We start from the raw sequence: 57,671 nt of genomic DNA on the forward strand, positions 1-57,671 counted from the left end.
TTTGCACCCCATGTGACTGAAGAACTCTGGCAGCAATTGGGTGAATCAGGCTCGATTCATCAGCAGACTTTTCCCCAGTTCGAGCCAGAATTTTTGATTACCGAACAGGTGACAGTTGCAGTGCAGATCAATGGACGTACTCGGACTACAATTACCGTTTCACCAGAGGCTTCGCAGTCGGAAGCAATAGCGATCGCCAGGCAAACAAAAGCAGTTCAATGGTATCTCAAAAATCAGGAGGTTCAGCGTGTGGTTTACGTTCCCGGTCGAGTTATTAACTTTGTCACCTGAACACAACTTAACTGTAGAAAGCGATCGCACATTTCGGTTCCCGTAATCAATTTAGTCTGGCAATCACAACTGAACCGCAGATTGTGTTAGGTTTGTCAACAGAGGAATTTAAAAAACAACGGAGAATCGGAATACCTAAAGGAGTTGTGCTTGCAAGTGCAAGGCGCGATCAATTTGCCATCGATGCCAGCTTTAATGACTTTTATGCAGGACTATTTACTTATACTTTGACACAGTATCTCTGGCAGCAAAGTGGAAATCTAACTTTGGGTGAATCATTTGTGAATATTGCTCGCAATGTCAATGCTTTAAGTTTTGAGCAAGGTAATTTTCAAGAGCCTGTACTTTTTGTTAAACCCAACAGCGATTATCAGCAACGTCCCATGTATTTTATTGGAGTAAAAACACCGAGGGCAGAAGCGGTAATTACTCAAGTTAAGGAAAATTAAATAAAAATTTGGCTTGGTGGTGTTAATCCAAAAAATTTGGAGAACTTGAATCTCGCTCTTTACAAGGTATCATTTATCCAACCACAATCTAAGTTTGGGAGATTCTAATTTTGCTGAGTGGGCATTATTAAACTATTGTCTCTTTCTCAGTCTAGGAGTTAAGTGTTCTGGAATATTTTCTAATTGAATGGCATTACAACCAAACTTATAAGCAGTCTCCACTGATTTACCCGCCCCAATAGCATCATAAAATCCTGTAGCAAACTTAATCGCTGCTTGATCTCCAATAGCTTTACTCATACCAATTACATAATTAATATGCTCGACGATAGCATCTGCCTGTACCTCAGAATAACAAGCGTTGAGCAGAACACACTCGACATGATGAGCACATAATTCAAATAATATTTTTAAAGCGCCTGTACTGACAAGTTTTGAATTGCCATTTTCATCTTGGATCAACAGTCCGTCTTCACCAGTCCCGTGTCCACAAAAATGGACGATTTGTGGCTCGATATCTAGCAAAGCTCGCCGCAAATCATCAGCTTTGACAGCCCATCTTTGCTCTAATTTGAATTGATGACGCTTCTCGGAACGACGTAAACCTTCATCAATTTCATGCACTTCTTTGTCTAAACGCAGCCTTGCTTCATTAACTGGACTTGATGTCAGAATTAAAATTATCTTCATCGTTAAATCCTGCTGCTTACACATCAGCGCCTGAATTTTAGCAATAAACTTTTTACTATCAAAATTTTGCTTACTAAAAAAAATAGCTCCATTCTCTGTAACTAAATCAGCAGAATCTTGAGTAGTTAAATGGGGCGTTCCGCTGACTGCTATTGCTGGTATTTGTCGTTCGCTCGCTAATTCGATTAATTGAATTCCCAATTTTTGCGACGAAATCGATGAATCCCCTAAACCAATATCAGTAACTAACAAATCCCATTGGCTTTCGTCAAGAGATTTATAAGCTTCAGCAAAAGTTTTCAAAACTCTAATATCTAAGTTATTAGTATCTTGCAGAGCGCGACGAATCTTTTCTTGAAGAATACTCTGCCATTCTGAGCCGTCTTCAACCAGAAGCACTTTCAAATATTTCATCTAAATTCCTGCCAGTTAATTTTGTAAATTTAGTTGCTGCTACAAACTCAGATACCCGATTTGTAAATTGGCAAGATCACAGAAAACTTTGTTCCTACATCAAGGGTACTATTAACTAAGATTTTTCCTCCTAATCGCTCAACATAAAATCTTGTCCACCATAATCCAAAACCCATGCCTCTTCTAGCATTCTTTGTTGAGTAATCAGACTGGAAAATCTTTTCTAAATTTTCTTGGGCAATGCCTACACCAGAATCAATAACACTGATGATGACAAAACTTTCTGCGTCAGTTCTAGCTTCAATTGATAACTCACCTCCTAATTTACTTTTCATTACTATGGCATCTACAGCATTTTGAATCAGATTATCGAAGACATATATCAATTGCTGTTTACCTGCGAATACTTCAGGTAAGCTGGCACCAATGTGCAAACTTTTATGAATATTAGAACTTATCTCAATGCGATTGATTGCTTGAATTACTACTTTTTTGAGATGAAGAGGTTGACGTTGTTCTTGCAGCCAAATCTTCAAACATTCAGCATCTTCTAAAACCTTATTTGCTAAGGACAGAATTTCAAATGCTTTGCGGCGATCGCAATCATCATTTTCATCAAGGATATCTTGCGCCCATATCCGAATAGCACCAACATAATTATTTATCTTATGAACTAACGGGCCTGCTAGTTCACCTAAGGTAGCTATTGCTTCTGTTTTCACAAGTTGCTCTTTGGTTTCTGCGTTTTGGATCGCAATCACCGCTAGATCTGCTAAAACTTCTAACCTGCGTAAATCCCCTTGGTCAAATTCTTGTGGTTTACGTCCCTCTACGTTAAGTACGCCAAGTACACCACGATCCTTATCTAACAAAGGCACACATAATTCTGAGCGCACATTAGTAAAGCAGGGTTGATAGCGGATATCGGACTGAACATCATTCACTAATGCAGGCTGACGATGAGTTGCAACCCAACCTGTAATTCCTTTGTCTAGAGTGCCGTATTTTGGAGCTTGAGTAGTTGGTATGTTTTCAGGATAACTAACCTTCGTGACTAGCAATTTATTCACAGAATCTAACAACCGAATGGTTCCTAATTCGGCTCCAGTGATTTGTACTGATTGCTGTACAATCAATTTCAAAAGTTCATTTTCTTCTAATGTAGTAATAATCTTACGGTCAATACTGCTTAATGTCTGTAACCATCGTTGATTTTTAATAGCAGTTGCGGCGGAGGAAGCTAAAGTATTAATAATTTGTTTCTCTTCGCCCGAAAAATCATGAGGTCGCCGATAATTAATGAACATAACTCCAACGATGTCTCGCTCTACCCTGAGTAAAACTCCAGCTACAGATTGAATTTTTTCTCGTTGACTAAAAGCTGAGTCTTTAAATATAGGCTCATTTGAGACTATTGAAGCATAGATATTTTCTCCATGTTTTATCAGTAAAAATGGTACATCTTGCTGATCAAGCTTTGTATCTTTCATTTTTTGCTCTTCTTTCAGACGACCTGCATAACTAACATCAGGTAAAAAATGATCTTCGGTCTGAATATATGCATAGATAGTCACTACATCGGCTGCAAGGACATTTAAAGTGTTCCAGGCAATATGTCCTAATAAATCGGCATTTTCTGGTATCCGACTGAGTGATTGAGCAACTGAATGAATAGTGGCTAATTGGCGTGCTTTATCATGCATTTGTTGATAGGTGATTGCGTGCCAGATGGCATCAACTGCATGACGAGCAAACAGTTCTCCCCATTGCAACTCGCCTGAATTAAATTGATGTTCGCGCTGAAAGTGTACGTATAAAACTCCTACACAAATAGGCTCTAGTTGCCCTTGGCTAGTTGGCTGTTGATGATTACTACTATCTCGATCAAGGGCAGTTATTTCTTCTATACTTGCGTTGCTACCATTTAGTAATAAGGGAAAAGCTGCATAAGTTCTAGAACCTTCTTGAAGAGCTATTGGGTTAAAAGAGCTTGGCTGTGAATTTTCGTCTGCTTTGGGTAAATCCGGTAAAAATTTAGGTTTACCCTCAATAATAGCTTGCCAACCTAATCCATTTAAACTTGGGTTACGCGGTGGAAAGTCTTTAAGAACTAAATGATCAATACAGCCTGCACAAACTTCGTAAATATAATGGTTTTTCTGTGGTTCCCAAAAAAAGTGTAGTGTAGTGAAGTCAGCTTTTAAAATGTGCCTAGCATTTTCAGCAACAGTTTCTAATACGTAACGCAGACGTGCTTTACGAATATCTAGCGCTCTTCGAGCTACAAGTTTAGCTAATGCGATCGCTTGTTGATGGGTGATTTTGGTGTCACAATTCTCATAACCTGCTTCTACAGAGCCAATTACTTTAGGTGGAGCATAACCTGGTATTGGCTTCATAGTGATAATAGTATGTTGCTTTTCAGTACCAATTTGCTTGGCAACAAAATTCTCTTGCCAATCATACTGTTCAAACCAATCTTCTAGAGTTTTGCCGCTTTCATCTCGAATTAGAATAATCGGCGTAAAAATGCGGACAAGATTTTGATGGTCAAATGTTTCAAATATCCAACTATCAAAGCGTTTATTGTGTCCAGAGATAATCTCTGTGTGGCATTCTTTAACTATATCTGCTTGAATATCTCGTAATTCTGGATCATCCTCCAGGTAATGTCTGGCTCGATTCACCCAATTTTTACCGATACCAATTCCATGTACTGCTTCAATAGTGTTTGATGCAGGCATAACTAGAGAGATATTGACAAAATCAAACCCCAGTGAATCTTTAATTTCATGACAAATGCGATCGAGAATTAATTCTAAGCGAAAGAGTTCAGTTGTAGCTTTGGCTATTTGGTTTTCAGATTGGAGAATTTGCTGTTCAAATGCTTTGAAATCTTCTGGAAAATGTTGAGAATTAGGCATATACATTTCCTGTGAGTGATGAATTACTAAAGGTTGGGTGGGTGTAGTGATAAGTGCGATCGCTCCTTGATGGAGAACACAGGGGATACCTACACCAACCTCAAGGACGAACGCACTCCACAACTGCTTACCCCGTTGGGTTTCGGGTCAAGCAATATTTACCGCCAAGATTCTAAAATGACGGTTGTCATGATTAAACACAACAAGATAATTCCCAGCTTAGAAAACCAATTGCTTGCAACCGGCAGTAGCATAACAACAGTATGTGAAGCGCCAAAACTAATGAATAAAATGCACACAATCGCAAAAGCGAATAATCCCAGCAAAAAATATTTGAGAAACTGAGCAGTAAATTGCAACAGCAAACTATAGTGTCTTGGTGTCATGGCTATAAACTCCAATCAGATTAGTTGTAATTCAATTTATTTGTCATGAGCAAAAGCTGAATTCACACCACAAATTTAGGCATTTTGGACTCTCCTGGTGTTAATTAATTGGCGGTATCTGTTAGCAATGGATATGCAAAGCTGCGGCATCGATTTGGTGATTGATATCGATGTTTTGCGAATAAATATTTAATTCAATTGTTTGCAAATACTTTCATGCAAGGCTATTTTTAGCCCAAAAGTGCCCAAAAGTGTATGTTTTAGAGTTATGCTCCCATCACTTGCAAAATAAAGCTTAAATTTTGTGGGCTACCAATGGCGAATGCTGAAACCGTTTTAACTTTCGGATTAGATGATGCTGCATTTTAAAGGCTAGGTTTTGTAACGGAATCAGGAAACTCTTCACATCCTCACAACAACACTCAACTTTGTCTTAGCCTTGACTCTGACCGCCATTGAATTTCTATTAATTCAATTTGATTGACTTGTTTAAACCTAGCTGTCTTCTTTTCACAGTGTTAAGAAAACTTTCTACTGCTCAAGAAAGGGTAGATAATTATTTAGCAAACAATTATGTACATGTCAATTTAAAACCAGAGTTCGCTAGCAAAATGTATCTATATATACAGTATAAGAAATGGATATGATGATAGAGCCTAGTTTAAACAACATGTCGTAAAAAAAGCGCAATTTTAAGATTTTTTGTATAAGAAAATACAAATAATCAATATTTTTCTGATTTATTGTAAACCGTATTGACACATACTAGCCCTAGAATCAAGAATATGAGTAAAGAAAGTATCGAAGACCAAGAAGAACTCAGGAAGATGCTTCACTTCTTCCTAGAAAAAATGGGAGCAACCCAGGTAGAACTTTCAAAAGGAATGAATGTTAGCCGACCAGTTGTGATTGAATTTCTCAATCAAGAAAAAGAAAGGTTACCAGTTAACCGTCAAGGCTTAATAGAACTTTGCAAAACTTTGCAAAACCGTAAACCATCGAAGCGAAAATTAAAAGCAGAGGGTGAAAAAAACTCCCAAGACATCGAAGCTCATCCTCATGCTAACGAACTCAGAGAATTATTAGGAGAGATTGGTACTGATGAACTATTAGAGTCTGCTGGTTTTTTACCAAATAACGCTAGTATTATTAAGGTCAGCCCAGAAAGGTTTTTTCAAATTGCGCAAGTAGTTGCATTGCTTGAGTTTTTAGAGGTTGAAGACTTAGTACCTACGACTCAAGAGTTTTTAGCGATCGCAAATAACAAAATAGCAATTGTTAACAAAGGACATTTTAAATATCAAGAGAAGGACTATTTAACATCTCTGATTGATAATCTTTGGGAATCGCACCCAACACTGGGTTTAAAATTGAGACTGGAAGTAATTGACAAGCTAGAGCGGACTAGGGACAGACTGAAAGCTGGTGGTAAGACAAAATTCACCAAGCAAGAAGCTATCAGATTATTCATCAGCATTGCGATCAAAGAGCAAATGCTAAAAAATCTCCCCAACCTTCACATTAGAGTGCAAAAGACAGAGTTTCAAACTTTATCTCGATATGTTAATGCAGAAGAGGAATATTGTGATTTATACGCTCAATTCGTACAAATAGGTCATCAAGCAGAATGTACTCTGAAAACTCCAGGTTCATGCTTGACAATGCAACCACAAGCTAAGTCTCTTGATTCCCTCACTCCCGTGATTATGGCCTTAGTGACTTGTAGCTTTAGTTATGATGGCGAATCTCACGAGCTGATTGAATGGATGTACACTTCTGGCAATACAATCGTTGAAAATGCGATCGGTGCTTTGAGTCTACACATGGGCTTGGCAGAGCATGTAGCAAACGTCAGCATCTCAACTAAAACCCTAGACAGCAGTATTGATTCTTTAGTGGAAACGACAGTAATTATCGGCAATAGACCCCATTATCAAGGAATTTGGGTAGATCGGGACTCGATGATTACTATGCTACAAGCGATCGTCTATGCTGCTAAACAATGGATAGGCGATCAAACTACATCGGGAAAACTGGATCTGCAAATCTATACTTCAGCCTGTAAGGCTCTCTCTGATTTAAGAAAGCGATTAACTAGAGCCAGAAGAGCTTTTCAAAAATTTCAATTTCTTGATGAAGAATGTCAAACAGTTGAGATTAAGAAAATTGCTTATACAGCCAGGGAAGAATTGAAGAAAATTCCTCAAGAGGATATTTACTTTTCATATCGACTCAACTTTTATCGCTGCTATTTTCTCACAAAACGCTTGGAGTTAAGGCAATCCAATTTTCAAGGAAACATCCGTAACGCTCAATTGCTGATTCAAGAAATGAACCAAGTCCTTGAGGAAGACCAAAAAGTTAAACAAGAACTTGTTCCTATCCAAGCTCTCATTCAATCGGAAGTTTATTTGTACGAGCTTTCTTGTGGTCACGAGGCGAACTTATTTGATAAAACTAAAAGAAGTCAGTGGCTGGGATTAGAAAGATGGGACAGTCAAATTAAAGAAGCAATTAAACTAGGATATTGTTACAAAGATCCTGGTTGGGATGTGTATCTAGCATTATCAGAAATGTATGGAAATGTTGCCCGCATAGAGTTTTATCTTGCTGATGACAAAAGCTCTCTTTCAGTTGCCGCAGAAAATTTCCTCAGAGCCGCTCACTACGCATTACGTATTGGTTTAGCTCAACGAGCTTCTCGATGGCTAGCATTTGCAGGTAGAGCCTGGATCAGACTAGGAGAAAATATTTTGCCAAAACAGGCATCTAAGTTTGCTGATAAACTTGCTAAAACGGATTTAACTGCTGGGCACAGTAATAATTTTTGGCAAGCTGTACTTTCAGAAATTTATTTGCTTGATGGAGAATATTTATTATTAATTCAAGATGATGCTAACAATGCGTTGGAGTTTTTTTTAAAGGCACTCAAGGGCGCTGTATATTTAAGTTTAAATAGACGTATTTGTGACGCACTTTTTAATATTTATAGGTGTTCTGAGAAGCTGAGCAATTTCAGCGTCAAAGAAGGACTTAGTAGAGTTTTTCGGGAAGAAGATAGCTTAACTAAATCCAACGAAAACAAATTAAACCCCATGAAAAACCTTACTTCTGAGAAAGTTTTAGATTTACTATGTAAACTCTGGAGTAGAGAAGATAATCCTAGTTGGTATCAAGTAGGGGGTGAGTTTTCTCAACTCGCCTCAGGTATTTGGCAAGAATGGCATCGCGATACTGATCCTGGAGCCACAACTAAACATCCAATTGCTGAACTGATTGAAAAAAAAGTTTGGCTTGGGCGAGTTTAGGCTAATTGCAACTCTAGCAATCATCCTTACTTTAATATTGCTGGTTGTATGGGTTACTCATTGTATTTAAAATATCAGCGGTCTTGCTCGGCGCACTTACGACACAAGCCAAAAAGTTAATTCTTTTCTAAGATGCAGAAAAGTGCTTTGGGAAGTGGATCGAGTATCCCATGATAGATCGTTTGTTTAGCCAAACGCAGATTAAGGGAACTCCAAAAAATAAATTATTCCGTTCAAGTCGTTGACTGTTGACTGTTGACTGTTGACCGTTGACTGTTAACTGTGAACCGTCAACAGTTAACAATAGTAATGGAATATTTTTTTACTTGGAAATCCCTAAATCGCTCTTTGAATATCTGCTGAATTTCGTCTGGTGTAAGCATCACGGCAGTTGGTACTACAGAGCCTTTATTCGATGCCTTCATCCAAAAAACCATGATTGGGGCAGTGAGAAGAGTTTTTAAGACCGGAGCGAAACACGATAGTAAAAGTTGGCGATATTCTCAGTGACTGTTTCAACCTTGAATTTTCGAGATAGGACAACCATTCCAGTTTAGGGTGATTGATGCCCTCAAGTCTTTGGGGTGGTTAAAAAGTAAAAGTAAAAATGCGATCGCTATGCTGACCTTCGGTTCGCAACGAACCCAAACATTCCCCAACTTCAGCTAACTTGGGAAAAGTGCTCCCTTCATACCCATGAAATTAAAAAATAAGCCAACGATAAGACCCGAAGACTTGCTGACAATTAGTCAAGCTAGTGAAAAGTTGGGTAAAGGATTCTCCTATAAGTCGATCCAACGGAGGATTGCTGCTGGAGATTGGATCGAGGGTATCCACTTCATTGATGATGCACCCAGCTATTCAAAATTAAGAAGCATCAAAATAAATTTACCAGCCGTCCTCGAATGGCGTTCTACTCCAGCGGCTGAACGTTAGGTGCTTTGGGTTTTCCTTCTCCAAAAACATCAGTTTCAAACTTGGATCGATAATATTTTTCGTCGATCCAAGCCCGGTAAGTGTTGCAGTGCATCGCTTCTGAATGCCCCATTAACTTCGCTGCTCGGTTAGTGGGGATATCAAACTCGAAACACCGCCGCGCATAGGCATGTCTCAAATCGTATGCCCGGAAACTTAATTTGCTGTCCCAAAACCACCTAGCAACTCTTTGTCCCGGTGTTCTCCCTCTGTCGTGGTTCTGAGACATTGGGGGGTGAATTACATTACTTAAGTTCCAAGCATCAGCCCATTCCGGGTACATTGGGTAAGCTAGCCGTTCTCCGGTCTTTGTATCTGAAGACACCCGAAGAATAGGAAACTCTGACATATCCAGGGTGAAAACTTCGTGCGATCGCAATCCGTATGTAGCGAGCATTGCTACCAACCAACGCCAACCGGGATGTTTAATTGAGTTAACAGCAGTGGCAATTTCTTCATCACTCGGTAAATTTCTCGGATTAACCGACCTTGGCGAATAATTACCTGTCAATTCTCGAATCTTATCCACACCACCAATACCGGCAAAAATGGCTAATCGCGCCATTGAATGGCAAACTATTTGGCGAGTTTTGGTGTCAGGACTTGTCGATGCGATCGCAGCCAGTATCAAGTCTAAACTTAATGGTTCATCCAGACTAGGGAATTTTGCAAAAGCTCTGATAAATGAATCATTCCAAGTTCGCAGAGATTTACGATTTTTCTCAACCTTGTTCCAATGGTCAAGCTCAAACTTTTCTATCCAAACAGATACCGACTCTAAATGCTGCTCTTTATCTTCATCTTCCTGCCAATCAGACCAATTAAAAGTCCCCAATTCCAACTGGGCACTAACAATTTTAGCTTTTTGCTCTGCTGCTTTTACCCCTGCATAACTTGCTTTAAAGCCTAAAAATAATCGCTGCTGATAAGGTTTAGTTTTCCCAGATTTCGGCTTCGGTGGAAAAGTCCCACGCAATAATAAGGAATTACCCCGTGATTCTACCGTAACTCTTGTGCCACCAGCCTTTAACCGCGAGTTTAGCTGCTTTAACTCTCTAGTGATATCTAGTCCCATAAGTGCCTAAATAAGTGACTAATACTGTACTATTTTGTCAGTAAATGACTAACTCAGACCGTTAAGATACTTTGATGACAAGCCAATTAGAGCAGTAGTTCTAGGGTTTTCGCTAGTATGGCAAAGCGGTTCCATTCCCCTGTTCCATTGGGGGCGTTGACAACGGTACCTTCAAATACCAAGATGTCTAGAGGAATTTTTCCGGAAATACAATCGTGCAGTAGTTGTTGTAAATTATCACCCAGTTCCAAACCTAAGGATGGATGCCAAAGCACTTTGATGCCAAAATCGGCAATTAAATCGCATACTGTTGGTTCTTCGGCGTTCAGGAAGGACATGGTATAGTCATTATAGAATATAAAATTGTCACTATGCCTGAAAAATGGTTTTATGGTCGAGTTTCAACTGTCGAACAACAAGAAGATCGCAACGCGCTGAAAAAACAGCTAGAAAGGGGTAAGAATGTAGGATGCGATCGCTTTTACTGGGATATTCAAAGCCGTACAACTGAAGTGCGTAATGGATTGCAGCAATTAATTGATGATTTAAAAATATCACCAAAGGGTATTGTTAGTGATTTAGTTGTTACTAGGATTGACAGAATTGGGTCATCATCAAAATTGTTTTACTCACTGCTGGAAGTATTGCGGAGTAAGGGGATTAGGCTAGTAGCACTAGACCAAACAATTGATACAGAAAGTTTAGGTGGAGAGTTAACGATTGATATTTTGCTAGCCGCCAGTAAATTTGAAATCAAAATGTTATCCAGCCGTGTATCTGCCGAACGCAAACATCGTATGGTGCAGAGGAAAAGCCATAGGTTTGCACCGTTTGGGTGGAAGGTTGTTGATGATTCCTACATCAAGGATGAAAGTTGGTGTGTTTCCCTACTAGAAAGTAATCGTAGTTTCAGAGTTTGGGAACTGGCTTTATTTATATTTGAAGTATTTGATAGTTGTGGTAGTGCCAGAAAAACTTGCAATATATTAAATGAGATGTTTGGGGTAAGTGGGAAAGTAGATGCTAAAAGTACAAAATCAAAAGGTAATCATCGGATTATGCCCGATGATATCGAGCAAATTGATTTATTGCAAAATAATAAAAAAACTTATCAACGATACCCTTGGACTGGCTTACAGTGGTCACCTGCTGGGCTAAAAAACTTTTTAGTAAATCCAGTACATGCAGGCGGAACGCCATTTAATGTCACGACATCTAGTCCATCAGGCAAACAAATCAAACATTTTGATCAATGGGATTGCAACTGGGATACTCATGAGGGGATAATTACCCGCGAACAACACGAACAAATAAAACGCACTATTCGCGGAAATCGCAACAATAAGTGGGCTGCAAGAACCGAAGATATTAACCCATTCGCCAATTTATTAAAGTGTGGTAGATGTGGCGGTGCATTAACCCGGATGTCGTCCCGACGCGATCGCAATGGGCAATATACAGCTTACTATCAATGTACCTACTACGCACTAGGACGTTGCGATGCTAAAGAAATGCTTAGTAGTAGAAGTTTAGATTCCCAGGTAGCTGATTTGCTAGTCAGTGAAGCTACTAGATTAGCTGGTATGGTGGATTTTGGAGAAGACAAGCATGTTGAACCCACAGAAGTTAGAGAACTGCGAGAAAGTTTAGCGGGATTGGAAAAGTTACCTACTAATCCTTTTGTAGAACAAGCCAAAGATGGCATTCGTGACCAAATCGCTAGTATCTTAAGTCTTCACGAAAATATCACAAAACGTAGCCTGTTTGTTCGAGAAGAAATGGTGCAGATGTTCCGCGACCATGAATACTGGGATAGTCGCACATTTGAGGATAAAAAACGAATACTAAACAAACTTGTCCGTCGTATTGTTATTGACGGGCGAGTTGTTTTGGCTATTGAGTTTCTTTAGTTTTCTTTGACGGACAATTTCTCGGTATTCATCTAATTGGCGTAACCAAAATTCTTTCTCTGACTCAATTCTCATTTGTAGCGTTCTCCATCAATAAATTTAGATTAGCTTTGAGTTGCAAAATTTCTGTTCTCTACGAACAACTTTCATTTGTCGCGCCAGCTTCACGTCGGTTTTGAATTTTTTAATTAAGTATTAGTTTACCTTTACGCTTAAGTAAGCTATTCAAAGCGACAGTATTAGACTCATCCAAAATATAATCTAGGCACAAAAAAGTGGTAGAAATTAAAATTGTCAGTCTACCACTCTGATTTAAAATGTGTATTGTCTTTGATTATATCCAAAAATACCCATCGAGAACAAAACAGATTTTGGGCATTAGTCACGAACAGTTTCAAGCGTTACTTCAATCAGCTTTAAAAGAACATCTTCAAATTCAAGAGGAAAAAGAAAAGCAAAAAGTCAGGATTAATTATCCTGGGGGAGGACGGAAAGAAATATTATCAAATTCCGAGCAAATATGTCTATGCCTGTTTTATTTAAGACAGATACCCACCTTTGAAATATTAGGGATGTTGTTTGGTATATCTAAGAGTGAGGCTCATGTTACTTTTCATTACTGGAGAAATATTATCCGAGGAATTCTGCCATCAAGCTTACTAGAACAGGTGGAGGAGCAAGAAGGAAATTTCATGATGGTACAAGAAATCTTGACGAACTTTCAACTCTTAGTTGATAGCCTAGAGCAGCACGCCAGTCCGCTCAACGGGGGGAACCCCCGCACGCGGCTGGCTCCTATTAATAGACCATCTGACAATGAAGAACAAAAAAAGTTTTATTCAGGCAAGAAAAAACAACATACTTTAAAAAGTCAATTGGTAGGTCTGCCAAATGGCAAAGATATTATTGATGTATTAGTAGGATTTCCTGGGCCAACATCAGACATTAATTTATTTAGGAAACAACAGAAAAAATTTGATTCTGAACAAAAATTTGAGGGAGATAAAGGATATCAAGGTGGGAAGAATATTACGACTCCTCATAAGAAAAAACGAAAACAACAACTCAGCGAGCAACAAAAAGCAGAAAATAAAATTCTGTCAAGTAAACGTATATTTATCGAACATTTAATCAGGCTGGTGAGAATTTTTAAAATAACTTCACAAAGATTTGGACTGAACTCAAATATCTATAAAGAAATAATTTTAACAGTTTGCGGTGAGTCAGCGCTGCGGGAGGGTTTCCCTCCGCAGGCGACTGCGAACCCGAAGGGTTTGGTAAGGCTACGAATTGGTACTTTAGTTTTAACGAGGTAATTATAATTAATAATAATTAGCGGTAAGCGAAGCCATGCCGCAGGCTTATCGCCTGGAATGCATAACTTCATTTTTTGGCTCTAAACTATCAGTAACGATATCAAACCCTAATTGTTACGTTTAAAGAAAATCTGCAAGGATTGCTCTCAAAGCCTTGTAAATATTGGCTTGCAAGTTCTAGGACGGGTCTAATATATCAGGTGGGATATTAACAAAGGTGAAGGTGAAATATTGCGCGAGAATAAATAACTAAGCATGGTAGCCAGCTTTCAGCAATTTTCCCCAAATGGCATTATAAGGATGTACAAGTTGGGTGGGCTGTCCGTTGTCTTTAAACATGGGTCGTTCTTCATTTGCCCACTGGAACAGACCACCGCTTAAGTTAAAAATCTGAGAAAAACCTTCCCTTTGAAGCTGTTGGGCAACTTTGGCACTACGGTAACCAACCGAACAATATACGACTATTGGTGTGTCTAGTGAAACTGTCGAGGCTGCTGTGAGGTCGGGTGTAACAGGATCGATATGCACAGCTGTTCTGATGTGACTGACTGCATATTCTGCTGGGCTTCGTGCGTCAAGGACAAGTGGCTGTAGTTTTGCACAGTCAATTAACCAAGCAGCAAATTCTGCTGTTGTTATCTGACTAACAGTAGGAAAACTCAGGCTGATAAAGAATTTGAGCAATCTGCTGTTTCCTAAAGCTTTAAATTTCCACATTATTTAGTTAATATTTATACTGAAGCGGGCTTATTTGAGGGACTTGGAAGGAAAGGTGTTGAGGGTGTTGGAGATTGATATTAAAGGTTAATACAAAAAATTAAACTAATTTTGGTTGAAATTTTTGCTTTCCCCAACTCCTCTTTATTTTTCCAGTTTCTAGCTCCACTATTTGTCCCCAGTCGTACACTTTATCATTTATACAAGTTCATTCTCAATAAGCACCCAAATTTTTCAAGGGGTCTGTGCTTCCCAAACCTTTAGCTGGCTTGGTTTTGCGATGAGTTTCGCCCCTTGAAGGGCAAAACTCTACAAGTTTGTAATTAACCTAGCTCTCCTAAGCATATATTTCAAGACTGTCTCTCGTCGAGAAATAATATCAGCTCTGCCTTCCATTCCCGGCTGAATAGTACACTGATGGTTACTTCTACCTAAGGACAAGGTATCGGGCAATATTGTCACCTCGTAGAAAGAAGAATTGGTAACCTTGGGCAAAGCCTCACTTTTTTGAGATTTAAAGGTGTCTTCAGAGATGTGATTGACGACGCCTTTAAGAGTACCGTAGTCAGGATAGGGACAGGCAGAAACTTGCATCTGTACCTGTTGACCTGTTTCTAACTGACTCACATCTTCAGGTGCAACGGCAGCTTTAATTACTAAAGGAGCATTACTAGGGACAATTTGAGCAATTTCTTCGCCCATCCGCACCGATTGGCCTGGGTTGCGTAAATTTAGCCCAGAGATTATCCCATCTTCGGTAACTGTAATCTTGGTTTGGCTGAGGTCGTTTTCCACTTGTTGCAGTTCTTTAGTATCTTGTTGCAGCTGATTCCGCATTTGAATTCGCTGCTGAAACAGTGCTTCCCATTCGCGGTTGAGGGTTGCGAGGGTGGCTTGACCGCCAGCACTTTCTTGGGCAATAGTCTGTTGAGCGATCGCCACTTCTGCATCAGTAGGGTTAAGTGCAGCTTGAGCGCGTTGCAGTTTGGCGCGTAAGGCGGCTACAGTTTGTTTTTGCTGGGCAATAATTTGTTGTTGCGCTTCAATACTGGCGCGGCGGATTTCCACAGCTTGTTGTTGTTGTGCAACCTCTAACTGCACTTCCTCTAATTGATTGAGCGATAAAGCTCCAGCTTGCACGACCTTTTGATAGCGATCGCGTTTAGTTTGGGCTGCTTTCAAGGCTGCTTGTGTTGATTGTAAGTTAGCACGAGCCGAGCGCAGTTCTACCTGTGCCTTGTACCATTCTTGTTGCGCTCCTTTTAAGTTCGCCTGAGCTTCTTCCACTTCCGCCTGAGCAATAATTTGTTGATCTCGATAATTGCGTTGGGCGCGATGGAGTGCGGCTTGAGCCGAAGTCACTGCCCGATTTTTGCGTTCTGTTTCTGCTTTAATTTGCCGATTCAACGCCTTAATTTGAGCATCTATTTGTAATAATTGCAGTTGTCCTTGCTGGATTTTGCTTTGCAGTTGGCTTTTTTGCGTTTGCAGGCGGGAGTCATCGATAGTAGCTAGTACATCTCCTTTTTTAACTGCCTGATTTTCCTTGACAAATCTGTTAGTGATTTGACCTTCTGTCGCTGCTTGTACCAGCCGCAATTCTCCTGTGGGGCGGACAGTGGCTTGTCCTTTAACTGTTACTTTATATTCAATTACAGAAGCAAGAGCGATCGCTCCCCCTACACCACCAACAAGTACTAAACTGCCTAGTGTAACCCAACGACTAATTGGCGGCAGAAATTCACTGCTTTGAACTGAGGGTAGAGAGTTTGGGTTTAAGTAGCTAACCATGACAGTTTTTTTTGGTAAATATTAGCGAATGCTGGTTGAAGAACTTCCATTAAGATGAAAGCTGGCGGGAGTTTTGGTAAAACCATTGACTGATAAATTAACACCGTCAAGAAAGTCTAAATGCTCGCCTGGTTGATGAGATAAAGTCTCTGGCGAACCTTGAATTTTTAATTTTCCTTGCTCCAGCATGACAATCCAATCAGCTTGCTGGATAACTTTGGGACGATGGCTAATCAAAATTGTGGTTTGTCCTTGGCGGTGAGTGAGCAACTGATTTAAAACTTGAGCTTCACTTACTGGGTCGAGTGCGCCAGTCGATTCATCTAAAATCAATACTGGGGGATTATTGATAATGGCGCGAGCGATCGCTAATCTCTGCTTTTGACCACCAGAAAGATTAGCGCCAAATTCCCCTAAAACCGTTTGATATTTATCAGGGAGTTTGCTGATAAATTCATCAGCCCCAGCAATCTGACAAGCTTGGACAATTTGCTCAAAGGTAATATTCGGTGAACCTAAGCGAAAGTTCTCCATAATTGACCGACTCCAAAAGTGTGCGTCTTGGGGAACTAGCACCACTTGTTGTCGCAGACATTCTAAAGAAAGGTCTTCTAGGTTATAAATACCAAAGCGAATATTACCAGACTGAAGCTGATATAAACCTGCAATCAATTTCGCTAGAGTACTTTTACCGCAGCCAGATTTACCAATCAAAGCAATTACCTTACCACCAGGAATAGTTAAAGAGAAATCTTCTAATAAATCAACTCTGCCTGCATGGTGAAAGTTAAGGTTAGTACAGGTAATGTCTGCGTTGCTCTTAATTGTCACCCAAGGCTTTTGCTGATGATCTAAAGCTTCTGGGGTAGCTTCAATCACTTCCGTCAGGCGTTGGGTAGCAGTTTTAGCACGAGTGAATTCATCCACAAAATCGATAGTAGTTTCAATAAAGTTAGTAAAGTTGCCATTCATGCTATTAAATGCCAGTAGCATCCCAATAGTTAATTCCTGACTAATCACCAAAGTACTGCCAAACCACAGCAAAGCGATACTGCCGATACCAGAAACTAAATTTGAGAAGATACCATTGATAATGCTAATTTGCATAGTGCGGAAGGTAAAATTAGCATGACGACTAAATCTACCTTGGAATTCTTCCCAGAATTGCGGAGCCGCCGCCGTAGTTTTCAGAGTAATCGCACCTTTGAAGGTTTCCACCAAAACCCCTTGGTTTTCGGCTGATAAAACCAAAACACTGCGAATTTTTTGCTGTAGCGTCGGTAGAAAAACAACTGTAGAGACAGTCATTAAAAGCGCGATCGCACAAGCTGCAACTGTGAGTTTCACACTGTAAAACAGCATGAAACTTAAGGAAACTAGAGCGATAAAAAGTTGGCTAGGCAAACTCACAACAGCTTGAGAAATTAACTGATTAACTTCTTGAATATCTTCTAAGCGACTAACAATTTCGCCACTACGGCGAGATTCGTAATAACTTAAAGGTAAACGTAAAATTTGTCTTCCAAATTCAAAAATTAGCCCTAGTTTTAGGCGTTGTGCAAAGTGAGCAATCAAATTTGATTGTGCTAATCGCAAACTACTACTAACCAAGCGCATCACAATCACCGCAATGACAACACTAGTCAGAAGTTCCATATCTCCGCGAACTAGCACATCATCAGTGAGGATTTGCAGTAGAAAAGGAGAAGCCAGGGAAAGCAGACCTAAAACCAAGTTAAGCAACAAAGTTTGGGCAAGAATGACACGATATGGCCAAACACGTTTCAGGAAACGCCCAAAACCACCGATTTTCTCTTTCTCATCTTCTTGAGTAAAAAAGCGCACTGGATCTGCTTCAAGGAGCAGCATAACTCCATCTGTCCACGCTTCTAGTAGCCACTTCTTTTCTAAATAGCGAATACCTACACCAGGGTCAGCAACAACGTATTTATTACCGCGCTTGCCATATAAAACCACCCAATGATAGCCTTTCCAGTGAATGATAGCTGGTAGAGGAATAGCTTTTTCATTGACAGCTTCCAGGGAGGCTTTGACTGCCCGTGCATTGAAACCAAGGCTTTCTGCTCCTCGCTTCAAACCTAGTAATGTGGTTCCTTGTTGTCCAGTTCCTACAGTTTCTCTAATACGGTTAATAGTGAAAGTTTTACCGTAATATTTGCTAATCGTTGCTAAACTAGCAGCACCACAGTCTTCCTCACTATGTTGTTTAACAAGCTGGTATTTCATTGTTGCTACTTACGGACACTTAACCTTTTTGATGCGTGACTTTTGTATCGTAGATGAGAAGACAAGGGACGCGTTGGGCAGTCTTCGGATAAGAAAAAGCGATCGCAGAATTTAAAATTACCTGGCTATAAAATTTTAAAATCAAAGCGATCGCTAACATTATTTCCAAATATGCAACGCTTTGCTTTGTGAGTTATCACTCAATGTTTGCAGTGCAAAAAATATGTCAACCTATGCTCTTGCTTTGTTAGCAAAACTAGAGCAAAAGTTAATTAGAGGCAAAGATGCATTGTTTATTCGAGATTAACCACCATAATCAACAGGATCAACACCACCCTCTCCACAAGTCAAATCCGCCATGTAACTAATTTTTTGAGCACCACTAGTTACTAATACTTGACCACCTCCTCCGGATACCTTAGATGCAAAGCTTTCGGGAATTTCTTCCCATAAATTTCTCTTATCGATAAGTTTCGATTGATTGGTTTCTAATTGTTTTTTGTTCGGATTGTACAACATGCTTAATATCCTCTTAGAGATTACTGTGTGTAAACAGAGAAATAAGATTCTCACCTCAACCAAAGTTGGCTAAAATATAGGTTATTAATTGACTCCAAGTAGAAGTGCCTTTGCTATAGCTATAAAGCTGTAGTAAATGGCATTGATCTCAGAGCCTTCGCCTGACATCATTGGGGTTTGAAACCTTACATTAGAGTTAATGGAGTAGTCTTTTTTGATTTATGCACTTAGCCCCATGTAAAAGCTGTATTTATAGCCAATAAAAGCTGAAACTATTACTCTGATTAGGTTATAGCTATTATATTTTTCAGCGACAAAACTTCACAAGGTGCGTTTGGATAGCAATACAATCTGACTTGTGAGAAAATTTGAAGTTTGATGGTTGAATTAACAAAGCACAAAAAAATCGCCTGTGGCTTCTGGTAAGATGACAGGCGATCGCGCTGAAAATTTCCCCCAGCAATAAAAACCCTTAGTATCAGTTTTTAATCAGAATTCGACCAGCTTTTATATGAGTAGCTAAAGCTTGCAGATCTGATGGTGGCGTATAGTATATAGAGACATTTTTACGGCCATTGTTAAAAAACTCTGCGTTATATCTTTCGGGATACTCGACAAACCACTTGAGCAAAGTGGCTGTACCTAAATTTTCGGAAATTAATGCACATTGTTGAAGTAGCTTTTGCATTTGTTCCTCCCTGGCACGGGTTGAATCTTCTTTCAATTGTTTCTGACGATTATCTTTTTCACGCTGAGTTGTCGGCGCATGATGAATATAGCGACCGTAGCAATCAAGGCAATAGTTTGTATATTCCCGTGTAAAGAGGATGAAATTGTGCCACATTTCATCAATGATGATTAAAGGATCGATAATAGTTATCGTATGTGACTTTGGTTGACCTGCTAGCCAAAGCCATTTCTTGGTTTCTAAAAAGATATCGTTTGCTTCATCTAAGCTGATTTCATAAAGTCTCGTAAATCGATGCACAACCTCATAATTTTCATAACTGATTGCTTTGTTGAGAGAACAAGACTGAAATTTTGTTGACATGACTTTTATTCCAAATATTTATTGCAATACCGAACCTTTTGTATGATTTCAACAGCGATTGCAGCTATGACAACTCATAAACGAGAAGCTTAATCAATAGCGTCTTTTTTTTGTCATCTCAGATAAATCATTAAGAGCAATGTCAGGAAAGGGGAAGTTTTCTTCCCCTAAATAAATAAACCTGCACGAGATAGCTTAGGAAACTAAAAGTTAATCTGTCTCATGTACCTTTGCAAGTTCAATTTTATGGTGTGCAAACATCACAACCACCTTCACACTCGACACCCCCTGTACATTCGCCTCCTGTACATTCGCCTCCTGTGCATTCAGCAGTCAGTGTTAGTGTTTTCTTAAGTGGCATTGCTGCTACTGCCTTTATATAAGCTCCGCCAACAATTTTAACTAGTTCTGTGTCAGACAATTCAACATAAACAGAGGGGTTGTTTTCAACTTCTTTCAACATCTGTTCTAGTTGGTCTTGTGGTTTATTAAGATATGGGAACATAAACCTCGTCTCCTTTTTTTCTGGGAAATTAAAACACAGATTGTTGTAAACGACTTTTGGCAAAAAATACCAAACTTAAACATTCAATCAGTGTCAGTACACCAGTTATGACACCAAGAATTACACGCTGAATGACATGAGCCTGGCCCACAATTTTCTTCCCCTATAGTGAAGTTAGGCGTAATTTTTGACATCTGCTCTGGTAGTATGGTGTTTACTGCTCTTAAATAAGCACCCCCAACAATTTCAACAAGTTCAGCATCAGATAGTTCGATCAAATGTGCAGGGTTGTTGTCAACTTCTTGCAATATTTGCTCGAGTGATTCTTGGATATTTTGTTTCTTCTCAGACATGATGTTCTCCTTTGGTGACAATCTAGGGAAAGCGATCGCCTTTCATCAGAGTTAATGGGGTGGTCTTTTTGGATTTATGCATTTGACCCCCTGTCAAAGCTGTTTTTATCTCAAAAAAAAATCGCCTGTCACTTTACCAGAAGCCACAGGCGATCGCTAAATCGAATTAATAGTACAATTTACTTTCAACCTACAATTTCACGCATAGATGTATGCTTATGGATTGTTAAGCGCAATATTCAACAGTTGTTGCGTCAGCGCACTAGTATCGACGGGTGGGGGATTGGTATTTGTCAAAGCGACCACGGTTATCCCATTGGCGATATCAATGCGAATGTGCGAATCAGATCCTTGGTTGTCGCCGCCCTTGCTAACTTGAGTTGCCCCAGAATTCAAAGTCCAACCATTGGCGCGTCCGTTTCCAGTTCCACCACTCCACAACTGGTCGCGGGTGGCTTGGGGGAAATAGCGGTTACGCAGAACTCCATCGCCAAATAAAGCTAGGTCACGGGCTGAGGATTCCATACCGCTACCCCCTTCTTTCCAACTCACATTCTCGTAATCCCCTTGACTCACCTTTGTATTGCCGGAATTAATTGTTGCTCGTTCACCTGATGAATTGGGCGAGGAGCGCACTTCTACCCGTAATGTATCCAGACCCAACGGATCGGCAATTCGGGTTTTAATCAAATTAGCGAAGGTCGAATTTGTCCTTCTCTCTAACGCCGCCGCCGCCAGGGTGTAGCCATGTGTAGAATAGTTCCGTGTTCCTGTCGAACAACCAGGAATGATCCAGGCATTAGTTTTCATCGCCCCACCCAGATGATTATTCAAAGCAGCTTGAGCATTAGCGTATTGCACTTGGGTGCCATTGTCATCTAAGCCATCATTTGTGTAATGCTTGACACAGCCTGTATTTTGTAGCAATTGCCGCACGGTATGGGTGTGCTGTGTTCCCAAGCCAGAAATGATTGTGTCGGTGCGAGTGTCTAGATTAATCAGCCCCGCTTGTTCAAGATCGTAGGCTAATGTGCCAGTCACAGCCTTAGCCACTGAAGCAAGGCGATAGATTGTGCCGCTATGGGCGGTGATATTCTTGTCCTTGTCTGCAAAACCTGCCCCACCAAGGAAGATGACGCGGCCATTGCGGATGATGGCAGCACCAACACCGGGAATGCCGGAATTGTTGGCATAGGCGGATAATGCCTGCTCGGCCTGTCCACGCCCCCGCCAATCATAGCGATCGTCATTTTCGCGCCAAACGGCGGCGTACTCGGTTCCCCTACCACTGCTGGCGGGGCAGATTTCAATATCAACGATACGCATACCTTGGTCAGAATACTTATGCCAATTATTACGCAATTCTTGAGCAGACATCTGACGCAACGCTGCCCAGCCCCGTCCCGCTTGGTTTTTCTCCCAGATGGCAGCGTAATTTAGTTTACCATTGCGGTTGTAGCAATCGAGGTCGGCAACGCGATAACCTTGTTGACGATATTCTTCAAATTTTTGCCCATAGCTGTCTGGTGTCATATCGCGTAGTTCGACCCAGCCCTGGTTTGGTTTGTTTTCCAGCCAGATGATTGAGTAAAGCATTTTCCCGCCGACCTCGATCGCATCGACATCAATCGGTTTATACTTCCCTTTATTGGCGGCGAATTTTTCGGAAAATTGCTGGCTGGTAAGATTGCGGTTGGAAATCCAATCAAGTCCTTCCTTGTTTTGCACCATAATCAAGGAATAAAGCAGCTTGCCGCCGATTACCTCCGCATCCTGATCAATTGGGCGATAGCCCTTCTTGCGATACTCGTCCCAGTTTTTGTGAAACTGCTCATCGGTGAGCTTGCGCCAGCTTACCCAGCCACGCCCATCCGTGTTTTTTTGCCAAACACCGGAATAATCCTCCCCGCCATTATCCATTTCGATATCAATGGGGATGAAATTTTCCTTTTTGTATTGCTCCCAAGCTTGAGAATAGGCAGAATCAGATAAACCGTAGCGGAACTTCCAAGCAATAGAGTCTGGATCGTGGAAGTCTTGCGCTTGCGCTGCGCCTGCGCTTAATGCCGCCGCCAGCACTGGTACTAGCGCCCAACGAATGGAACTGCGAAAACGATTAAACATAAAAATTATCCTTATTCTTAGTAGTAGGGTGGGCATTGCCCACCATATCCGGGTTTCGGTGGGCAATGCCCAACGCCACTTGCTTTAATCCGGGAAACCCGTACAACGCAGTGGCTCCCCTACGTGTATTTCAAAAATCAAATATGAATCCTATACTTGATTTGAGTTGGCTTTGAACCCTTGCATAAGAGTTAATAGGGTTGTTTTTTGGAATTTATGTACTTGACCTCATGCAAAAGTTGTTTATTTGTCAAGGAAAAGTAGCTGCAACCATTACCCTGAAAAGCTTCTAGCTATTTAAAAAATTAATTGCTGAAAATGGGCATGGGGCATGGGGCATTGGGCATTGGGCAAAACAGATTTACTGGCTTGTGCCTTCTGCCGTATTTTCAGATAAGTGCATAAAGCAAGCAATACTCAGGCAATAACTAGATAAATGGATTCAAACCTATGAATCTGGTTGATTGTCAATTTGTAAAAGCTTGATGAGTAAAAACAACCCCAAAGTTAAAATGAGCAAAAGAGTTTATTCCAGTTTTCTCAGATTCGGCAACAGTTACAAACTCAGAAACCCTTTTGACATCTGGTTTTATTAATTTGATACTAGTACACCACGGCAGAAAGAAATCTACCATTCCCAAGGTTGCAAAAGCCGAAAATATAAGTTTTTTGACTTTTGACTTCCAAGGTAGCAGTACTAGTTTCGGTCAAACTGGTTTCTTGCTTTTAACAAGCAAGCCACCAACATGGAGCGAACAATCTCTGCAATGAGCGATCAATTCTGGACATTACATGACTTTACTGCAACTGGCGGTCATCCTCCCTTTAAACGGTTGATGCAAAATCGGTTGCGGGCGCGTATGGAAAAGCTGGTGCAATTACATCCTGATTGGGATGTGAACGACTACGCGCATTATTTTGGCGAAATTATTAATGACGATTCCCAACCTGAATTAGAGAAGCGTCTGGCTCACTGGCACTTATTAGCTTACTTCGATCGCGATCGCTGTTATCTAATTTGGCGCAGTTGGTATCGTCTGCCTTTTTACGCGGCTCATGCGGAAAGTTTGTATGCTCTGACTAACGAACACCTTTGTAATCGGGAGAAGTTACAGCAATATCTTCATAAGTACAAGACTAGTAATGATACGCGAGCCAATCTTAAAACCTATATGCTAGGGGTGCTGCGTAATATCATGCGCCACTATGTAAATTGGGAGTCAAAATGGCATTTGCTGTGTGATGTAGATCTGACTAGTCGCCGAAAACTGCAAAAGGCGGAAGAAAGAATCACAGAAGTACTGAAAAACTCAGGCTCAAAAGAACCGGAAATTTCCCAGTATCTTTTTGCTTGGCGCTATTTTGTGCCTGTTTACAAAAATAATCGCGTCTACCATCCCAACAGAAGAGAAGGCGAAAAATGGCCAGAACCAGAATTTTCTGATTTTGTCGAAGCTGCTAAAGACTACAATTCTCAAAGATTTCAACCTGGTGCGCCTTTACAAGTAGCTGTGGGTGCAGCAGTAACGCCAGCAATGATTCAACAATGGATGAATATCTGTATTGCTGCATTACAGCAATCTTCGCAAATTACTGAAGTTTCTTATGATGCTATTAACGTACAACAACCGGATCTGAAAAGTATTAGTTCTTGGGAAGCTTTAGAGCAGGAAGAAAAACCAACAGAAATAGACCAAATTTTACACAGAGAAATTGCAGCAATTGAGCAAAACTTAGACAGTGTTCGCAGCCAAATTCCTCAATCTAGCCGCCAAGCTGTGATGCCTTTGTGCTATCCCCATCGCTTGGTACTTTTAACTCAAGAACAGTTTAGTAGTAAGATTGGTGTTCATCAGGGAACAATTTCGCGCTTTATTTCTAAGAATGTAGAAGCGCCATTGCTAGAAAAGTTTCAAGAGTTAACAAGTGAGCGAATTAATTCCAGTGCTTATGTTAAAACATTTTTAACGGAAAAATTTGCCCATCTTGACTCTGCTAATCCGATTGAAGTGCAATTAATTGCCGCGATCGCTAACTTAGATCCTGAATCACAGCAAATTCTGAAACTGAGTTACGGTCAACAAATTAATCTCACCGAGTTAACTCAAATTCTCAGCCAAGAACAACCCATTAGCCAACAGCAAGCGCAACAAAAACTGACTTTAGCTCAAAATCAATTAGAAAAAAGCTTTTTAAAGTTACTTAACCAATGGCAAACCAACTATATCAAGTCATGGTTAAAAAACTATTACCAAAATCTTATTCAATCAGGATTATTAAAGTCTTTTGAGCAATTAGAGTCACAGCAACAAGAAATTATATGCCAGCGATACGTTCAAAAGCAAGACATCAAATCTAACTCTCATGCCAGCCAAACCCTGATTTTAGCTAAACAGCAGTTGCAGCGTTCTTTTCTTCGATGGATTAATACCCGTTTTGGTATTTCCCTCAAGTCAGAAACTCAACAAGTCGGGGAAGTGGTTGAAGATTGGCTGTCAAAAGATGTGCTCTACCTAGAAATCCAGAGAAATTAAGGACAGAAAATGCTGAAATTGCGAAAACTTTCTACTATTTATCCTAACCAGCTCTGGTTGAATTTATCACAAGAGCTTCAACAGGAAGCTTGGCAGCAATCTCAACTTCATGGTAACGCCGCAGCTCGCTGTCAAGCTTATCTCAATTATCTTTGTTTAAAAAGTTTTGTACCTTGGTTGGAGGCTTGGTTACAAGAAGCTAATCAAACTCCAGGTAAAATTTCTCACATTACTTGGGACTCTCTCTGGGAATTTGTCAACGGTACGCCAATTGAGTTAGCTGGAATGCGATTATTGTTGGTTCCTAGCGAAACCAGCGATTTAGAGGAATTTGCTATTCCCTGCGAGTGGGTGGATATTCCTAGCTGGAGAAAAGATTATTACCTCGCCGTGCAAATCAATTTAGGTGATTCTGAGCAATCTTGGCTGCGGGTGTGGGGATATGCTAGCTATGAAAAACTCAAGCAGCAGGGAATCTATGATGAGAGCGATCGCACTTACTATATTAGTCAGGAAGTACTAGCTGAAGACTTCTCACAAGCGCTATTTCTCCCCCAGCCAGAAACCATTCCCCAAGGGGAAGCGCCACCGCAGTTATCGGCAAAAGTCGCTCAGGAGTTATTAGAGCAACTCAGCAAACCGGATATTTACTCACCGAGATTAGCAGTACCCTTTGCCCAGTGGTCAGCATTACTCACCAACGAACAATGGCGACAGCAGTTATATAACCAGCGTTTAGGTTTAACTGCAACTGTCCCAGCCGTGAATTTACGCCAATGGTTACAGAAAGCAGACGGCATAGTAGCACAAATGTGGCAAGCAGTCGAAACACTGTTGACACCGAGAGAATTGAGTGCAGTTCGCGGTGCAGAAAATCCTGATGTCACAGTATCTTCCGAAGCGATCGCGCCATTAATTCGCCTGTTACAATCAGATCGCCCCGAAAAAGAACGCTGTCAAGCTGCCGGTGTATTAGGACAAATTGGCATTGGACACCCGGAAGCTATTGAAGCGTTGACGCAATTATTACGCACCGCCAACGATGAAGAAACTCGTTGGGAAGCAGCCTTAAGTCTAGGTAAAATTGCGCCTGAACATCCTCAAGCAGGAGTAAGTAAAGCGAGGTTAATTGACTTGGGGATACAGTTGGGAACTTACCAAGTCGCCTTAGTCGTCACCATTAGACCAAAAACCGAAGAAAAAATTGGTGTGCGATTGCAAGTACAACCAATCAACCAACAGCACAAACTCCCACCAAATCTGCAACTGAGTGTGATTTCTGGCGGTGAAACTCGCTTACAAGCCGAAAGCAGAAGTGATGAACAAGGTGAAGGCAAAGATAAACTGTTGCAACTCGGCTTTAGTCCACCACCAGGAACTCAATTTCAAGTGCGGGTGTCCCTGGAAGGGGTATGTGTGAGTGAGGACTTTATTGCATAAACGAACCGCCAATAACGCCAAGACCGCCAAGGATTCTTCTTTGCGTCTATGCGTGAGAAATAAAAACTATGAGTAGAGTAGCAGTTATCAAAATCGGTAGAGGCAACTTTCACCAAGGGTTTGAAGTATCGCTAGAACTCAGAGAAGATGGCGGTTCACCCTTGGGAGAAATTGAAGGTCGGCTGAAACCGAACACAGATATAGAAGGATTGTATTTTTTATGGCAACAATCCTTTCGCAATCTCACCGCGATCGCTCGCAATGATGCTTGGGAAATTGAGGAAAGCTTACCAACAAATCGCGCTACTAGTGAAATAGCCGCCGACTGTTGTCAATGGATGCGACAAGTAGAAGCTAACCTCAATCAATGGTTGCAAACATCGGGGGATTGGGGATGGCAAAAAATCCGCGAAAGGTTAAGCAAAGAGTTAGCTAGTCAGCCTGGTACTCTGCGGTTAGCCATCAAAGCCAAAGAACCAACTTTATGGAAACTACCTTGGCATAGTTGGGATTTGCTGTCAGATTACCCCAATGTCGGCATTAGCTACAGCCCGGTAGAGTATGAAGTGTGGGAAAATGCTAAACGTGAAACTTTAAGCGATCGCGTCCGTCTGCTAGCTATTTTTGGCGATCGCCGAAATCTCAATTTAGAAAGCGATCGCCAAGTTATTGAAAATCTAGAAGAAACTGAGTCAGTTTTCTGTCATCAGCCCCAAGCTAGAGATTTAATTGCCGAACTGAGAGATCCCAAGGGCTGGGATATCTTCTTTTTTGCTGGACACAGCCAAACGGTAGAACAAAGGGGTCGAATTAGTCTCAGTGAAAAGGAAAGTATTGAAACCGATCAATTCAAACACGCCTTAAGTGAAGCAATTCAACACGGATTAAGAATTGCCATTTTTAACTCTTGTGAAGGATTGGGACTAGCGCAGCAGTTAGCTGATTTACATGTGCCGATTATTATTGTCATGCAAGAAATAGTCCCAGATAAAGTTGCCCAATCTTTTCTCAAAGAATTTCTCAAAGAATATGCGGCTGGACAACCTTTATATACTGCGGTGCGACTAGCTCAATTACGTCTAGAAGAATTTACGGATTTACCAGGTGCTACTTGGTTACCAATGATTTACCAAAATCCTTCGGAAGTGCCGCCCACTTGGCAGGATTTACGACCGAGGAAAAAGCGCAAGTTTCACCGTCAACTGGAATGGCAGCATCTACCCAATATCTTGGTGAAAAGCTTGGTAGCTACTGGCTTAGTCATGGCGGTGCGTTTTTTAGGTGGGCTTCAGCCTGTGGAATTTTGGGCTTTTGACCAGATGACACGCTTACAACCTAATCATGGCATTGATCAGCGTTTACTGGTTGTGAAGGTTACGGAACAAGATATCCAACAACAGCGTCAGTATCCCCTAAGCGATCGCGTAATTTTACAGGCTATAAAGAAACTAGAAGTTCATCAACCCAGAGCCATTGGTTTAGATATCTACCGCGATTTCCCCGTAGAACCAGGACATCACGAATTAGCCGCCCATATCCAAAAAAACCCCCGCCTGGTAACAATCTGCGAAGTCAGTAAACCAGAACTAAAGGGTGGTAACAAATTTGGCGTTGCTTCTCCCCCCGCTAGCCCAGCCGAGAATGTCGGCTTTAGCGATTTAGCAGTGGAACCAGATGGTACAGTCCGGCGTTATTTGTTTCACTTAAATCCAGGTGATTCCCTTTGCCAAGCATCCTATGCTTTTAGTGCGGAATTAGCCTTGCGTTATCTAGATGCCGAAGGTATTCAACCACAAGCCACACCCGAAGGTTACTTAAAGCTTGGATCTACCGTTTTCCAGCCCTTGGAAAATCATACTGGCTTTTATCACAACCTCGATTCTCGCGGTCATCAAGTCCTTTTAAATTACCGTTCTGCCCAAAAAGTAGCTAGAGAAGTAACCCTCACAGAAGTTCTGCAAAACGATTTTCCACCCCAATGGGTGAAAGACCGATTAGTTTTAATTGGTGTTGTAGCGCCATCAGTGGGCGATCGCTTTTCTACTCCCTTTAGTAACGAAATTAACGGCAAAATGCCTGGTGTAGTAATTCACGCCCAAATGGTGAGCCAAATGCTGAGTATAGCCAAACAAGAACGCCCCTTACTGCGGTTTTGGCCGCAAGCCTTAGATGCTGTTTGGATTGGGAGTTGGGCAGTTGTGGGGGGTTTATGCTTCTGGGTATTTCATTCACTGGTTTATCAGCGAATTGCGATCGCCTCAGCCATTATCATTCTTAATAGCCTGTGCTTTGGCTGGTTTAGTATCGGCATTTGTGCGCCCTTGATTCCTTCAGCAATTGCTTTGGCGATCGCCTACATCATCACAACCAATACGGTGCGGTTAAGGGGCAAAGATGAAAAAGGTTAAATTTGAGGAGGGAAACTGTGGCTGAGATTAAGTTTTATTCCTGGAAATTAGGATTAGCTTTGGCATTAGCTTTATTTGCAATTAGTTCTGCTGCTAACAAAGCAAAAGCCCAACCTTTCCCCAATCGCCAACAAATCCTTTCTCCCACTGCATCCCCACTCGCGCAAAATTCCCCAGTGAAATTTAAGCGCCCGCCACTGTCACCACGCGGCGCACCAGGTAACCGCAAAGGCGGCGGAACTCGTGACGGATACATTTGTTCAACCCTGGATATTAATGAATCTTTGATGGCTTTAGTTCCATCTGTAGAACCAGAGCCAACAATCAGCCATGTTTGGGGATTAACCCTAGAAGCTTCTCCGACTCTTTGGTTTTATGTTCCCTATCAGCCCAAAGATATCAAGGTAGGCGAATTAGAAATTTGGGACGAAACTCACTCAGATCCGAGAAATTATCAGCAAATTTATCAAGGAACTTTCACTGTTACCAGTACACCAGGAGCGATCGCCCTCACTCTCCCATCGACAGTGAAATTAGAGCCAGGGAAAAACTACCATTGGTATTTAACTTTGAAAATGAATTGCGATCGCGTTACTCAAGCTGTCAATGTCAACGGCTGGATTCAACAAGTCAAATTAAACAATCATCTTCCCTCGCAGCAATTAGGCGATCGCGATCGACTCATTTTTTATGTTGAAAATGGCATTTGGTTCGATGCTATAACTCTATTAGCCCAAATGCGCCGTCGCCAACCAGAAACACAAATCTGGCGCACAGATTGGCAAACATTAATAGGGGATATCGGCTTAGAAGAGTTTGCCAACAAACCTATAGTACCTTGCTGTCAGCTGCAAACTACAGATTAGGCATTGCATACATGAAGTGTAGCTGTTGATGGTTGACTGTTGACGGTTGATGGTTGACGGTTGACGGACTCGAAAGGCTTTTATTGTTAAAATGTAGGTTGGGTTGAGGAACGAAACCCAACACCCAAAGTCTTGTCATTGTTGGGTTTCACTTCGTTCAAACGCTAGGTTTTGGCACAACCAAGCATGAAAATCTGTCTTTCCCATGCCCAATGCCCCATGCCCCATGCCCATTTTCAAGTTAGAAGGGCATCCAAACCCCTCCTGACTTGTTCCTTCTGCCTTCTTCAAGCTGTTTCTACGGGGTCAATGTTTGGTTTCTTGGCATTCGATTTTACGCGGGTGATAGTACCTTTGCGGATGCGATCGCTCTTGAGCACACCACCAGCTTGCACATATTCAGAGCTATTTTTTCCGTATCTGCCAGCAACAGACATCAGCATATTTTCACAGACAACACTCAAGGTTTTTTCTAAGTTGTCAATATCAGTTTTAGAGGCATCAATTCCAGCCAAAGCAGTATTATGAGAGTTGATTTTATTGCGTAATTCCTCAATTATTTCCAGCATATTTTGCAAGCTGTTAGAATTGCCAAAATCAAGATTTGGATCGATAGCTTGCATTCCCGAAGCTCTCTTTTGAGCTTTTTCCAGAATCCGAGATGAGCGTTTAGCTAGGGTCATATAATAGATTTACTCCTGACGAATTTTGAATTCAGCTTTGCGTTGCTACTGCTAGCTTGTCTTAAAATGAGTAGATTTCGGTTCAGGGAAAATAACAGATTTTTAGGTTTTTTTAACAATTCTTGGGGTGATAATTCTGTGATTATGCGTAATTTCTAGCGATCGCCTTTTAATCCCGAATTTTTTACCAGATGAGTAGGTTGGGTTGAGGGACGAAACCCAACACCGAAATATCGGTTAAGCTTTCAGAATTCATGTTGGGTTGCGCTGCGCTTAACCCAACTTACACTAATTGGTGCAAAAAATTGGCTGGTTGGTTGTGAATGAGATCTGGTTGTGAACGAAGAAGAACTCATTGATAGACAACCTCATCTCGTTGGTTGTGAAGGAGTTGAGGTTCTCTATGGATGAGAACTCATTGATAGACAACCTCATCTCGTTGGTTATGAAGGAGTTGAGGTTCTCTATGGATGAGAACTCATTGATAGACAACCTCATCTCGTTGGTTATGAAGGAGTTGAGGTTCTCTATGGATGAGAACTCATTGATAGACAACCTCATCTCGTTGGTTATGAAGGAGTTGAGGTTCTCTATGGATGAGAACTCATTGATAGACAACCTCATCTCGTTGGTTATGAAGGAGTTGAGGTTCTCTATGGATGAGAACTCATTGATAGACAACCTCATCTCGTTGGTTGTGAAGGAGTTAAGGTTCTCTATGGATGAGGTAATTTTGGTAAATAAGGCTGATTTTGGGTGAAGTGCGATCGCATTTTGTCGAGCAGCGATCGCACTTCATACTTTTGAGGTGTAAATTACGCATTACGTAGCGCTTTGCGCTTCCCGCAGGGTATTACGAATTACGAACTACGAATTACAAATTATTTCCACCATTGCCCCACATCTGCGATCGCACTGGCAAGTTCTACCGTTGCAACTTCACCACCTAATGCAAAGATAACCGGAAACAATGCTTTGATATCCTGCAGCAAATTAGGGCGAGTGCGAACAGATAACTGATGAAGGGTATCTCGCCAAAGTGGAAAAAGTATGGCGGATGGCATTTGTGACAGATCAAAAGCTAAGGCACTGAGGGCATTGGTGCGATAATGCTCATCCTCAATTGCCCTAGCAGCAGCAAGTGCTTCTGGTAATACCTCTGGCAGTTTGTCGGCTAAGGCAGTGAGGGCATCGGCGCGATAATGCTCATCCTCAATTGCCCTAGCAGCAGCAAGGGCTTCTGGCAAAACTTCTGGTAGTTTTTGAGCTAAGACAATCAAAGCATCGGCACGATAAAGGTTATCCTGAATCTTTCTAGCAGCAGTAAGGACTTCTGGTAATAATTCTGGTGGTAGTTTCTCGGCTAATTCACTTAACCTCCGGACACGATAAGATTGATGCTCAATCGCCTCGGTAGCAGCAATAGCTTCTGGCACAACTTCTGGTAGTCTTTGGACTAAGGCAATCAAAACCTCAGCACGATCACAGTCATCCTGAGTTTCTCTAGCCGCAGCAAGGGCTTCTGGCAAAACTTCTGGTAGTTTCTCTACTAAAGCTATCAAAGGTTGGGCGCGCTCGTAATGATTCTGAATTTTCCGAGCGATCGCTAGGACTTCTGGTAATAATTCTGGTGGCAGTTTCTCGGCTAATTCACTTAAACGATGACCACGACAAGACTCATCCTGAATAGCCTCCGTAGCAGCAATAGCTTCGGGCACAACTTCTGGGAATCTTTGGGCTAGGGCAATCAAAACCTCAGCACGATGATAGCTCTCCTGAGTTTCTCTAGCCGCAGTCAGGGCTTCTGGCAGTAGTTTTGGCGGTAGTTTCTCTACTAAAGGTACCAAAACTTCACCACGAGTCATTCCGTCCTCAATCTCTCTGGCAGCAGCAATAGCTTCGGGCAAAACTTCTGGTAGTTTCTCTACTAAAGGTATCAAAACTTTAGCACGATAATACTCATTTTGAATCGCCCTGGCAGCAGCAACAGCTTCTGGCAACAACTTTGGTGGCAGTTTGTCTGCTAAGGCACTCAAGGCATCGGTAAGATAATACTCATCCCCAATCGCCACAGCAGCAGCAAAAGCTTCTGGCAACAACTTTGGTGGCAGTTTGTCTGCTAAGGCACTCAAGGCTTTGGCACGATTCCACTCATGCCCAAGTGCCCTGGCAGCAGCAAGAGCTGTTGGCAACAACTCTGGTGGCAGTTTGTCTGTTAAGGCACTCAAGGCATCGGTACGATCATTCTCATCTCGAATCATCCTGGCAGCAGCAAGAGCTGCTGGCAACAACTCTGGTGGCAGTTTGTCTGCTAAGGCACTCAAGGTATCGGTACGATGATTCTCGTACCACATTGCCCTGGCAATAGCAAGGGCTTCTGGCAATACTTCTGGCAGTTTATCTGCTAAGGCAATCAAAGCTTGGGCACGATCGTACTCATCCCGAATCGCCCTGGCAGCAGCAAGAGCTTCTGGCAACAACTCTGGTGGTAGTTTGTTTGCTAAGGCACTCAAGGTCAAGGCTTGGGTACGAGAATACTCATGCCAAATCGCCTTGGTAGCAGCAAGAGCTGCTGGCAACAACTCTGGTGGCAGTTTATCTGCTAAGACACTCAAGGCTTGGGCACGATTCCAATCATCCCCAATCGCCCTGGCAACAGCAAGAGCTTCTGGTAATACTTCTGGCAGTTTATCTGCTAAGGCACTCAAGGCTTGGGCGCGATTCCACTCATCCCCAATCGCCCTGGCAACAGTAAGGGCTTCTGGCAATACTTCTGGCAGTTTGCCTGCTAAGGCAATCAAGGCTTGGGCACGATTCCAATCATCCCGAATCGCCCTGGCAACAGCAACAGCTTCTTTTAACAACTCTGGTGGCAGTTTATCTGCTAAGGCACTCAAAGCATTGGCACGATAATACTCATCCCAAATCGCCCTGGCAACAGCAAGGGCTTCTGGCAATACTTCTGGCAGTTTGCCTGCTAAGGCACTCAAGGCATAGGTACGATAATACTCATTCCGAGCCACCCTAGCGGCGGTGAGGGCTTCTTTCAACAACGCTGGTGGCAGTTTATCTGCTAAGGCACTCAAGGCATGGGTAAGATAATCCTCATTCCGAATCAACCTAGCGGCGGTGAGGGCTTCTTTCAACAACGCTGGTGGCAGTTTATCTGCTAAGGCGCTCAAGGCATCGGCACGATAATTCTCATCCCGAATCGCCCTGGTAACAGCAAGAGCTGCTAACAACAACTCTGGTGGTAGTTTATCTGCTAAGGCATTCCTGGCATCGGCACGATAATACTCATCCCAAATCGCCCTGGTAACAGCAAGGGCTTCTGGCAACAACTCTGGAGGCAGTTTGTCTGCTAAGGCACTCAAGACTTGGGCACGATAATTCTCATTCCCAAGTGTCCTGGCAGCAGCAAGTGCTTTTTTTAACAACTCTGGTGGTAGTTTGTCTGCTAAGGCACTCAAGGCTTGGGCACGATAATTCTCATCTCGAATCACCACAGCAGCAGCAAGTGCTTCTTTTAACAACTCTGGAGGCAGTTTGTCTGCTAAGGCACTCAAGGCTTGGGCACGATCATACTCATTCCTAAGTGCCCTGGCAGCAGCAAGTGCTTCTGGTAATACTTCTGGCATTTTATCTGCTAAGACACTCAAGGCTTGGGCACGATCATTCTCATCCTGAATCGTCCTGGCAGCAGCAAGTGCTTTTTGCAGTGCTAATTGTTGAAGATTTGGTGGCAGATAATTGACTAGTTTTGCCAGCGCGTCGATTTTCTCTTCTAGCTTTGGTTTTTGCAGGGCGTAAGCTAGTCCTTGTTCGGGAGTCCACTTCTTGTTTTTGACCAAAGCAAGTAATAAATCTCTTGGTAAATTAGCTGCCAAACTATTCAGGGATGTAGTAATCAAAGCATAGCGACACTGCAAACTTAATGTTGATGCAGTCAAATTCCTTTGGGCTAATTCCCAAGCACGAGATATATCTGTGATGTAACCCCCTGTTTGTGCCAATTGTTCCCGCGCTTCAAACCAGCCATTATTGCCAGATGCCGACTCCTCCCACAATAAAGAGTGAATCTCTGCAAAGAGTCCCGCCTTCTCCAAATGCCAAACTAAACGCTGATGAATGTAACCATCATCAGGCAAGGTATGCCATAAATTATTCTGGGTTTTCTGCCGATATTTCTCCAAAAAAGCAGCGTGAGCAGCAGTAAGATTTAAACCTAACCCTGGCAAATCTCCTGTCCGCTTTGGCTGTGGCGCAGCAGTTAACAAATTACAAGCTAAATCATGGAATAAGTCATGTAACCGATAGGTAGGCGTACCATCAGCAAGGGGTACTCCTGTTAATAGCAATGCCTTATTCCGTAAATATTGCAACATCTTGGCAGCATCACGCTCATCCATTGCCCACAGCGTCGCCGCCATCATCTTATTAATGTTCACATCCTCCGGCAACACCCCCAACCAAGCGAAATGCTGCTTTTCTTGAGGTATTCTCTTGACACTCAAGTTTAATGATGCCGTTAAACTCAGGCGTTTTAAACTCGCCTCATCGGTAATTTCTTCTGCTTCGGGTCGGTCAAAACTGGTTAATCTCGCTACCTCTTGCCGAATATCCGCCAATAGTTCATCCCAAGTCGTCCCACTAGCAAATTCGGCGGCTGCAAGTTCCAACGCTAGGGGGAGATAACCAACACCTTTGGCTAAATTTGCGGCTGACTGACGTTCTGCATCTGTAATTTCCCGTCTTAATTTCTTCGTCAGCAATGCCATCGCCTGATCTGGTTTCATGATATCCAGGCTGTAGGTGCTGGCTGCTAAAGCATCGGCAATTGCCCCTTCACGAGTTGTTACCAAAACCTGACACCGCACCCCACCCACATTAAACGCTTGTGCATCTTGCGTATTCCAAGCATCATCCACCACCAGCAACACAGCTTTGTCATAAAGCAGTGTCCGTAAATGATTAGTAGTTGCTTCCACACTGGTAGGTTTAAAGCTATAGTCTCCTAATGCTTGCACCCAGCCACTAATTAAAGACAGCACATCCGGCTGTTGACCTAATGTTGCCCACAAAATCCCATCACAAAACCGAGTTTGTACTTCTGCATCTACTGCTAAAGCTGCGGCTAATGTCGATTTACCCACAGAACCCAAACCGTGAATCGCTGTAATTACCAAGGTGCAATTATCTTCTGTGAGGAGGCGAGTTTTTAATTCATCGCTATATTCTGGGCGTTCAACAAAGTGTGCAGGTAAAGGTGGCGCTTGAAATATCGCCAGTTTAGTTTGGGGTACAACAGCATCACCCTCATCTTCAGTGTAATTCGCTTCTAGTTCTTGAGATTTTTGTGGTCTGTGCTTTGCCATACCTCATCAAATCGTTTCAGGTTCTTTTCTTTATCCCTTGACCATAGCTTTAAATAACAAAACTATTGCTTTATACCCCAATACGGTTCAGTTAGCGTCAAAAATCTTAAAATGGCGTAGGTTGGGTTGAGGAACGAAACCCAACATTTCCGGTCGCTTGTTGGGTTTCACTGCGTTCAACCCAACCTACAATTATCCTTAACTGTTTCAGGTTCTTTTCTTTATCCCTTGACCATAGCTTTAAACTAAAGTGCCAGTCATCAGAACCCTGAGTGTGAATCCGGTTATATTCCAGAATTTTGAGAAAATCCTTCAGTAAATTTAGCGCTTCGCGGATTTGCTCGAAACCCCCTTGGCGACAACGTTCTGCCCTCACCCCCAGCCCCTCTCCCACCGGGAGAGGGGAGCAAGAGATTTAATTCCCCTTCTCCTGGGGGAGAAGGGGTGAGGGGATGAGGGCGAGGGTTTTTGTACAACGCCCGCCCTATATCGCTTTTAGCTTAAGTTGACACCTATTATCTGTGAACCCGCCCCTACTTCAGTAGACTCAAGATTTTGAGGATATTTATACCAATTCAAATAATCTTTGCGACACATTAAAATATTATAGAGGGCATGGCAGTGCCAGTGCCCCTACAATCTGTCGCATTCTTTTTTCCATTTGGTATTAGTCATCTTGAGATGACTTTCCCTATGAGCAAGGAACTTCAGTTCCTTGCGGTAACTGGGCTTTGCGTTAATGCTTTTCTCCCCTCATCCCCCTTTCCTACAACCAATTACCCACCAAAACAAAGGGTGCCCAGTAATAAGGTAGGCGATAATTCGTATTAGGATGCTTCTCTATTAAATATAGTTGCGCTTTTCGCAAAGCTTGGGCTTTGGTTAACTTCTCATCCTTTAACACCTTATAAAATTGAATCGCAAATGCGGCGGTAGATTCGTCTTTTACTTGCCAAAGTGTCGCTAATGTGCTGCGCGCTCCGGCTCTGACTGCGATTCCGGCTAAACCTAATGTGGCGCGTTTGTCGCCTGTGGCGGTTTCGCAAGCACTGAGGGTTAATAATTCAATTGTACGGGGATTGATGCGATCGCCTATTCCTAACAACTGATCAAAATTCTTGGCTCGCAGTAACCGATCCCACAGCAACACAAAGGTTTCATCGGGGTTAGAACTAAAGTTACCATGTGTCGCCAGGTGAATGACAGAGAAGGGAACTGACTCTACTGCTTGTCTGAGGTTAGCGGCGCTTAATTGGGAGTTCAGCAGTTGTTTACTTTTGGCTACTTCGGCTTGAATTTGTTCTAGTTCTAGGGGAACTTGAGTTAGGGAATCAAAGTTTCTACCTGCAATGGTGCGGCCTTCGCTGACTCCGGCGGTTAACACATTGAGTGGAATCTGCGTTAACGGCTGAGATTCTACCAGTTGTAAACCAGGACTGAGAGCTAGTGCATATTTCTCTACTAAATATTGTTTACCATCATCGAGAACAGCTAGGGGTATATTCTGCAAGGAAAAATCTAAGACGAACACTAAGGTATCAATATTATTTTTCCCTAAATCTGGTTCAGCTTGGCGCAGTAGCCAGTTATATACTTGCTGAGATATTTTAGGTAAGTCTTTCGATGGTTTAGGCTGGGCTAGCTTTTCCCGAAGTTGTTTTAAGGTACTCTCAACCTCGGCTTGATCCACTGGGGTTCTGTAGTGCAGTAAATTCCCTTGCTGGGGTAACTTGAGAATAAATTCCAAGCGGTCTGGTAAAACAATGCCGTAAAATACAGCTGTGGGAGTGGCGGCGCTATCAACAATTTTATCTAACTGTTCTGGTTTAGCTTGGGCGCAAGCATCCCGAAAGAAATTGTCAAGTTCAGCTAATTGTAGCGCTTCAATGGCTTCCCGCGCTTGCTTGAGGTTGGCTTGGCTGGGGTTCTCGCCTTGTAAGAGTAAATTCACCAATTCCCGATAAACTGGTTCTACCTCTTCGCGAAAGCCAAATTGAATATCAGGATTCAGCGTCACCAAATCACTGCGAATTGATTGCAGAGATTTCACAGCTTGGGAATAAGCGGCGATGGCTGCTTGACTATCTTCTTGTTTTAATAGCCGCCCTAATTGCCATTGCCATTGGTAGCTAATATCACCAGCCTGAATCTGCTGGGAGAGACTGAGGGCTTTGTTAGTATATGCCTTCGCCTGTTGCCATTCCCCTTGCTGTTCGTAAAACTGACCAAGATTACCCAAAGCATAAGACTGAGTACGGCGGTCTTGCAAGTTTTCGGCTTGTTGAATTGCCGCATTCAACATTGAAGTAATTACTGAGTTTGATGCCTCATTTATAACCTGAGACTGAGAAGACTGATTCTCCTGTGGGCAAATGGGTGTACTGCGTTGGCGTTGCAGACAAATTAAATTCTTCGCTAAATTAACTTGAGCGTTAATTGCAGAGCGACCGGGAGGTAAAATCGCTAATGGTTGGGGAATTTTTGCCCCTAAACTCTCAGCCTCACCCCACTGATTTGTTTCCATCAGTAAACTCAAGCGATTAATTTGGGCTTGCATCCCCAGCAGTGGAAATTTACCCGCCGCAACTTTTTCTACTTGCTGGTAATATTCCAGAGCCTTTTGAGTTTGTTTTTGGCTACGAGCTGTATTACCTAAACTCAGCAAAGTCATACTGACATCTTGGGGCAATTCTAATTTTGACGCTACTGTTAAAGCTTGCATTAATATCTTTTGTGCAGCTTCTAACTCTCCCGCTTGTTGAAAGATATCGCTTAAAGTACGTAACCCAGTAATTTTCAACCGCGAATCAGGAGATTGTTCTAAACTTTGCCGAACTTCTACCAATAACTTTCTAGCTTGACGATAAAGCCCCAAAGTTTGCAGCGCTTGGGCTTGATTAATTTGACTCCCAATCGTCCCCATCGAATCGCCAGCTTTTCTGTAGAAAAACTCCGCCTCTTGCCAAGTTTTACCCGCCGCTTGCGCCCCATCTTCCCCCTTCCCACCCAACAATTGTAGCCGCGCCAAAGCATTCAATACCTGAGCATGGATGCGATAACTTGCTTTATCTGTCTGATTCAGCAAAGATAAACTAGTATCAATTGCTGCCTCAGCCGCTTGCCATTCTCCGAGTTGTTGTCTAGCCAGAGAAATAAAACTCCAAGCCAAAGCTTGACGATTAACTTCCCCTGCTTGCTCATATCCCTGTGCAGCCTCACCCCAAACCTTTGCCGCAGAAGCAAACTGCCCAGCATCATAAAATTGGTTCCCCACCTGCATCAACCCCAACCCTTGATTTGCCCCCACTGGCGCACCACCAACCAGCATCAACCAATGGATACCTAAACTGAAGAGTAACCCGAAAAGAGCGATCGCAAATTTCTGTAGCATTTGGTAATGGGTGTTTGGTAATGGGTAATTGGTAATTGGGGTTTGGTGTTGGGTGTTTGGTAATGGGTAATGGGTAATTAGAATTTGTCCCCTTATCCCCCTCATCCCCCTCATCCCCCTCATCCCCCTCATCCCCCTCATCTCCCTCATCTCCCCTACTCCCCTTGCCCCCTACCCCTCACCCCCTCCACGCCTGACAATCCAAGGGATGCAACCAAAACCCTTGCGGAGTAACTCTCACTGGTTCCGCTGTCAGCAGCAAATTGCCATTCGGGGTAGTAATCCAACCTTGGGCTTCTACAATTCTCCTTGGGAGATTATCTTTGATATTTGGTTGCTCGCGCCTAGATGCTGGGGGGAGTTGAGATACTGCTGTACTTTCCTCTACTAAGCGCAAATCGTCCCAAGGCGCATTATTGCTGAGGGGTTCGTTGGGAGAACTAGGTAAACCGCCACGACCTGTAACTATAAATTCGCTATCCTTGCCAACAACGCGGCAGAAATCCTGCTCAATTAGGCTAGAAACATCAATAATATCTGCTGGTAATTCCGTTAATCCTTGGCGTGGGTCAACATCCAAAATATCAATTTCAAAGATGCCATCTAACCCAAACTGAGAACTAACAGTAATATCGCTCAAAGAGGTTATGCGATCGCGAAATTCCAAACCAAAGATACCTTGAGTAGTAATGTTAATATTACCTCCCCGCCCCTGGTAGGCATTAGCTGTGATATCGCTATTTTCATTAGGGATTGCAACTATCAAACCACCATCAATCAAAATATTGCCCCCATCACCACCAGCTTGCTCAATACCTGCGTCTGTGGAAATTTGACTGTTACGCCGCAATAACAACAACTCACCAATTTGCAAAGCAATATTTCCGCCTTGGCCTGATGTAGTTGTCGCTGAGAGAACCGCTTGGTTATTTAACAAAACGTTGCGCGCTACTACTTCTAAATCGCCAGCATTTCCGATTCCCTGGTTGTTCACACTAATTGCAGCGCCATCTCGCAGCGTTAAATTTTCGGTCTCAACCCTTAACTTTCCCGCACCCCCAGTACCTTCAGAGCCAGTAAATAAACCACTGGGAAACTGTTCACCAGATTGATCTCGGAAAAAATTTCGATTGGCAACCTGTGGAACTGTGCCAACCAATTCTACGATATCAGCAGCTTTGACAAAAACATTACCACCTTGACCGCTACTAAAAGTCCCTGTGCCTACTTGCGCTCCTCCTTGGAGAATTAATTTATCTGTGTTAATTGTGACTTCACCACCATTGCCCTCACTGCGAGTAGTAGCAAACACAGTGGTAGGTTCGCCAGTATCCGCCGTGCCAATTAATTCTACTTCTGAAGCCTGGATGTTAATATTTCCACCATTGCCTTGATTAAAAGCAGTAGCTAAATTTTGCGCTCCATTGCTGGCTAGAAACCTTCTAGTATTGATTGTTAAACTACCGCCATTTCCAGCGCCTTGTGACTGTACTCTCAAACCACTAGTAAAACCAATTGTTTCTACTGATTCTCTGGCGTTTACGATTATATTACCGCCGCTACCATCATTTGAAGTTGTGGCAGTTACCCTTCCTCTGTCTTGGATAATCAGCTTTCCTGTGTTAATGGTCACAGTTCCACCATTGCCAACACCCAGGGTTTGCGCTCTCAAACCACTGGAAAACCTACCATTTTGAGAAACACCAATCACCTCTACTGAATCCGCAGCGTTGACAATTATATCACCTCCAAGACCCCGATCTAAAGTTATAGCACTGATCTGGCCACCATCTTGGAGTATCAGCTTTCCTGTGTTAATCTCTACTGTACCGCCTTTCCCCTCACCTTGAGTTTGTGCTGTCAAGCTGCTGGGAAAACTCCCATTTTCAGCCATGCCAGTCACTTCCACAGAGTCCCTTGCATTGACAAGCACATCGCCACCAATACCCTGAGTGATAGTTGCGGCGCTTACCTGGCCACCATTTTGGAGTATCAGCTTTCCTGTATTAATCTCTACTGTACCGCCTTGCCCTTCACCTTGAGTTTGTGCTGTCAAGCTGCTGGGAAAATTTCCCTCTGCGGCAATGCCAATCACTTCTACAGATATATCTGCATTGACTAGCACATCGCCACCATTACCTTCTTTAAATGCAGAAGCATTTATCTGTGAACCATTCTGGAGTATCAATTTTCCTGTGTTAATTTCTACTCTGCCGCTATCACCACTACTCTGACTCGAAGCAAATAAGCCGCTAGATCCAATTGCTTCTACTGATTCAGAAGCTTTCACCAGCACATTTCCGCCACGCCCCGGACTAAAAGTGGTAGCGCTTACTTGAGCCTGATCCTGGAGTACCAGCCGCTTCGTTGTTACTTCTACTGTACCGCTATCACCACTACTGTTACGGGTTACAGAATATAAGCCACTGCTAAATTTTCCAGTTGCAGTAATTCCTGTTGCTGTAACTAACTCTGAGGCGTTGACAACAATTTTACCGGCACTACCTTGATTAAAAGTACTAGATGATATTTGCGCTCCATTTTGGAGAATCAAGCTACCTGTATTGATTTCTACATCACCGGCTTTTCCAATACCTGTTGTTTCCGTTAAAAAAACACTAGCTTCACCATTAGGCGCGTTTCCGCTTGCCTGGATAGACTCAGAAGCTTTGATATTGATACTTCCGCCGCTTTTCTCACCCTGTGTGAGCGACAAAACCAAGGAACCATCTTCTAGGGCTACTCGCCGCCCTTGCATTTGAATCTTGCCACCTCCCGCACCGCTAGTATCAATAGCAGCAGTTTGGGAGAGGCGAATATCTTGGAAATTCTCTACACCCTGATTACTCAACTCCCAGCCTGGGTTTGTTGGGGTAATACCGACTAAACCCCCCCCTTGGATACTCCAAACTTCAACTCGCCCTGATTCAGCCCTCAAACTTCCGCCTTCCAGCACGACTTCACCACCAGCTAAAGCCAAAGTTTGAGCAGTCCCCACCTCCAAGCCACCAGTGCGATTGACTTCCAATACTTTACCAGTATCTTGATTAACTATCAGTTCATTACCTTGCCCTTGTACCAAAATCCTGCCTGGATCTTGTCCATATTGCAAGCCAATTGGAACATTGAGCGTTAATAAAGGCGGCGCAGCCGGATTAATGGTGCTAAATTCTAGCCCATCATTAAATTTGATACTATTGGCGGTACTTCCCACAAAAGAACCACGGATGTCAAGTCTGGCATTAGGGCCAAAGATAATGCCATTGGAGTTCAGTAAAAATAGATTAGCTCCACCGTTGATACCCAGGGTTCCGAGAATTGTTGATGGGTTAGTTCCAGTCACTCGACTAAATATATTTTCAATTCCTGCGGGATTAGTGAAAAAGACTCGTTGTCCATCACCAACATTGAATTGTTGAAAACTATGAAATAGACTCGCACCTCGCCTAGCTCCGCCATCAATTTGGTCAGCAGGAAGACCATCTATACTAACATTTGGGATTAGCTGAGAACTTTCTGCACCTAAAGTAGAATCAGGGATAATCTGAGCTTTGGCAAAATCTCCGGATGCAGCATATACCCCACATACGGCTAATAAACTGGCTACTCTAAACCACCAGCACCAATTTGACCAGATAAAACCCATGATTGCCATTCTTTAAAAGACCAGACTTCGGCGCAGATTGCAATTTGTCAATAAAAAATTGATCGGGATCGCTAAATCAAAAGGTTAGTCTTGAAGTTGGATCTATAGTTTGGGGTAATGGTTCATCATCTTCTGGTGGTACATAAGGTGTAGGTGACAACGATGCCCGTCCACCAACAATAATTGGTTTTCGAGCTGAAGTTAAATCATTACTAGTACCGCCACTGATTTGTTCTTGCTCACTCATACTCAATTCAGTCAGGAAATCGAGATCATCTAGGCTTTTTTGTTTGTCTTTCATCTTTACCTCTTTTGGTTGATTAAATCTATCTATTGGCAGATGTAGTTAACGCTATAGTTAGCTTTTGCTAACACGAATATGTTAGTGAGAATGCTTATATTTAATTCTTCAACTAAGTTGAAACTTTTACGGAGTATTGATATTTATTTTACAAAAATTCACTATATTAGGCTTGACAGAGCAATAGTCTACCTTGGCAGCTTTGATTGTGTGGCGGGGAATTGCTCAGGTAATTGGGGATGGCGAGATTGTTTTTGACGAATTTGTCTGTTTAGCGCGTTGTAATGGAGCTAAAGTACGTACAACTTGACTTTTTCAGCCTGAATAATTTGCGTCATCTTTAAGTTAATCTCCTATATCCATTATTCTTGCTGATTTTTTTATTAACGCGCCCTTTTAAATTTATTTAGTATTTCTACTATCACCGTTTCCCCATTCAACCCTTCACCACGCTCAAGTTCTGCAACTGCATATGACTCAAGGGAAAAATAGGCACTACTTTAGGCACCTTATTAATATACAGCCATAAAACCTATGTTATACAGGCATCATAAACTTCCACCAAGTGTGAATGGAACCGCTTTGCCGATCGCCCGATGAAAGATTGGTTAACAGAACTCGCCCAAGTTGCCAGTTTTATTGTCGCTGTGGGCGACTGTGCTACATGGGGCGGAATTCCCGCTATGTCACCCAACCCCAGCGATTCTCAAGGGTTGCAATTTCTCAAGCGCGAAGAGGGCGGATTTTTAGGTAAAGACTTCCGCACTAAATCTGGTTTACCTGTAATTAACATTCCTGGATGTCCCGCCCATCCTGACTGGATTAGCCAAATTTTAGTGGCGATCGCCACCGGGCGCTTAGGAGACATTACCTTAGACGAACTCCATCGTCCGGAAACCTTCTTTAAAAGCTTTACCCAAATCGGTTGTACTCGGAACGTCCACTTTGCCTACAAAGCATCTACTGTTGACTTTGGTCAGCGAAAAGGCTGTCTATTCTATGACTTAGGTTGTCGCGGGCCTATGACCCATTCCTCTTGCAACCGCATTCTCTGGAATCGCGTCTCTTCTAAAACCCGCGCCGGTATGCCTTGTTTAGGTTGCACTGAACCAGAATTTCCCTTCTTTGATTTGCAACCAGGAACCGTATTTAAAACACAAGTTTACTATATATAGTGGTACTTTGATTGCCATACCATATTCAACCTTGTCCTGATGTCGCAATGACAGATGGGGTTTTTTGTTGGGTTGATTTGAAAGTGCGATGTCTAACAACAAGTCGCGTTGCGTCTACGGGCTGATTTATTTACTTGATTTTGAAACAGGGAATGCTCAGGGCAAATTTCACACCTTTGGGATGTACGGTACATTTGAAACGATAGTCATTAGTAAAAAACTCATAATTCTTACTAATTTATCAAATTGGAAGAAAGGATTGAAGATTGCATTGCTTGTTGTAGATGATATGGTTGCCAAAAACTCAACATTTGTTCGCCAACTTTTTGCGGATAGAAGTAATGAAAAAAATGATGCCCTTTTGGACATTCCCAGAGGTAATCTTCAGGTTTAAACCATTTTAACCAGCCTAGTAAGGCAGGGGAATTGACAATTGAATCGTTTTTGCTACCACAGATCATCATGGGCATAGAAACCCCATCTTCAGGTAAATCAACTAACTTGAATAGGGAATGAGATAAGGGAGATTGCTCTAAATCTTTATTTAACACTGCCATTAACTTTTTAGTAGTGTAATGTGGTTGTTCGCCAAAGAGATTACGAACACTCATTGCTAGAACTTGTTCGCGACTGATGGTAAATAGTTGTCGTTGGAGATAGTAGTGGGCGTGCCAAATATTTGCTGGTCGAGAAGCGACAGCTAGGAGAATGAGCGATCGCACTTTTTGCGGATAGCGCCTTGCATAAGTTAGAGCGATCGCACCACCCGCACCATGACCTGCTAAATGTATGGGATGAGAACATTGTGACAAAAACTCATGTAATAAACTGACAGCCTCATCTATCGAACTACCTTCATCTTTATCGTGACGATATTCCCACTGAGCCACATTCATATATTGTGATATATGTTGTAGTAACGGTTGATCGAAACGCTGTAATGCCAAGCTAGAACTAACCCACACAACATCAATATCATTAGACATAAGGGACTTCCAAGTAAAAAAATATTCCATTACTATTGTTCACTGTTGACAGTTGACTGTTAACCGTCAACCGTCAACGACTTGAACGGAATAATTTATTTTTTTGAGTTCCCTAAGAACTCTCAATCCTCAAAAATCAAGCAACTTCAAAAGCACAAATACATCTTATTGAATATCTATCTCAATAAGCTCCGAGCATATATTATCAGATTAATTGAGATTTATTTTCAGTAAATCCAGAGAATTTTTGTCAAATTCACTGTAAGCTAGGCAGGATAACGCTTTTAGAGCTAATCTAGAATGCTAAATCAGGCTAAATAAAAGTAAAAATTGATATTTGGCGAAGATAATCAGGCAAATACCCCTATAAATGGGATATATTGAGCTTAAGCTTCATTGTAGCTTGCTTAGTTTATTTGAGATTAAAGGAGTAGCTCGACTCTTTGGCAATAATTATGCTTTAATAATTGAGAGTATTTTTTAGTAATTCTTCCACGAGTTAAAAATTATGCAGATTTAGGAGGGTGCGATCGCTCTTCCTGGATGTAACAATGCAACCATCAAAATATTGACAAATGCTAGGTTGGGATGGACTCAGGTGTAGGAAGGATGCGTGCTAATAAGTGCGATCGCAATTTCCCCGGTATTTTAGCGGGTAACACATATCCATCTTCACTTTTTTGATAAAGCTGGCTGAATTGCAACAAATCACTTGTACTATCCTCTGTCAGATCGACAAAATGGTATGTATATTTTTGCCGACAAACAAAGCTCACTACACAAGAGCGTTTTTCAACACAACTCCACAAGCACCCCACAGGCTGAATATTTAGAGTGCTGTAAGTGGAATTATTTTTTTGAGCTTCCAGCAACTTCAGGAATAGTTGATTTCCTTCAGCGCGATCGTCTGCATCTTCGTGATCGAGAACAGCACTGCACGATTTACAAACAAATAATGTATGAATGTTCATAATTAAGGAATGTATAAGTAGGAGTTAATATATTTAAATAAATCATCGATAACCGCATTAGCAGCTAAAATTCCGTTACCAATCCAATAGTCTGGAACTAAATAAACTTTATTCTCTTGCACAGCTTTTAAATTTTGCCATAGCAGACTTGATTTCAGTTGCTTTAAATTCTTTTGCGCTGTTTGATTACCTTGAGTAGTATTTTCCCCTGTCCAGATAAATATTACATCACCATCAGCTTTTTCAATTAATTCATAGCCAATAGACATTTGAATCGAATTATTAAATAATTTTTCTGCTTCTGATGCGGTGAATTGTTGTGATTCAGGACGAGATAATCCAGCATCCTGCAAGATAGTGCCGCAAAAAGATTCACGGAGATAAAGGTTAATATTATTGGGATAAACTCGCACCACGGAAACTTTGAGATTTGCTAAATTCTTGCCCATTTGCTGCTTAAATTTATCTAGGCGCTGGGCATATTTGGCCATTACTTTTTGACCGATTTCTTGCCTATTTAACACTATACTCACATTGTTAAACACCTCCTTCCATTCCCCACTGTGTCCAAATTTTAATAAAACTGTTGGAGCAATTTTGGAAGTTAAATCATAAATATTTTTTGCATATTCAGAACCCAAAATCAAATCTGGTTGGAGTGCGAGAATACTTTCTATATTCGGTTCTCCATTTTTACCAATATTTTTGACTCCGACTAACTCATTGTGCAAGTATGATGAATCATCGGAAATAACGCTACCTATAGGTTTAACACCTAGAGCGATCGCATTTTCAAATGCAGTTTCATCCAAAGTCACAAGGCGTTGGAAATTTTCTGGAACGCAGGTGATTCCCGCAGCGTGTTCGACATGACGACAAGCTTGGTTTGGAGTGCGATCGCTCATCGGTATAGAATCACTATGATGACAAGCTATAGCAAGCAGTAAAGTACAAAATATTGTCATCCCCAAGCGCAACCAACGAGTAAAGCCTTTGAGTTTGATATAACCTTTCATACGCCACACATGATTTTGTCAAATTTAAACCACAAATGTACCAATTAATATTGGGGTTTTATCAAAACTATGGCTGAACCAGATATTGAAATAAATCATCAAGTAGCTTATTGATTCCAAAAAAGCCATATGTCCACCATCTATTTACTTGGACTTCATATATCTGATTTTTTTGGGCTGAATTGAGTTGAGTTAAAAGGGGATTTTGAAAAAAAGCTCGTGTAAATTTTGGAGCATCATTCATCACGAATAAAACATCAGCATCATACTTATTTAATACCTCAATACTTGATACTACAGTTTCTTGTTTTTGATTTGCTAGGATAGGTATTAGTCGTATACCAATATCTTGAAAAACTTGATTATAGGTTTCATTATCTGAATAGGTAGATATCAGATTATCTCCAAAAATATAAATTACTGATACTTCTATCTTTTTTAGACTTTCACCAATTAAATTTTGCAACTTTTTAACTCGTTCATAATATTGAGCAATGACTTGTTCCGCCTTTTCACCCTCACCTAGCACTTGAGCAATAAAACGAAGATTTTCTTTAAAAGAGTAATTCAGTCCTGGTAAATCTACCATAACCGTAGGTGCGATCGCAGATAATTGTTTATACAAACTTTTCTGATATTCACGCATCAAAATTAAATCGGGTTTGAGCTTAATAACTTTTTCTAAATTCGGCTGATTTCCATTACCAATTATCTCAATACCAGCCGCTTCATCATTGCTGACGCCACGAAATAAAAAGTCGTACTGTGGAAAATAACTTACTGTACCAATTGGTTTGATACCCAAAGATAATACAGGGTCTAAAAGAGCAATATCATTTAACACAATGATACGCTGTGGCTTGATAGGAATTCTGGTTTCTCCCAAAGCATGTTTGACAACTTTTGTAACTACGGGGAGAGGAGATGTAGATAAGGTACTGTTACCAAAAATTGCATTTGATGAAATATGACTATAGCAACCTATAAGCAAAGCAATAGTAACAATCACTAGCAAAAATGATTTAAGATAACGATACACCGCAATACTTTCTCCTCTTTCCACCTAAGTTAAACATCAAACAAAATTGATCGATTTTTGATTAGGGTAGCTCATAATTCAAATTTATTTTTTGTTAAAATTCAATTGCAAATGAACCAATTAATGTTAAAGGTTCACCGTAATAGACACCTAAACGACCACCTTCAGAACCAGTAAAATATGTATTGTCAAAGAGGTTACGGATATTTAAAGCAGCTCTCCAGTTATTCCGTTTGTAAAATACAGATGCATCAGTACGAATATAACTAGGAAGAATATAACTGTTGTCTAAATCTCCGAAGCGATCGCCTACAAAAAAGAATCCTAATCCAAATCCTAACCCTTGCAGATTTCCTTGTTGAAGTTCATAGGTTGTCCACAAACTAGCCGCGTGTTCTGGGATATTATCGCGCCGGCGACCTTCTAAACCAGTAGTATCTTTGCTCACAAATGCATCAATGTAAGCATAGGATGCAATCACTTTCCAACCAGGGGTAATTTCCCCAGCAATATCAAATTCAATACCTCTACTTGTCTGTTCCCCTGTTTGAATTTGGTCGTTGGGGTCGGATGAATTGGGATCGTCAACGGTAACATTTTGCTTGCGGAGGTCATACAATGCTAAAGTTGCGCTCAAATTGGGGGTAATATCTGCTTTTACACCCACCTCAAATTGTCTACCTGTTTCTGGTTTAAATGGTTGATCGTTACCATTACGACTTGCACCAAAGCTAGGTTCAAAAGAGGTTGCATAGGATGCGTAAAGCGAGATATTTTCAGACGGTTGATAAACTATTCCTAAGCGAGGACTAAAATTACTATCAGACTGGGTAAATTCTTGCTTTTCTTCACCTAAATTGCGTGTACTGCGAGTTTGCTCAAAAATATCAAATCGACCTCCTGCAAGTAATTTGAATTGCGGTGTGATTTCAATTTGGTCTTGGATATAAAACCCATATTTATCGAGAGTATCATCACGGAAGAAATTTAATATTCCTTCCTTTGGATACTCTAAACGCGCGTATACTGGATTAAATATATTAATAGATGGGTAAGGTTCAAAGTCTCCAAAAAGTCCATTTTCAGTATTTTTGGTATAGTCAAAACCTAACACAATTTGATGTTTAATTGAACCTGTAGAAAATTTTCCTACCACATCTGTTTGAATTGAATAAGCATTATCTCGACGCTCAGAATAATAACTTAATCTACTTAATTCTCCAGTTTCTTCATCTAGAGAATCCCGTAAAGGATAGTAACGTGCTAAATTGACGAATTGAGCGCGAAAAGCATTTCTAATTGACCATTGCTCGCTAAACTTATGGTCAAGTAAATAACTAAAATTAGTAACATTTATTTCTACATTCTGAAACGGTTCACCTAAGAAACGCTCCCTGGGTAAATTTGCGGGGCGATCGCCTATGGCTACAGTCCCATCATCTGCTGTGCGTTTTTCTTCCAGCCAAGAACCATCTACAGTTAAATTAGTATTAAACCTCATCCAGGTTGAAACCTGTAGTTTTTATATTATTGGCTGAAAGCTTATATATTAAGGACTACATATCTCAACTCGCTGTTTAAAAAGCTCCAGTTCTCAAGATGGACGTGGTTTAGCACCAAGGGCAAACTTTAATTTAGGCGCGAAAAATAAACGCTCGGAATTGACAAAATCACGAAAACTGCCAGCATTTTCATAAAAAGTATTGAACCGATAAAATGTGTTTTCATTATTACCTAAAGGCCCCGATAAATCGATTGCACCTCGATAAGTACTAAAACTACCAACAGTTCCCTCAAAAGAATAAAAAGGTTGTGTTAGAGGTTGTTTTGTCACCAAATTCACTAAACCACCAGGAGGTGCATCTCCAAACAATACTGATGCTGGGCCTTTGAGAACTTCAATGCGTTCAACATCAGCTGTTTCAATCAAACCACCATAATCCTGATAAGAACGAAGTCCATTGCGAAATATATTTGCAGCAAAACCGCGTAAAGAAAGATATTCGCTAAAACCTTGATAGTAACCGGCGCTAGTAGCACCACTAACATTGCGCAGTGCATCTTGAACGCGAATAGTACCTTGGTCTTTGAGGACTTCGCGAGGTATCACCTGAATTGATTGGGGAATATCGCGAATAGGTGTATCTATTTTCGTTGCACTTGAGGCTTGTTCTGCACGATAACCACCTCCTTCACCTGTCACTACTAATTCAATGGGATCTTGATTTTCTGTTGATGGTTGTTCTGCTGGCGATGGGGTTGGTGGTGTTTGAGAAGTAGTTACAGTTGATGCAATCCCAAAAACTAAACCTTCATCACCATCAAATAACTCAACTTGTGGCGCAGCTGTTTCCCCAGTTACTGTGATGCGAATTGTGCTTGCGTCTAAATTGCTAACTATAATTTCAGTGATTCCCGCAAGGGGTTTTTCTTGGCGGAATGTCTCACCACTAGGTAGACGTAACTGAGCATTGGGAATATCAACAATATAGCTGTTCCCCTCGCTCTTATTTGTGAGTTGCAGTTGATCTGATTGATTGGTTTCTAAAATTACCTCTATCCCTTTTGCTGTGGCTTGTGATTTGACACCTGTTATCTGAACAAGAGATTGGGCTAACCATTGTTGAATAGTAGTTGCAGGTTTTTCTAGATCGCTTAATTGAGAAATTTTCGATATTGGTTTTTGCTGATTTTCCGCTAACGCAGGTAGATTCACTAGCCCTAAAGCCAATCCTGTAATCCAAGCTAGTTTTTGCAATTGATTCGACATCACTCTACTCACCACACAAATTAAGTGATTGGGGATAAAGGGAAATAGGGATAAGTAACTAGTTTCTAGTTACTACCTAATACCCCATAGCCTTGATATTACTAATTAGTAATTTATATCAAGAAGCTTACAGGAAAGCGCTTGGTTGTGGGCGATCGCTGTGAACGCTAGACGGAATTTTTTGAACGCTCAACGGAATTTTTTTCTGTTTCTGTTATGGGATCGGGTTATTATTAATTTTGTCTAGGGAGATTTTGCGATCAATTTTTGAATTTCAAAATCAAACTATTGATTCTTTTTGTTCTTACCCTATCAGTTCATTAATTTTCATGGACGATCTTGAATTAGCCAACAAGAATTCTTTGGGATTTATGCCAAATTTTTTTCTAAAGGCGGTAGCAAAGTAGCTGCGGCTAGTAAAACCAACGCTACGAGCAGCTAGAGAAATGTTTGTTTCCCCGGCGATTAATAATTTACGTGCCTGTTCTAATCGATGATGATGTAAATAGCCGAATACTGTCGTCCCAAATATCAACCGAAACCCACGTTTGAGAGTACAGTCATTCAAGCCGACTTGTCGGGATAGTTCCATTAAAGCAGGAGGATTATCTAAATTACGTACTAAAATTTCTTTGGCATAATGAATTCGTTCTACATCATCAGGTTTGAGAGAAAAGGTATCGCTTTTACCTTGACTTGCTGCTAAATCTTCTTCAACCAGTAATACCATTAATTCTAAAACTTTACTTTCTAAGTACATCCGTTTCATCATTCCCTGGTAAGGACAGTTTAAAATTTGCTGTAATGCTACTTCCATTGCTGGTGTATTTTTACCAGAAAAAGAATAATATTGCTGGTGGGGTTTTCTAACTAAATGAGTTAATTCTTGCGGAAGTTGATTATTTTCTTTTCCCATGAACAGGCAAAATAGCTCTGGTTCCATGTGAACATTAATATCAATGATTTTCTCTGATTTAAAGGATTGAAATCTTTCTTTGGGTGCTAGCCCACTACCCCATAATACATTTTGCCCGCTATGCTTAGAAAAATAACGAGATTGGTGACTTTGTGTCAGATAAAAGCTGTATTCTAAAGGATGTTGTCGTTCCGGGAGCTTGATAATTAAATCGTTATGTAATTGGTGTTCGGAAATTGCTAAATATAAACCATCCCTAAGTTCTATTTCTCCCCATAATCCGATACCTAATTCTTGAGGAAATTGATAAATAGTATCAAATATACTCCAGCATTTACTAATTTGAGATTTGCGTATATTCCCGTTGTTTTCTAATTCTGAGGTACTGACAAATAAATCCCAAAATGCTTGTTGTGAAATTGTGATTGTCATAACTATTAGCAATATATCTGAATGAGTTTTTAATACAAAGTCAGTGTGAACATCGTTTGTGATTAAAGACAGCAAGTAACCACTTATTGAGATTTATTTCTACTAATTTAACTAGAATAAACTATTTGGAAAATTTTTGTTTGTTGTTTCCAATACAAATTATTGCATAAGTTTCTCAATTAATCTAAAAAGTTATAGAAAAATGTAATCAATAGGCACAATCGAACGTAAAATGCGATCGCTAGCTGAAACGCTTTAGCCAGCTTACTGATTCTGACATCAGCTTTGAGAATAGGGCTTATGAAAATCGGACTACAACAATACTGGAACTTACTTGTAGACTACCTCAAGCCACAAAAGGGTAGGGTAGTTAAGTTTGCGATCGCACTTCTTTTCAGCATCGGCTTACAAATCCTCAACCCCCAGATTTTACGCTATTTCATTGATACGGCGGTGAGTGGAGGCGATCGCCAAAAATTATTCCTAGCAGCTTTTTTATTTATTACTGTCGCCTTAATTACCCAACTCATGACAATTACCGCAACCTACTACGGTGAAAACGTCGCTTGGACAGCTACTAACGCCCTGCGTGCAGATTTAGTAGAGCATTGTTTGACACTAGATTTATCCTTTCATAAATACCGTACACCAGGCGAATTAGTCGAACGTATAGACGGCGATGTCCAGACTTTATCAGAGTTTTTCTCAAAATTTACCATTCGCATCTTAGGCAGTTTGCTAATGATGTTGGGTGTGATAGTAGTGCTATTGTTTGAAGATTGGCGCGCAGGATTAGCTATTTCCTTATTTTCTCTCATCGCCTTATCTAGTTTAATTAAGTTGCGTACCATTGCAGTGATTCACTGGCGAGGATATCGCCAATTTAGTGCCGAGTTTTTTGGCTTTTTAGGCGAACAACTCACAGGGATGGAAGACATTCGTGCTAATGGCGCAAAAAACTATGTCATGCAACGCTTCTATATAATTATTCGCAACTGGCTACCCATTTTTCATAAAGCACGCTTGGCTGATACAATTCTCTGGATAACAACCAACGGTATATTTACTTTAGGTAGTGTAATTGCGCTCATAGTTGGTGCTTATCTATGGAGTCAACAGGCCATCACCATCGGTACAGTGTACCTGCTGTATTACTACACCAATATTCTCAGCGAACCAATTGAACAAATTCGCAACCAATTTGAAGACCTCCAGCAAGCAGATGCAAGTATCCATCGCATCACCGACCTATTGCAAGTTCAATCTCAATTACATATAGGTGGTAAAAAATTAATTCCCCCAGGTGCGCTTTCTATAGCAGTTGAAAATGTCTCATTTAGTTACAATCATCAAGCAAATAATGCTGAAGAATTGGTACTGCAAGATATATCTTTTAATTTACCAGCCGGTCAGGTATTGGGGTTACTCGGACGGACAGGAAGCGGTAAGACAACTTTAGCGCGATTACTGTTGAGATTATACGATCCACAATCAGGTTCAATTCGTTTGGGAAGCGTACCTATTGACCAAACTCCATTAACAGAATTACCAAAAAAAGTTGGATTAGTAACTCAAGATGTCCAACTTTTTCAAACCACTGTGCGTAATAACCTCACTTTTTTCAACCAAAACATTAGCGACGAGCGCATCTATGAAACAATAGAAATGTTGGGATTATCAGAGTGGTTAAACTCTTTACCAAAAGGCTTAGATACAAATTTAGGGACAGATAGTAGTGGCTTGTCGGCGGGACAAGCGCAGCTATTAGCCTTTACTCGTGTATTTCTCAAAAACCCTGGTTTAGTCATTCTTGATGAAGCATCTTCACGCCTCGATCCCATGACAGAAAAACTTATTGAAAGAGCTATTGATAAATTATTGATGGGACGTACTGGCATTATTATTGCCCATCGTTTAGCCACCATAGAAAGAGCAAATCAAATCTTAATTTTAGAAAAAGGTAGAGTCAGTGAATACGGTAATAGAGAAGCATTAGTGAAAAATTCCCATTCACGTTTTACTCAATTACTACAAGCTGGCTTAACAGATTTATTAGTTTAGATTGGTCGGTATATATAATGAAAAAATGTAGTTGTTATTTGTCATTTTTAATTTATTATTTTGAATTGGTATAAATTACTCTTAATATTCATTCCCAATGCCCAATGCCCCATACCCTAATCTTATGCTTTTATCAATAAAAAAAATTCCAGGTTGGCAGTTATTATGGCAATTAATTTGTTATAAACCAAAACTTTACTTAATTGATACTTGCTTCTGGATTTTTATTATGGGCTTGCCTGCCCTACCAGGATTAATTATTCGCGAATTTTTCAATAGTCTCACAGGTAAAGCAAAATTTGGTTTATCACCTTGGGCATTTATTGCATTTTTTATAGCTCTGAATTTAGGGCATATTGCAGTAATATTTATAGGACGAATTACCAAAACTCAGCACCGTTTTACCATGAGGTCTTTACTCAGAAGAAATTTGTTAGAACGGCTGTTGAATAATCCTCAAACGCAAATTATGGTGACTGAAAATGATAGCGATAAAACTATATCACAAGGGGAAGTAATTAGCTATTTTCGCGATGATGCCGAACATATTGAAGATAATGTCGCATGGGTATCAGAAATATTTGGAGAAGGATTATTTGCTGTCTTTTCCTTAATAATTTTATTAAGTGTCAACATACCTATGACACTGTTTGTTTTCCTTCCCTTGGTAGGAATGGTAGTAATTATCCAAAAAACCGAAACAAAGATAAAACAATATCGTCAAGCCAGCCGTCAAGCAACTCAACAAGTAACAGGAATTTTAGGAGAAATATTTAATTCAGTTCAAGCTATTAAAGTAGCTGGTGCAGAACAAGATATACTCGATTATTTTCATAATTTGAATGACCAGCGTCGTCAGATGATGGTTAAAGACAGTCTATTAAATGCCATTCTCAATTCACTATTTCAAAATATGGTGAATTTTGGTACAGGTTTGATTTTGGTGATGGCTGCTTTTTTCATCCAAAGCAGCGCTAATCAGTTAACAGTGGGTGACTTTGCTTTATTTGTTTATAATCTATCATTTGTCACAGGCTTCTTTAGCTCTGTAGGCGGATTTATGGCACTGTATAAGCAAACAGAAGTTGCTTTTGAACGCATGGCGGATTTAATTGCTGGTGCATCACCAGAAACTTTAGTAGTGCCAAATCAACTTTATCTGCAAGACTTGGGTAGAAGTAAAAAAACCTTACCTAAATTAGAACAACCTGAAAAAAGCGATCGCCATTATTTACAATCATTAAAATTAGAAAATTTAACTTATATTTATCCCGGTACTACTCAAGGAATTGTAAATATTAATTTAAAAATACAACGCGGTAGTTTGACTGTAATTACTGGACGCATCGGTGCGGGAAAAACTACATTGTTAAGAGTATTATTAGGATTATTACCCAAGCAATCAGGAGAAATTTACTGGAATGAACATCCAGTTAAAGACCCAGCTAATTTTTTTGTACCGCCTCGCAGTGCTTATACTCCACAAATTCCTCAACTTTTTAGTTATTCCTTACGAGAAAATATTTTGCTGGGATTGTCTAAAGATGATGCTGATATTGAAACAGCTTTAAAAATGGCTGTATTTGAGCAAGATTTAGCAGCCATGAACGAGAAGTTAGAAACCATAGTTGGAACAAAAGGAGTACGCCTTTCTGGTGGACAAATGCAACGGGTAGCAGCAGCGCGGATGTTGATACGTCAGCCAGAATTGTTAGTATTTGATGACCTTTCTAGCGCGTTAGATGTGGAAACAGAATTGACATTATGGTCGCGGATATTTGCTAATACAACTGAACAAGGAGAAAATCCTTGGATACCAACTTGTCTGGTCGTGTCTCATCGCCGTTCTGTTTTACGACGCGCTGACCAGATTATTGTGATGAAAGCAGGTAAAGTGATAGCGCAAGGCAAATTTGACGAGATTTTAGCAGATGAGCAAGCTGATTGGATTTTTTAGTTTGTTTAATTTATAGACAGGTAGCCTGCTCTCTATCGGTAGACAACATTTTTACATTCTGATACACTCTAAGAGATACTTGAGAAAGTTTATCTATAGTCTTCTCAATTAATTGAGATTAAGTGTTTTGTAGGGTAGCGCATGGCGAATATTATTTCACTGGCAGATTACCAAGGCTTTTGGCGAGAACATAATCAAAACACTAAACAACCAGACCCATCAGACTCATCCGATCTGATTAATATATGTCCTAAACAATTTGGTACTGGATATGAGCGTTGGATTGAACTGCGGCACATTAGTTTACTAATTATTGATGCGGAATTTCATTATGACTTAGTTATAGAGAAAAACTCTTTAGATGGTTTTATAGGTGGGTTAGAGTTTGGATTTCATCTCTTAGGCTATTGGAACAATATTAATGCTGGAAAAAATTTTTTTCAAAGTGGAGCTGTTCACCCAAGTAAACAACCAGAATTATTGCGATCGCAACGACTTTTAAAGGTAGATATACATCTCGAATCCTTAGAATTAATTCATGGTTTTATTGCAGGTAGCTTAAATCCTATAGCACCATATATCCTAGAAAAGCTGATTAACCCTACCCAAAAGCCATATTTCCAAATTGATTATACTACTCCAGAAATGCGAGTAGCTCT

At 41.1% G+C, this 57,671-nt stretch carries 39 protein-coding genes and 2 pseudogenes (1 of these 41 running past the window's edge); 16 read left to right on the forward strand and 25 right to left on the reverse strand.

Annotated elements, in window-relative coordinates; all coding sequences use genetic code 11:
- Both H6G41_RS12240 and H6G41_RS12245 read left to right on the forward strand, forming a co-directional pair.
- A partial coding sequence (locus H6G41_RS12240; RefSeq protein WP_190746467.1) for a class I tRNA ligase family protein occupies positions 1-291 on the forward strand: 291 nt, incomplete at its 5' end.
- A 146-nt stretch (positions 292-437) separates the two neighbouring features.
- Positions 438-740 carry a hypothetical protein gene (locus H6G41_RS12245; RefSeq protein WP_190746468.1) on the forward strand — a complete coding sequence of 101 codons (303 nt, stop codon included), beginning with the start codon at positions 438-440 and terminating at the stop codon, positions 738-740.
- Between the two features lie 132 nt (positions 741-872).
- Here H6G41_RS12245 and H6G41_RS35075 read toward each other — a convergent pair whose 3' ends face one another.
- Positions 873-1,844, reverse strand: coding sequence for a CHAT domain-containing protein (locus H6G41_RS35075; protein WP_242037902.1), 972 nt, complete (start codon positions 1,842-1,844; stop codon positions 873-875).
- Positions 1,845-1,891: 47 nt separating this feature from the next.
- Positions 1,892-4,891, reverse strand: coding sequence for a GAF domain-containing protein (locus tag H6G41_RS12255; RefSeq protein WP_190746469.1), 3,000 nt, complete (start codon positions 4,889-4,891; stop codon positions 1,892-1,894).
- A gap of 1,048 nt (positions 4,892-5,939) precedes the next feature.
- Here H6G41_RS12255 and H6G41_RS12260 point away from each other — a divergent pair.
- The gene (locus H6G41_RS12260; RefSeq protein WP_190746470.1) at positions 5,940-8,462 is read left to right on the forward strand and encodes a hypothetical protein; all 2,523 of its coding nucleotides are present in this window, start codon (positions 5,940-5,942) and stop codon (positions 8,460-8,462) included.
- A 913-nt stretch (positions 8,463-9,375) separates the two neighbouring features.
- Here H6G41_RS12260 and H6G41_RS12265 read toward each other — a convergent pair.
- Positions 9,376-10,512, reverse strand: coding sequence for an integrase (locus H6G41_RS12265; RefSeq protein ID WP_190746471.1), 1,137 nt, complete (start codon positions 10,510-10,512; stop codon positions 9,376-9,378).
- Positions 10,513-10,631: 119 nt separating this feature from the next.
- A pseudogene (locus tag H6G41_RS12270) lies at positions 10,632-10,850 on the reverse strand (hydrogenase); the annotation flags it as partial.
- A gap of 33 nt (positions 10,851-10,883) precedes the next feature.
- On the opposite strand from H6G41_RS12270, the gene xisF reads away from it, so the two are divergent.
- Both xisF and H6G41_RS12280 read left to right on the forward strand, forming a co-directional pair.
- Complete coding sequence (xisF, locus tag H6G41_RS12275; RefSeq protein WP_190746472.1) at positions 10,884-12,422, forward strand: fdxN element excision recombinase XisF; 1,539 nt, start codon at positions 10,884-10,886, stop codon at positions 12,420-12,422.
- A gap of 317 nt (positions 12,423-12,739) precedes the next feature.
- On the forward strand, positions 12,740-13,738 hold the full coding sequence (locus tag H6G41_RS12280; protein ID WP_190746473.1) for a transposase family protein: 999 nt from the start codon (positions 12,740-12,742) through the stop codon (positions 13,736-13,738).
- Positions 13,739-13,987: 249 nt separating this feature from the next.
- On the opposite strand, the gene H6G41_RS12285 is transcribed toward H6G41_RS12280, so the two are convergent.
- The 8 genes from H6G41_RS12285 to H6G41_RS12320 form a co-directional block, all read right to left on the reverse strand.
- Positions 13,988-14,455: a rhodanese-like domain-containing protein gene (locus tag H6G41_RS12285; RefSeq protein WP_190746474.1), complete on the reverse strand. Its 468-nt coding sequence runs from the start codon at positions 14,453-14,455 to the stop codon at positions 13,988-13,990.
- Positions 14,456-14,764: 309 nt separating this feature from the next.
- Positions 14,765-16,246, reverse strand: coding sequence for an HlyD family efflux transporter periplasmic adaptor subunit (locus H6G41_RS12290; protein WP_190746475.1), 1,482 nt, complete (start codon positions 16,244-16,246; stop codon positions 14,765-14,767).
- Between the two features lie 21 nt (positions 16,247-16,267).
- Positions 16,268-18,493, reverse strand: coding sequence for a peptidase domain-containing ABC transporter (locus H6G41_RS12295; protein ID WP_190746476.1), 2,226 nt, complete (start codon positions 18,491-18,493; stop codon positions 16,268-16,270).
- A gap of 303 nt (positions 18,494-18,796) precedes the next feature.
- Positions 18,797-19,012: a hypothetical protein gene (locus H6G41_RS12300; RefSeq protein ID WP_190746477.1), complete on the reverse strand. Its 216-nt coding sequence runs from the start codon at positions 19,010-19,012 to the stop codon at positions 18,797-18,799.
- A 478-nt stretch (positions 19,013-19,490) separates the two neighbouring features.
- Entirely contained in the window at positions 19,491-20,063 is a 573-nt protein-coding gene (locus H6G41_RS12305; protein WP_190746478.1) for a hypothetical protein, read from the reverse strand.
- Between the two features lie 244 nt (positions 20,064-20,307).
- The gene (locus tag H6G41_RS12310; protein ID WP_190746479.1) at positions 20,308-20,568 is read right to left on the reverse strand and encodes a hypothetical protein; all 261 of its coding nucleotides are present in this window, start codon (positions 20,566-20,568) and stop codon (positions 20,308-20,310) included.
- Positions 20,569-20,651: 83 nt separating this feature from the next.
- Complete coding sequence (locus H6G41_RS12315; protein ID WP_190746480.1) at positions 20,652-20,921, reverse strand: hypothetical protein; 270 nt, start codon at positions 20,919-20,921, stop codon at positions 20,652-20,654.
- A gap of 216 nt (positions 20,922-21,137) precedes the next feature.
- Positions 21,138-23,045, reverse strand: a complete 1,908-nt coding sequence (locus H6G41_RS12320) for a serine hydrolase (protein WP_190746481.1) — start codon at positions 23,043-23,045, stop codon at positions 21,138-21,140.
- Between the two features lie 576 nt (positions 23,046-23,621).
- Here H6G41_RS12320 and H6G41_RS12325 point away from each other — a divergent pair.
- From H6G41_RS12325 to H6G41_RS12345, 5 genes are all read left to right on the forward strand, one after another.
- Positions 23,622-23,816 carry a hypothetical protein gene (locus H6G41_RS12325; protein ID WP_190746482.1) on the forward strand — a complete coding sequence of 65 codons (195 nt, stop codon included), beginning with the start codon at positions 23,622-23,624 and terminating at the stop codon, positions 23,814-23,816.
- Positions 23,813-25,579 carry an XRE family transcriptional regulator gene (locus tag H6G41_RS12330; protein ID WP_190746483.1) on the forward strand — a complete coding sequence of 589 codons (1,767 nt, stop codon included), beginning with the start codon at positions 23,813-23,815 and terminating at the stop codon, positions 25,577-25,579. The genes H6G41_RS12325 and H6G41_RS12330 overlap by 4 nt, the downstream gene beginning before the upstream one ends.
- 9 nt (positions 25,580-25,588) lie before the next feature.
- Complete coding sequence (locus H6G41_RS12335) at positions 25,589-27,019, forward strand: DUF1822 family protein (RefSeq protein ID WP_190746484.1); 1,431 nt, start codon at positions 25,589-25,591, stop codon at positions 27,017-27,019.
- A gap of 68 nt (positions 27,020-27,087) precedes the next feature.
- Entirely contained in the window at positions 27,088-29,427 is a 2,340-nt protein-coding gene (locus tag H6G41_RS12340; protein ID WP_190746485.1) for a CHASE2 domain-containing protein, read from the forward strand.
- Positions 29,428-29,444: 17 nt separating this feature from the next.
- Entirely contained in the window at positions 29,445-30,293 is an 849-nt protein-coding gene (locus tag H6G41_RS12345) for a DUF928 domain-containing protein (RefSeq protein WP_308796209.1), read from the forward strand.
- A gap of 287 nt (positions 30,294-30,580) precedes the next feature.
- Here the strand turns inward: H6G41_RS12345 and H6G41_RS12350 are convergent, their stop codons facing one another.
- The gene (locus tag H6G41_RS12350; RefSeq protein WP_190746487.1) at positions 30,581-30,976 is read right to left on the reverse strand and encodes a hypothetical protein; all 396 of its coding nucleotides are present in this window, start codon (positions 30,974-30,976) and stop codon (positions 30,581-30,583) included.
- A 403-nt stretch (positions 30,977-31,379) separates the two neighbouring features.
- On the opposite strand from H6G41_RS12350, the gene H6G41_RS12355 reads away from it, so the two are divergent.
- A complete protein-coding gene (locus H6G41_RS12355) occupies positions 31,380-31,736 on the forward strand; it encodes a hypothetical protein (RefSeq protein ID WP_190746488.1) in 357 nt (118 codons plus the stop codon).
- A gap of 121 nt (positions 31,737-31,857) precedes the next feature.
- On the opposite strand, the gene H6G41_RS12360 is transcribed toward H6G41_RS12355, so the two are convergent.
- The 5 genes from H6G41_RS12360 to H6G41_RS12380 all read right to left on the reverse strand — a co-directional run bounded on the left by H6G41_RS12360 (position 31,858) and on the right by H6G41_RS12380 (position 43,689).
- Positions 31,858-36,351 (reverse strand): NB-ARC domain-containing protein, encoded by a 4,494-nt coding sequence (locus H6G41_RS12360; RefSeq protein WP_190746489.1) that lies wholly within the window; start codon positions 36,349-36,351, stop codon positions 31,858-31,860.
- 106 nt (positions 36,352-36,457) lie between these two features.
- On the reverse strand, positions 36,458-36,745 hold the full coding sequence (locus H6G41_RS12365; protein ID WP_206756942.1) for a hypothetical protein: 288 nt from the start codon (positions 36,743-36,745) through the stop codon (positions 36,458-36,460).
- Positions 36,746-37,117: 372 nt separating this feature from the next.
- Positions 37,118-39,742: a CHAT domain-containing protein gene (locus H6G41_RS12370; RefSeq protein WP_190746491.1), complete on the reverse strand. Its 2,625-nt coding sequence runs from the start codon at positions 39,740-39,742 to the stop codon at positions 37,118-37,120.
- A 178-nt stretch (positions 39,743-39,920) separates the two neighbouring features.
- Positions 39,921-43,388: an S-layer family protein gene (locus H6G41_RS12375; RefSeq protein WP_242037903.1), complete on the reverse strand. Its 3,468-nt coding sequence runs from the start codon at positions 43,386-43,388 to the stop codon at positions 39,921-39,923.
- Positions 43,389-43,464: 76 nt separating this feature from the next.
- A complete protein-coding gene (locus H6G41_RS12380; protein WP_190746493.1) occupies positions 43,465-43,689 on the reverse strand; it encodes a hypothetical protein in 225 nt (74 codons plus the stop codon).
- A gap of 193 nt (positions 43,690-43,882) precedes the next feature.
- Between H6G41_RS12380 and H6G41_RS35080 the strand changes: the two genes are divergently transcribed.
- Together H6G41_RS35080 and H6G41_RS12385 are read left to right on the forward strand one after the other, a co-directional pair.
- Positions 43,883-43,999, forward strand: coding sequence for a phytochelatin synthase family protein (locus H6G41_RS35080; protein ID WP_242037904.1), 117 nt, complete (start codon positions 43,883-43,885; stop codon positions 43,997-43,999).
- A 259-nt stretch (positions 44,000-44,258) separates the two neighbouring features.
- Positions 44,259-44,849: pseudogene (locus H6G41_RS12385) on the forward strand (hydrogenase); the annotation flags it as partial.
- A gap of 248 nt (positions 44,850-45,097) precedes the next feature.
- Here the strand turns inward: H6G41_RS12385 and H6G41_RS12390 are convergent.
- The 7 genes from H6G41_RS12390 to H6G41_RS12420 form a co-directional block, all read right to left on the reverse strand.
- Positions 45,098-45,850 carry an alpha/beta fold hydrolase gene (locus tag H6G41_RS12390; RefSeq protein ID WP_190746494.1) on the reverse strand — a complete coding sequence of 251 codons (753 nt, stop codon included), beginning with the start codon at positions 45,848-45,850 and terminating at the stop codon, positions 45,098-45,100.
- A gap of 578 nt (positions 45,851-46,428) precedes the next feature.
- On the reverse strand, positions 46,429-46,821 hold the full coding sequence (locus H6G41_RS12395; RefSeq protein ID WP_190746495.1) for a DUF1636 domain-containing protein: 393 nt from the start codon (positions 46,819-46,821) through the stop codon (positions 46,429-46,431).
- A 2-nt stretch (positions 46,822-46,823) separates the two neighbouring features.
- Positions 46,824-47,837: an iron-siderophore ABC transporter substrate-binding protein gene (locus H6G41_RS12400; RefSeq protein WP_190746496.1), complete on the reverse strand. Its 1,014-nt coding sequence runs from the start codon at positions 47,835-47,837 to the stop codon at positions 46,824-46,826.
- A gap of 67 nt (positions 47,838-47,904) precedes the next feature.
- On the reverse strand, positions 47,905-48,900 hold the full coding sequence (locus tag H6G41_RS12405; protein WP_308796210.1) for an iron-siderophore ABC transporter substrate-binding protein: 996 nt from the start codon (positions 48,898-48,900) through the stop codon (positions 47,905-47,907).
- 70 nt (positions 48,901-48,970) lie between these two features.
- Positions 48,971-50,377 carry a TonB-dependent siderophore receptor gene (locus H6G41_RS12410; protein WP_242037905.1) on the reverse strand — a complete coding sequence of 469 codons (1,407 nt, stop codon included), beginning with the start codon at positions 50,375-50,377 and terminating at the stop codon, positions 48,971-48,973.
- A 93-nt stretch (positions 50,378-50,470) separates the two neighbouring features.
- Positions 50,471-51,646 carry a TonB-dependent receptor plug domain-containing protein gene (locus tag H6G41_RS12415; RefSeq protein WP_242037906.1) on the reverse strand — a complete coding sequence of 392 codons (1,176 nt, stop codon included), beginning with the start codon at positions 51,644-51,646 and terminating at the stop codon, positions 50,471-50,473.
- Positions 51,647-51,950: 304 nt separating this feature from the next.
- Entirely contained in the window at positions 51,951-52,994 is a 1,044-nt protein-coding gene (locus H6G41_RS12420; protein WP_190746497.1) for a helix-turn-helix transcriptional regulator, read from the reverse strand.
- A 300-nt stretch (positions 52,995-53,294) separates the two neighbouring features.
- On the opposite strand from H6G41_RS12420, the gene H6G41_RS12425 reads away from it, so the two are divergent.
- From H6G41_RS12425 to H6G41_RS12435, 3 genes are all read left to right on the forward strand, one after another.
- Positions 53,295-55,055: an ABC transporter ATP-binding protein gene (locus H6G41_RS12425; protein ID WP_190746498.1), complete on the forward strand. Its 1,761-nt coding sequence runs from the start codon at positions 53,295-53,297 to the stop codon at positions 55,053-55,055.
- Positions 55,056-55,152: 97 nt separating this feature from the next.
- Complete coding sequence (locus H6G41_RS12430) at positions 55,153-57,012, forward strand: ABC transporter ATP-binding protein (protein ID WP_242037907.1); 1,860 nt, start codon at positions 55,153-55,155, stop codon at positions 57,010-57,012.
- 141 nt (positions 57,013-57,153) lie between these two features.
- A protein-coding gene (locus H6G41_RS12435; protein ID WP_190746499.1) for an AraC family transcriptional regulator crosses the window boundary here: on the forward strand, positions 57,154-57,671 show its 5' portion. It continues 469 nt past the right edge of the window; the window shows 518 of its 987 coding nt (coding positions 1-518); it begins with the start codon at positions 57,154-57,156; its stop codon lies beyond the right edge, outside the window.

Origin of the sequence: Tolypothrix sp. FACHB-123, assembly GCF_014697075.1 — a bacterium.
Taxonomy (GTDB): domain Bacteria; phylum Cyanobacteriota; class Cyanobacteriia; order Cyanobacteriales; family Nostocaceae; genus Aulosira.

Excerpts from the sequence above, each read along its gene's own strand:
- H6G41_RS35075 (WP_242037902.1), bottom strand. The coding sequence starts at position 1,844 with ATGAAATATTTGAAAGTGCTTCTGGTTGAAGACGGCTCAGAATGGCAG.
- H6G41_RS12260 (WP_190746470.1), top strand. The coding sequence starts at position 5,940 with ATGAGTAAAGAAAGTATCGAAGACCAAGAAGAACTCAGGAAGATGCTT.
- H6G41_RS12265 (WP_190746471.1), bottom strand. The coding sequence starts at position 10,512 with ATGGGACTAGATATCACTAGAGAGTTAAAGCAGCTAAACTCGCGGTTA.
- xisF (WP_190746472.1), top strand. The coding sequence starts at position 10,884 with ATGCCTGAAAAATGGTTTTATGGTCGAGTTTCAACTGTCGAACAACAA.
- H6G41_RS12280 (WP_190746473.1), top strand. The coding sequence starts at position 12,740 with ATGTGTATTGTCTTTGATTATATCCAAAAATACCCATCGAGAACAAAA.
- H6G41_RS12285 (WP_190746474.1), bottom strand. The coding sequence starts at position 14,455 with ATGTGGAAATTTAAAGCTTTAGGAAACAGCAGATTGCTCAAATTCTTT.
- H6G41_RS12290 (WP_190746475.1), bottom strand. The coding sequence starts at position 16,246 with ATGGTTAGCTACTTAAACCCAAACTCTCTACCCTCAGTTCAAAGCAGT.
- H6G41_RS12295 (WP_190746476.1), bottom strand. The coding sequence starts at position 18,493 with ATGAAATACCAGCTTGTTAAACAACATAGTGAGGAAGACTGTGGTGCT.
- H6G41_RS12300 (WP_190746477.1), bottom strand. The coding sequence starts at position 19,012 with ATGTTGTACAATCCGAACAAAAAACAATTAGAAACCAATCAATCGAAA.
- H6G41_RS12305 (WP_190746478.1), bottom strand. The coding sequence starts at position 20,063 with ATGTCAACAAAATTTCAGTCTTGTTCTCTCAACAAAGCAATCAGTTAT.
- H6G41_RS12310 (WP_190746479.1), bottom strand. The coding sequence starts at position 20,568 with ATGTTCCCATATCTTAATAAACCACAAGACCAACTAGAACAGATGTTG.
- H6G41_RS12315 (WP_190746480.1), bottom strand. The coding sequence starts at position 20,921 with ATGTCTGAGAAGAAACAAAATATCCAAGAATCACTCGAGCAAATATTG.
- H6G41_RS12320 (WP_190746481.1), bottom strand. The coding sequence starts at position 23,045 with ATGTTTAATCGTTTTCGCAGTTCCATTCGTTGGGCGCTAGTACCAGTG.
- H6G41_RS12330 (WP_190746483.1), top strand. The coding sequence starts at position 23,813 with ATGAGCGATCAATTCTGGACATTACATGACTTTACTGCAACTGGCGGT.
- H6G41_RS12335 (WP_190746484.1), top strand. The coding sequence starts at position 25,589 with ATGCTGAAATTGCGAAAACTTTCTACTATTTATCCTAACCAGCTCTGG.
- H6G41_RS12340 (WP_190746485.1), top strand. The coding sequence starts at position 27,088 with ATGAGTAGAGTAGCAGTTATCAAAATCGGTAGAGGCAACTTTCACCAA.
- H6G41_RS12350 (WP_190746487.1), bottom strand. The coding sequence starts at position 30,976 with ATGACCCTAGCTAAACGCTCATCTCGGATTCTGGAAAAAGCTCAAAAG.
- H6G41_RS12355 (WP_190746488.1), top strand. The coding sequence starts at position 31,380 with ATGGATGAGAACTCATTGATAGACAACCTCATCTCGTTGGTTATGAAG.
- H6G41_RS12360 (WP_190746489.1), bottom strand. The coding sequence starts at position 36,351 with ATGGCAAAGCACAGACCACAAAAATCTCAAGAACTAGAAGCGAATTAC.
- H6G41_RS12370 (WP_190746491.1), bottom strand. The coding sequence starts at position 39,742 with ATGCTACAGAAATTTGCGATCGCTCTTTTCGGGTTACTCTTCAGTTTA.
- H6G41_RS12375 (WP_242037903.1), bottom strand. The coding sequence starts at position 43,388 with ATGGGTTTTATCTGGTCAAATTGGTGCTGGTGGTTTAGAGTAGCCAGT.
- H6G41_RS12380 (WP_190746493.1), bottom strand. The coding sequence starts at position 43,689 with ATGAAAGACAAACAAAAAAGCCTAGATGATCTCGATTTCCTGACTGAA.
- H6G41_RS12390 (WP_190746494.1), bottom strand. The coding sequence starts at position 45,850 with ATGTCTAATGATATTGATGTTGTGTGGGTTAGTTCTAGCTTGGCATTA.
- H6G41_RS12395 (WP_190746495.1), bottom strand. The coding sequence starts at position 46,821 with ATGAACATTCATACATTATTTGTTTGTAAATCGTGCAGTGCTGTTCTC.
- H6G41_RS12400 (WP_190746496.1), bottom strand. The coding sequence starts at position 47,837 with ATGAAAGGTTATATCAAACTCAAAGGCTTTACTCGTTGGTTGCGCTTG.
- H6G41_RS12410 (WP_242037905.1), bottom strand. The coding sequence starts at position 50,377 with ATGAGGTTTAATACTAATTTAACTGTAGATGGTTCTTGGCTGGAAGAA.
- H6G41_RS12415 (WP_242037906.1), bottom strand. The coding sequence starts at position 51,646 with ATGTCGAATCAATTGCAAAAACTAGCTTGGATTACAGGATTGGCTTTA.
- H6G41_RS12420 (WP_190746497.1), bottom strand. The coding sequence starts at position 52,994 with ATGACAATCACAATTTCACAACAAGCATTTTGGGATTTATTTGTCAGT.
- H6G41_RS12425 (WP_190746498.1), top strand. The coding sequence starts at position 53,295 with ATGAAAATCGGACTACAACAATACTGGAACTTACTTGTAGACTACCTC.
- H6G41_RS12430 (WP_242037907.1), top strand. The coding sequence starts at position 55,153 with ATGCCCAATGCCCCATACCCTAATCTTATGCTTTTATCAATAAAAAAA.